The organism is Phenylobacterium sp. (assembly GCF_013911965.1).
Classification (GTDB): Bacteria; Pseudomonadota; Alphaproteobacteria; order Caulobacterales; family Caulobacteraceae; genus Phenylobacterium.
The window spans coordinates 1-54,948 of record NZ_JACESE010000009.1 but is presented as its reverse complement, the minus strand read 5'-3'; the positions used below and the strand labels follow the sequence as shown (position 1 = coordinate 54,948).

Genomic DNA, 54,948 nt, shown 5'->3' with positions numbered 1-54,948 from the left:
CGACGAGGTGGGCGAGCTGCCGCTGGACATGCAGGTCAAGCTGCTGCGCGCCCTGCAGGAAAGCGAGATCGATCCCGTGGGGTCGAAGCGGTCGGTCAAGGTCGATGTGCGCATCGTCTCGGCCACCAACCGCGACCTGTCCCAGGCGGTGGCCGAGGGCCGCTTCCGCGAGGACCTCTTCTATCGCCTGAACGTCTTCCCCATCGAGGCCCCGGCCCTGCGCGAGCGCAAGGAGGACATTCCGGCCCTGGTCGACCACTTCGTCCGCCGCTTCAATGTGGAGGAGGGCAAGAAGGTGGTGGGCTGCGCGCCCGAGACCCTGGCCTTCCTGACGGCGCACGACTGGCCGGGCAATGTCCGCCAGCTGGAGAACGCGGTCTATCGGGCCATCGTCCTGTCGGACGCGCCCTATCTGCAGCCTTACGACTTCCCGGCCATTTCGGGGGTCGTGGCCCCGCCGCCGGAAACGGCGTCCGCCCCGGCCGCCAGCCAGCCGATCTCGCCCCAGGCCGCTCAGGAACTGCTGGCCGAGCTGCCGGCCGAGGCGCCGGTGCGGATCCTCGACGACCGAGGCCATCTGCGCACCCTGGAGGAGATCGAGCGCGACCTCATCCAGCTCGCCATCGAAATCTATGCCGGCCACATGAGCGAGGTGGCCCGACGCCTCGGCATCGGCCGCTCCACCCTCTATCGCAAGGTCCGAGAGCAGGGGCTCGACGGCGTCCTCAAGGCCGAGGGCGACGAGGGCGAAACCGAGGCGGCTTAAAGACCCTCCACGCCCGTTCTCGTCATGCTCGCCCCTGTGGCGAGCGTCCCTGTGGCGAGCATCCCTGTCGAGGGCGGGCGCGAGCGGCGCGAGGGCTTCCCGGCGCAAGGCCGAGAATGACGGTTGAGGGTGGACGAAGGCGCCCGCCTACTCCCCATCCTCGCGCGTCTTCCGCCGGAACCCGCGCCTCGCCATGGGCTTCTTCTCGCCCTTGGCCTTGGCGGCGATCTCCTTGAGCTTGACGTGCTGCAGGGCCGACAGGGCCTGGCCGGCCGCGCCCTTTTCGGGGTCTCCGAAGGCGCGGCCGTAGGTCTTCACGCGGTCCTCGACCGAGCCGAGGAACTCGCCCTCCCAGTCGGAGAGCTCCACCCCGCGGCGGTCGGCCTCGCGGCGGGCGCGCTTGAGCGCGTTCAGCGCCGCCCGCTTGGCCTGTTCGCGGGGATCTGGCGGCTTTCGCTTCAAATCTCTCCGAGCGCCGAGAGGTAGAGGTCGAGGATCGCCTCCTCCTCCTGCCGCTTGGCGCGGTCCTGCTTGCGCAGGCGCACCACCTTGCGCAGCACCTTGACGTCGAAGCCGTTGCCCTTGGCCTCGGCGAAGACCTCCTTGATCTGCTCGGAGACCTCGGCCTTTTCCTGCTCCAGGCGCTCGATGCGCTCGATGATGGATTTCAGCTGTCCCTGGGCGGTGGTGTTGAGAACGTCGAGGTGGGCGCTGTCGTCGGCCATGGGAAACGCGTCTTCCGGATCATAGGGGGTGGAAAGCGGCGGACCCTACTCCGCATCGCGCCGGAACGAAATCCATCTGGAGGTCGCGGCCCGAACCCGCATAGCTTTACGCCGTTCACGTTCCCGTACGGAGGCCCCAATGACCGAGATATCCCGCCGCAAGCGGCCGAGCCAGGCCGAGGCCGAAGCCGCCGTCCGGACCCTGATCGAGTGGGCCGGCGATGATCCCGACCGCGAAGGCCTGCTGGAGACGCCCGGCCGCGTGACGCGGTCCTATCGCGAACTGTTCGGCGGCTACGAGACCGATCCGCGGGAGTATCTGGCCCGCACCTTCGAGGAGGTGGGCGGCTATGACGAGATGGTCGTCCTGAAGGACATCCGGGTCGTCAGCTTCTGCGAACACCACATGCTGCCGGTGATCGGCCGGGCCCATGTGGGCTATCTGCCCACCAACCGCGTGGTGGGCATCTCCAAGCTCGCCCGCGTGGTCCACGGCTTCGCCCGCCGCCTGCAGATCCAGGAGAAGCTGACCGCCGAGATCGCCGAGGCGATCCACGACATCCTGAAGCCCAAGGGCGTCGGCGTGCTGATCGAGGCCGAGCACTCCTGCATGACCATGCGCGGGGTGAATACGCCCGGCTCCTCGCTCACCACCTCCACCCTGCTCGGCGAACTGCGCGACGATCCCCGCACGCGCCAGGAGTTCCTGGAACTGGTCCGCGGGCGCTAAAGGCGGCGCGCAGCGCCAAAGGGATCGAACCACCAAGAGCACAAAGGACACGAAGGCGCCGCGGCGCGGACCCTTTGTGTCCTTCGTGATCTTTGGGGTTGTAAAGACAGCGCCTGCGGCGCGACGGGCCCGTCAGAGCAACCCGTGAGCTTCCAGGGCCGGCCGCAGGGCGGCGGGGTCGGTGAAGTGGTGGACCTTCAGGCCGAAGGCCTTGGCCGCCTCGATATTGTAGGCGCTGTCGTCGACGAAGAGGATGTCGGCGGGGGCGTGGCCGAACCGCTCGCAGGCGATGGCGTAGATGCGCGGGTCGGGCTTGATCAGCTTCTCGTGCGCCGAGACCACGAAGCCCTGCAGGCGCTCGAAGGCCGGGCTCATGGCCACGATGCCGTCGAACACCTCATGGGACATGTTGGTCAGGCCGAACTGCGGCACGCCCGCCTGGTGCAGCGCCTCGATCGCGGCCTCGGTCTCCGGGATCGTCCCGGAGAACATCTCCCACCACCGGGTCTCCCAGGCGCGGATCTCCTCGGCATATTCCGGGAAGCGCTCCAGCAGCGGCTGGCGGTTCGCCTCGAAGGTCACGCCGAGATCGTGGTTCACATGCCAGGCCATGGTGCAGACATGCGAAAGGAACCGGTCGCGAGCGGCCGGTTCCGGGAAGATCTTGGAATAGAGCGTCTTCGGGTCCCAGCGGACCACGACGTTGCCGACGTCCCAGAGAACCGCCTTGGGCATCCGGGACGCGCGACCGGCTCTTAGCCCTGCTTGGCCTTGAAGCGCGGGTCCGTCTTGTTGATGACGTAGACCACGCCCTTGCGGCGCACGAGCTTGCAGTCGCGGTGGCGCGTCTTGAGCGACTTGAGCGAGCTTCTGACCTTCATGAGCTTGTCTTCGCGCGATCGAGCGCGCGCCGTCTTCAAGGGGTTACGAACAGAGCGGGCGCATATACGGGGCCGCGCCTTTGGAGTCAACGGGGCTGGGCGTTTCGCGCCTCCGCCCCTTGCCCCGCCCGCCCATCGGCGCGAGCATTCCGCCCATAAGAATTAAGTCATGGGAGGAACATTCATTATGCCGGCATCCATCAATCCGAACGGAACCCTCAAGGGCAAGGTCGCCCTCGTCACCGGCGCCAGCCGCGGCATCGGCGAAGCCATCGCCGTGCGCCTGGCCATGGAGGGCGCCAAGGTCGTCGTCTCGGCCCGCACCGTCGAGGAGGGCGACAGCCGCCTGCCTGGCACCCTGACCCATACGGTCGAGCGGCTGAGGGCGGCCGGCGCGCAGGCCGTGCTGGTCAAGGCCGACCTCGCCCAGGCCAGCGAACGCGAACGCCTGGTGGAGGAGGCGAGCGCCGCCTTCGACCAGAACATCGACATCCTGATCAACAACGCCGCCATCACCTATTTCATGCCGGTGCAGGACTTCACCGAGAAGCGCTTCAAGCTGATGATGGAGGTTCAGGTCTACGCCCCGTTCCATCTGGCGCAACTCGTCATGCCCGGCATGCGCGCCAAGGGCTGGGGCGCCATCGTCAACATCTCCTCGCCCGCCGGCATCCATCCCAAGCCCCCCTACCGCGGCGGCCGCGGCGGCACGGTCTATGGCATGTGCAAGGCGGCCCTGGAGCGCTTCACCACCGGCCTCGCCTCGGAGGTGCAAAGCGACGGCATCGCCGTGAACGTGGTTTCGCCCGGGCTCGTCGACACGCCCGGGGTCGCGGTGCACGGCCTGATCAACGAGCAGTCCAAGGACCGCGTGCAGCCCATCGAGTACATCGCCGAGGCGGTCTACCAGCTGGCCAAGGCCGACGCCGCGACCATGACCGGGCGCGTGGACTATGCCGAGCCGTTCCTGCAGGAGCTCGGCCTGCAGCCTTCCGAACTCGTCTAGGGCTCTTCCAGCAGGGCCTGGAAGGCCGGCGAGAGCCGCTCTTCCAGGCCGCGCTTGGTGCGAACCAGAAGGCGCGCGGCGATCTGGCGCGCATGGCAGAGCGCCAGGCCCTCCTCCGGCTCGAGCACGGACAGGAGGGTGCACCAGGCGTCGGCCCGCATGCACTGCGGGTGAACCACGCTGGCGCAGGCCACGCCGCTCTCGCTCGGCCGGCCGGTCCGCGGATCGATCGTGTGGGCGAGCCGCTGACCCTCGTGCAGCATGTAGCGGCGGTAGTCGCCGGAGGTGGCGACGGAGGCGCCGCAGAGCGCCACGACGATCGGCGCCTGGTTGGCCGCCTCGCCCGGCAGATGTTCAAGGGCGACCCACCAGGGGGAGCCGTCCGGCTTGACGCCCTCGCCCCGCAGCTCGCCGCCGACTTCGAGAAGGAAATGCGCCAGGCCGAGGCGCCCCAGGGCCTCGGCGGCGGCGTCGACGCCGTAGCCCTTGGCGATTCCCGAGAAGTCGAGGGCGAGGCCGCCGGGCTGGCGGATACGCCGCGCCTTCACGTCGAACTCCAGCCGACGCCAGCCGGACAGGGCCCGCGCCGCCTCCAGCGCCGCCGCCGCCGGCGGCCCCGCCACCGGCCCCGGCGGCCCGAAGCCCCAGAGGTCGGTGAGCCGCCCGATCGTCGGATCAAAGGCGCCGTCGCTCAGCTGCGCCATGTCCAGCGCGCAGGCGAGCACCTCGGCGAAGTCCTCCGGCGCGGGGCGCCAGGTTCCGGCCGGGGCGGCGTTGAACCGGCTGACGTCGGCGTCCGGCTCCCAGGTGCTCATCTGGGCGACCACCGCATCGAGGCTCGCCTGCACGGCGCGGGTCAGCGCCTCGACCGGCAGGTCCGGCGGGCTGGTGGCCTTCAGGGTCCAGTCGACCCCCATGGCGCGGCCCGACGCCTCCACCTGCAGGCCGTCCGGCGGAAACCTCAGGCCGCCGGGGAGGTCGAGCGGTATGGCGACCCGGTTTTCCGCCTTCGGCGCAGGCATCGCCGCCTACTCCGGCAGAACCTCGAGCGTCGCCACATAGCCCGCGGCCCGCTCGGCGCCTTCGATCGGGCTCGGCCCGCCGCGCACGCCGGCCTCCAGCCAGTACATGCCGGGCTCCGGCCAGGTGACCGAAAAGACGCCGTCGGTGCCGGTCGTCGTCGTCATCTCGCCCGGATCGTCGCGATAGCGGACCCCGCCGCGCACGATGCTGACCTCCACGCCCGAGGCGGGCTGGCCGTCCAGCATCAGGCGGAACTGGGCGGTTTCGCCGGCGAAGAGGTCGTTGGGATGGGTGATGGGCGCCAGCTCCAGGCCCTTGCCGGTGATCTGGAGCGCCTCGGTGGTGGGCTCGCCGACGGTGGCGAAGGTCTCGACGCGCCTCTGGTTGTGGCTGATCCGCACCTCGGTCGCCCCGGCGGGGACGGCGGTCTTCAGTTCGGCCTCGGAGCCGCGCCAGCGCTTCTGTTCGCCGTTCAGCTTGTAGAAGGCCATGACGCCGTCGCCCACGCTGGCGATCCTGTAGGTGCCGGGCTTGGCCAGCTGGACATCGAAGGTCGAGCGGTACTTGCCGGTCGCCGGGTTCTGGGGCTCGACCGTCTGCCCGTCCGGCCCGGTGATCATCAGGCCGTCCAGCCGCATCGGCACGTGCTCGAAGATGAAGAGGTCGTTGGAGACGGCGGCGTCCACCGTGATCCAGGGGTCGCTGCCCGACAGCACGGTCGAGGACGGCAGCAGCCACTGCCGATGGGCCTGGGCCGCCATCGGCGCGGCGAGGGCGGCGGCGAGCGCGGCGGCGGCGCAGGCGGTGCGAAGGAAGGTCTTCATGGCGCGTCTCCGGAAGGCGATGTGGTTCAGGGCTTGAGGGTCAGGGTGACGGCGCCGAGTTCGCTCTCGCCGGCGGCCCTGCCGCTGGTCTGCGCCTTGGGCGGCCACTGGAAGGGGACGCGCACCATTTCGCGGCCGCCGACCTCGCGGGCGGCCTCCACCACCAGATTGTAGCTGCCGGCCGGCAGCGTCCCCAGCGGCGCCTTGCCGGCGGTGAATGCGACCTGATGGCGGCCGGGCGCCCGGGTCGCGCCGCTGATCCCGTCGGCCGGCAGGGTCATGGCGCGGCCGGCGCGGCGCCACCATTGGCGCATGTCCTTGAGCCAGGTCTCGCCTTCCTGGTTCCTGAGCTTGACGTCGTACCAGACCGCCAGGGTCTTCACCGCCGTCTGATCGGGCTTCTCGATCCAGATCGCCACATAGGGGTTGTGGTACTCGGCCACCGACAGGCGGGGAATCTCGACGCTGACGGCCAGGTCGGCGGCGGCGGCCGGGGCGGCCATCAGGCCCGAAAAAGCGGCGGCGGAGGCGAGGCGGCGCATGGGGGCTTCCGTCAGTGAATGAACAGGAGGGCGAGGAGGAGCGGAATGATCAGGCCGAGGCCGACCAGCGGCCAGGTCGACTTCCGCGCATGGGCGTGGAGCTGGAGCAGCAGCAGGCCGGTGATGCAGAAGACCACGCAGCCGACGGCGAAGATGTCGATGAACCACATCCAGGCCGCACCCGTGTTGCGGCCCTTGTGCAGGTCGTTGAGATAGGCGATCGCGCCGCGGTCGGTCCGCTCATAGATCACCTCGCCCGTGGCGGTGTCCAGGCTGAGCCAGGCGTCGCCCCCGGGGCGCGGCAGGGCGAGATAGAGTTCGCCCGGCGACCACTCCGGCGCGGCGTCGGCCGGCACGGCGACCTTCAGTTCCTTGCGCAGCCAGGCGCGGACGGCCTCCGGCGTCGGACCGCCCTCGGCTTCGGCGGCCTGCAGGAGGGGCAGAAGATCCGCCGGCGCCTCCGCCGTGCGCTCGGTCACCTTGGGCGTGGCGCCGATGGCGCCGGCATGGTTCAGGGTGATCCCCGTCACGGCGAATAGCATCATGCCGATCAGGCAGATGGCGGCGCTGATCCAATGCCAGCGCAGCACCTGGCGGAGGAAGGCGGCGCGCTTCTGGGCCCGGCGCTTCGCCGCCGCCCGCGCGGCGGCCTCATCCGTGATCGCCGCAGATGCGGTCATGTGCGGGAACGCCCCTCTTGAGAACGTCTCGCATTAACAAGCCTTGGCGGCAGGAGCAAGCGGTTCGCGAGCTCGGCCTTAGGAACCGCCGACTCCGCTTCGCATTACCTCGTCATGCAAGGCGCGCGGCCTTCCCCCCACCACGCGCCGAGCGCATAGCGTCCTTGAGGCCCCGGCCCCCCAGCGGGGGGACCGGGGTTTTCTTCGCGCCCGGATCGGAGCAACGGTTCTCGTCTTGAGATCGCCCCGGTTGGCCGCCTAGGATTCACCGCATGGAACGCCGCTCCTTCCTCGTCCTCCTGGTCGCCGGCTGCGCCGACCCCGGTCTCAATCTGGGCCCGCAGCTGGCGCTTGGCCCGGGCGCGCCCGAACCGGCCCCGCCGGCCCTGCCGCCGTCGGGCAGCCCCGCCTTCGACGAATGGCTGAGGGGCTTCTATGGCCGCGCCCTTGCCGCCGGCCTGCCGCCGGCGCTCCTGAACCGGGAGCTCGCCGGTCTCACGCCGAACGACCGCGTCTCGGCCCTCGATTCCCGGCAGCCGGAGTTCTCGCGGCCCGTCAGCGACTATCTTCGCGGCGTGGTCACCGACGACCGCCTCGCCATCGGCCGTCGCAAGCGCGACGCCCTGCCCGCCCTCGACGAGATCGAGGCGCGCTACGGCGTCTCCCGCAACATCCTGGTCGGCATCTGGGGACTGGAATCGAGCTTCGGCGCCATCCTCGGCGACTTCGACGTGATCCGCTCCATGGCGACGCTGGCGGCGGACGGACGGCGGCGTCAGTTCGCCGAAGACCAGCTGATCGCAGCCCTTAAGATGATCCAGTCCGGAGAGTTCGCGCGCAGCCAGCTCATCGGCTCCTGGGCCGGGGCCATGGGGCAGACCCAGTTCATCCCGACCACCTTCCTCTCCACCGCCGTCGACGGCGACGGCGACGGCCGCCGCGACCTCTGGGGCTCCTCGCCCGACGCCCTGGCCTCGGCGGCCAACCTGCTGGCCAAGGCCGGCTGGGTGCGCGGCCAGAGCTGGCACCGGGAAGTCGTCGTGCCGGCCAGTTTCGACTACGCCCTGGTCGAGGGACCGAAGGAGACGCCCGCCTGGTGGGCGCAGCAGGGGGTCACGCCCGCCGACGGCCGCGGCTTCGCCGCCGCCGACCAGGGCGCGGAGGCCCAGCTCATCGCGCCGTCCGGCGCCGGCGGGCCGATGTTCCTGATCTTCCCGAACCACTTCGTGATCCGGCGCTACAACAACTCCACGGCCTACGCCCTGGGCGTGGGCCTGCTGGCCCAGGGGCTGGCGGGCGAGGGCGGCGTGGTCCGGTCCTGGCCCCAGGAGACGCCGCTGTCGCTCACCGACCGCACGGACGCCCAGACGGCCCTGGCGAGGCTGGGCTTCGATCCCGGCGCGCCGGACGGCATCGTGGGCGTCAATACGCGCGCGGCCCTTCGCGCCTACCAGCAGTCGCGGGGCCTGACGGCCGACGGCTATCTGTCTCTGGAAATGGTCCGGCGTCTGCGGGCCGAGGTCGCCGCCCCGCCGCCTTAGGCCTACTGGCCGGACTCGTCGCTGCGTTCCAGCGTGGCGATGGCGGCGTCGGCCCGGGTGGCGGGCTTGGGATCGGCGTTGCGCAGCTGGGGATTGCGGAAGGCGTAGACCAGCATGGCCAGCATGATGGCGGCGTTCAGGGCGAAGGGCGCCCAGGCGATGTGCTCGTAGAGCCAGACGAAGAAGGGCGCGAGCACCACGTTCACGCCGTTGACCGCCGCTATGGCCCCGGCGACCCGCGCCTGCTCGCCCATGTCCACGGCGAGCGAGGAGCCGGCGGTGAAGCCTGGGCGGGCGAAGCCGAAGCCGAGGCTGGCGATGGCGTAGCCCGCCACCACCGCCCAGTAGTTGGGCGAGAGCGCGACGATGACATTGCCGACGGCGGCCACCGCCACGCCCCAGCGCAGCAGCTGGCGCGGCGTCATCTCGAACATGCGGATGATGCCCCACTGGGCCAGCAGGCCCGCCATGGCCCCGAACATCATGGCGATGGCGATGAAGCCCTGGGCGGCGGCCGGCGAAAGGGCGAGCTTGTCGATGATCAGGAAGCCGAGGGTCTGGCCCTGGGCGGTCTGGCAGACGGCGACGAGGAATCCGTAGATCAGGAAGGGCGTGATCCGCGGATCGCGCCACATGGGCGTCTCGCGCACGCCGGGATTGGCCTTGCGCGTTTCGGCCTGGGCGTCGGAGCGGGCGCGGGCGTCGCCGGCGAAGGGGCTCTCCGGCAGATAGCGGTAGACGACGAAGAGCATCGCCGCGGCGATCAGGGCGAAGCCGAACAACGGCCCGGCCAGCCCGAGGAAGGGCAGGATGAGAAGGGGCGCGATGAACGGCCCGATGACGGTGCCCAGGCCGAAGGCGCCGGCGAGGCTCGACATCGACTGGGTGCGCTTCTCCGGCGTCGTGTGCTCGGCCACATAGGCCTGGGTGGCGGGGTTCGAGGCCGCGCCGAACAGGCCGAACAGGGCCCGGGCGAAGAGGAAGAAGACGAAGATGACGAGCGGCGTCGCCACGTGGCGCAGGCCCGCGCTGACCACCAGGCCGCAGCAGATCATCGAGACCATGAAGCCGGTCAGGCCCACCAGCATCAGCGGCTTGCGGCCGTACTTGTCCGACGCCTTGGCCCAGAAGGGCGAGGAGAAGGCCCAGAGCAGGGCCGAAAGGGAGAAGACCGCGGCCACCAGGGGGTCGGGAATGCCGATCGAGCGGCCGATGGCCGGCAGCACCGAGATCAGGCCCGTATTGCCCATGGCCGTGGCCAGCGACACGCCGAAAATGATGGCGAAGGATCGCCGGGGCAGCGCGGGTGGGTGAACGGCGGTCGTGGCCATGTGACCGCTGTTAATGCGCTGCGAGGCCGCAGGCAAACGGCCATCTCGCTCACCGGCCATTAAGCATTAACCCCGATGCTGGCGCCCGACACTCGGGGGCCCCGCGCTTATGTTCCAGATCATCGGCATCGTTCTGCTGTTCGCCATGGTGTTCGGCAGCTACATCATGGCCGGCGGCAACATGGGCATCATCCTGCATGCCCTGCCCCACGAGATGATGGCCATCGGCGGGGCCGCCGTGGCGGCCTTCCTGATCAGCAACTCCATGACGGTGATCAAGGGCGTGGGGGCCGGCTTCGGCAAGGCCTTCGCCGGTCCCAAGTGGAAGGCTTCGGATTATCGCGACCTGCTGTCGCTGCTCTTCCTGCTGACCAAGACGATGAAGTCCAAGGGCGTCATCGCCCTGGAGAGCCACATCGAGAATCCCGGCGAGAGCACCATCTTCTCGCGCTTCCCCCGAATCACGAAGGACCACTTCGCCGTGGACTTCATCTGCGACACCCTGCGGATGATGACCATGAACCTGGAGGACCCCCACCAGGTCGAGGACGCCATGGAGAAGCAGCTCGAGAAGCACCACCACGAGGCGCTCGCCCCGGCCCACTCGCTGCAGAACATGGCCGACGGCCTGCCGGCGCTCGGCATCGTCGCCGCGGTGCTGGGGGTGGTGAAGACCATGGGATCGATCTCCGAACCGCCCGAAGTGCTGGGCGGCATGATCGGGGGCGCCCTGGTGGGCACCTTCCTCGGCGTGTTCCTGGCCTACGGCCTCGTGGGACCGATCGCCGCACGACTGACGGCGGTGATCGAGGAGGAGGCGGCCTTCTACAAGATCATCCAGGCCGTGCTGGTGGCGCACCTGCACGGCAACGCCGCCCAGATTTCGGTGGAAATCGGCCGCGGCAACGTCCCGAGCGGCGCCCAGCCGAGCTTCCTGGAGCTGGAAGAGGCGCTCTCGGCCATGCCGAACGAGGCCTGACGCGGGCCTGGCGGGCCCGACGCCGGAAGGTTTCAGGCCCCGGCGAAAAAAGTGATCACGAGGGCGTGAATAAAGCCCTTGCTCTTAGGCCGAACCCCGGCATATTCCTGGTCTTGCGCAGCGTGGCCTTGAAGCCGGACCGGCGACGGAACGGGCAGGGCGCGCCAAGCGTGATCAAAACTCCTTTTTCAGGGGACCAGGGACATGACCTCCGAGATCCTTCGCAAGCTGCTCGTCGCCGGCGCCGCCGTCGCCGCCCTCTCCGTCGCCGCCTGCGGCCAGCCGGCTGAAGAAGCCCCGGCCGAAGCGACCACCGAAGCCGCCACCGCCGAAGCCGCCGCCGACACGGCTGCTGACGCCGCCGCGACCGCCGAAGCCGCCGCTGACGAAGCCGCCGCCGCCGCTGGTGAAGCCACCACCGACGCGATGGCTCCGGCCGCTGAAGGCGAAGCCGCTGCGCCGGCCGCCGAAGAAGCTCCGGCTCACTAAGCCATTCGAATTCGCTTCGGCGATTTCGACGAAGGGCCGTCCCCCGGGGCGGCCCTTTTGCTTTGCGCGGTCTTGCCCCGGCGGCCGCGGCGGCGCCAATGAAGCCGATGCCGCCGTCCCGTCCCCCCGCCGAATCGCCGCTCGTCCTGGATGACCAGGGCCAGCCGCGCTCGCGCCTCTACGGCGACGTCTATTTCTCGACCCTCGACGGGCTTGCGGAATCGCGCGCCGTCTTTCTGCAGGGTTGCGGCCTGCCTGAGGCCTGGGCCGGCCGGCGGCGCTTCACCGTGGGCGAGCTCGGGTTCGGCACCGGGCTGAACATCCTGGCCCTCCTGGACCTTTGGCGCCGCACGGCCCCGGCCGGCGCCTGGCTCGACATCTTCAGCATCGAGGCGCACCCGCTGGCGGCGGAGGAGGCCGCCGCGGTGCTTGCAGCCTGGCCGGAAGTCGCCGACCTGGCCGAGCTGCTGGTGCGGCGATGGCCCGGCCGGGCGCGCGGCTTCCATCGCCTCGACCTGCCGGAGGTCCGCGCCACCCTGGATCTGGCGGTGATGGAGGCGGGCGAGGCCCTGGCGGGCTGGACCGGGGCGGCCGACGCCTGGTTCCTGGACGGCTTCGCCCCGTCCGCCAATCCGCAGATGTGGCGGCAGGAGGTTCTCGACCTCGTCGCCGCGCGCTCGGCGGCCGGCGCCCGGGCGGCGACCTTCACGGTGGCGGGTGACGTGCGCCGCGGCCTTCAGGCGGCGGGCTTCGAGGTGGCCAAGCGTCCCGGCTTCGGCCGCAAGCGCGAGCGGCTGGAGGCCCGCCGGCCGGGCGAGCCCGTGTCGCGGCCCGCGCCCTCCAGGGTCGCGGTGATCGGCGCCGGTGTCGCGGGGGCGTCCGTCCGCCGCGCCCTGGGTCTGCAGGGGGTGGAGGCGGTCGTCTTCGATGCGCGGGGCCGCGGCTCGGGCGGGTCGGGAAACCCGGCCGCCCTGGTCACCCCCCGCCTGGACGCCGGCCTCGGCCGGGTGGCCGCCCTGTTCGCCCAGGCGCTGGCGCGGGCGCGGCGGCTCTATCAGGAGACGCCGGAGGCGGTGATCGCCGAGGGCGTCCTGCAGCTGGCGCGGAGCGAGCGGGATGCGGGGCGGTTCGCCAGGATCGCCGCCTCCGACCTTTTCGAGCCGGGCGAGATGCTGGCGCTGGACGCCGACGCCGCCGCCGAACGGGCGAGGGAGCCGGTGGGGCCGGGCCTGTGGCAGGGCGGCGCCCTGGTCGTCCGACCTCAGACGGTGCTGGCGGCCTGGCTTCCGGAGGTCACGGTGGCCAATGTGGCCGAGGTGCGCCACGACGGGGCGTCCTGGCGGCTCGCCGCGCCGTCGGGCGAGGTCCTGGGACGGTTCGACGCCGTGGCGGTCTGCGCCGGGCCGGGGGCGTCCGCCCTCGTCGAGGCCATCCCGCTTCAGCCCGTGCGCGGGCAGATCGGCATCGCTCGGGGCGCCGAGGCGCCGGCGGCGGCCTGGGGCGGTTACGCGGCGCCCGCCGACGGGGGAATTGTGTTCGGCGCGACGCACGACCGCGACGAGGCGAGCGACGAGGTCCGCCCGGCCGACCATCGGCGCAATCTTGATCTGCTGGCCGGCGGCCTGCCCCGCCTGGCCCGCGGGATTTCGCCGGACGAGGTGCTGGGCCGCGCCTCGGTGCGCGCGGTCACGCCCGACCGGCTGCCGGCGGCGGGTCGGGTTCCCGGCGCGCCCGACGGGCTCCACATACTGGGCGGACTTGGATCGCGCGGATTCTGCCTGGCGCCGCTGCTGGCCGAGCACCTGGTCGCGCAGATGCTGGGCGCCCCTTCCCCCCTGCCGGCGGCGCCGGCGGAGGCGGTCGCGCCCGACAGGTTCCTGCGGCGCGCGGCGCGACGGAGCGGGGGCGGCTTCACGCCCGATTGAAGCCATGTTCGACGCTCAAGCTTGGAACCTGCGGCGGCCGGGCTGCGCTCCCTCAGCTTGGCGCGCTCAGAACGAGGATGCTCGATGACGACGATCCGCAGACTTGCCGCCTCCGGGGCGGCTCTCGCCGCCCTGGCCCTGAGCGCCTGTGCGCCCACCATGGCCGATCCGGCGGGCGGCGCGATGGCGCAGGCTCCGCAGGGCCGGGAATGCTTCTTCACGCGCAACGTCAACGGCTTCAGCGCGCCGGACGACGACACCCTCTACGTCCGGGTGGGCGTCAATGACGTCTATGAGCTGCAGATGTTCTCGCCCTGCCCCGACATGGACTGGGCCAATCGGCTCGCCATCGTCTCGCGCACCGGTTCGACCATCTGCCGCGGGACGGACGCCACCATCATCTCGCCCGGGCCGCTCGGCGAGCAGCGCTGCCTCGTCCGCTCGGTGCGGAAGCTCACCGAGGCCGAGGCCGCCGCCCTGCCCGCCGGCCGCCGCCCCTGAGGGTCCAAAGCAGAACGGCGCCGCCCGCAGGGGGCGACGCCGTGAAGGTGCGGCCGGGCCGGAGCCCGGCCGATGCGCAGGCCCTTAGAAGGTCTGCTTGACGCCGATCTTGAAGGTCCGGCCCAGCGGATTCCCGTTCGTGTAGTCGTAGTTGTACATCGACTGCACGAAGGGCGGATCCTCATCCAGCACGTTCTGGACGCTGGCGGTGATGACCGTGTTGGACGGCAGGTCGACCCGCAGGTTCAGGTCGTGCTGCCAGTAGTCCTCGCTCTTGCCGACATTGACGAAGGTCGAGGTGGCGTAGTCGTAGCGGCAGGCGGCGCTGGCGCCCGACGCCGGGCAGGGATCGCCGATGATCTCGGTGCCCTCGCGGTACTGGATCTGGTAGCGCAGGTTCCAGGCCCCGCCGTCGACGTTGATGAAGCCGTTCGCGCGCAGACGCGGGTAGGAATAGAACTCCCCGGTCAGTTCGTGACGGCCCACGCGGTCCTGGGCCTCCTGGATGACCACGGTCTCGGCCCCCAGCAGGGTGAAGTCGCTCCGCTCGTACTCCAGCAGGTAGGTGCCTTCGGCGCCCACGGACACGCGGGTGTCCATGAAGTCGCGGCCGAAGAAGTTGTCGAAGTCGTACTGCGCCTTGAAGTCGAGGCCGGAGGTCTTCGTGTCCGGCCCGTTCACGTTGTAACGGTTGAGCACGATGACGTTGTTGGCGTTGCAGGCGCCGTCGAAGACGAAGCGGGCGACGATGGCCGGGTTGGAGCAGTCCAGCGAGTTGTAGATCGCCTGGCTGGGCTCCAGGGTCAGCTCGTCCTCGAAGTCGAACTTGAAGTAGTCGATCGACCCGCGGAAGGCGCCGAAGTCCAGCAGGACGCCGAAGTTGAACGTCTTGGCGGTTTCCGGCTCCAGGTCGGGGTTGTTGTTGGTGACGACGGCGCGGTAGCTGCCGCCGATGTTCGACACGCCCTTGCTGCTGCCCGGTGCGATGACGACCTGGCTGGGAGCCCGGAAGGTCGAGCCAGCGGAAGCCCGGAAGGCCAGCCAGTCCATCGCCTGCCAGCGCGCCGAGATCTTCGGATTGGTCGTCGAACCAATGTTTCCGCCGAAGTTCTCGTACCGGATGGCCCCGGTCACTTCCAGGTCGTCGGTGATCGGCAGAAGCACCTCGGCGAACAGAGCCTCGACGTCACGATCGACGTCATAGTCCTCCTGAGCGCCGAAGAAGACGAACGGGCCGACCGGGTCCGAGCAGACCGGCAGGCCGTCGTCGATGGAGTCGACGCAGGGCGTGGCCCGGACATCGCCGAGGTTCTCCCAGTCGTCGATCGAGCGGTTGTAGCGGTACTGGGCGCCGGCCGCCCAGGCGATGTTGCCGCCGCCGAGCGCGATGCCGGTCTCGCCGTTGAAGACGAGGTCGGCCACCAGCATCTTGTTGGTGCCGACGTTGGTGTAGGTGCCGTACAGCCACTCCACCAGGGCCGGGTTGTTCAGCACGGCCGGATTGGCGTCGCCGCGGTAGTAGGGGTTGGTCGCCCCGTTGACGGCGCTGACGGCGATGCTGTTGGTGAACGGGTTGAAGAACTGGCAGGGGCCGACGCCGGGCGTGCCCGTGGCCGGGTTACAGCCGGGGCCGCCCAGGCCGCGGAGGGCGTTCTGGATGTTGTTCACCAGCAGGTCGTTGGTGACGACCGTGGCCTCGGACTCCATGTAGGTCAGAGCCGCGTCCCAGCCGATGCCGTTCTCGAACTCGCCCTTGAAGCCGCCGGAGATCCGGAAGGCGTTGGACTGGATATCCTGATAGTCGGCGCCGTCGGGATTGGTCGGGTGGCCGGCATGGGCGATGGCGCGCCAGAACGACTTGTTCATCGTCACGCCGCCCGCCATCAGGGCGCATTGGGCCGGGGTGAGCGGCGCGGCGCAGGTGGTGCGCAGGTCGACTAGGCCGGGGTTGTTGGCGGGCACGAAGAAGGGCACCTGGCCGTTGAAGCCGGGGACCGCCGTCGAGCCCGAGGTGCCGCCCGCCGAGATCGGGGTCGGGAACTGGGTCGTCAGGTTGGCCGGCGACAGGCGCTGGTTGGGAACGTCGTTCCGGTTCCAGGCCACTTCGCCGTGGAAGGTGACGGTGTCGGTGACGTCGAAGTTCACCTCGCCGTAGAGCTGGTAGTGGTCTTCCTCGTTCACCAGGTCGTTGAAGGCCGAGAACTGGAAGCGGCAGACGCTGCCCGTCGCGGTGTTGGTGGTCGGCGTGACGCCGGCGGTCAGCTGGCCGCCCAGTTCGAGACAGCCGTTATCGCGGAAGAAGGTCGTGCCGCCCGGCGTGCCGTAATAGCCCGGATTGCCCGAGCCCGACCAACCGCCGTAGTACACCGCATCCATGCGGGTGCGGGCCCAGTCGCGGTCGTTGATGTCCAGGCGCGAGCGGTGGCGGTAGCCGGCGGTCAGCAGGACGTTGCCGCGCTCGAAGATGCTGCCCCAGGCGAGGTCGAGGCTGTAGTCGCCGTCGGAGCCGTCGATGTAGGTGTATTCGCCGTCGACCTCGAAGCCGTCCAGGTCCTTGCGCGTGATGAAGTTCACCACGCCGCCGACCGCGTCGGAGCCGTAAGTGGCCGCCGCGCCGTCCTTCAGGATCTCGATCCGGCCGGTGGCCGCCGTCGGAATGAAGTTCAGGTCCTGACCGCCGCCCTGGAACGAGGCTTGGGTGCTGTCGACCATCCGCCGGCCGTTCATCAGCACCAGCGTCCGGGACGAGCCGAAGCCGCGCAGGTTGATGGTCGCCGTGCCGGCGCCGCCGTTGTAGCGGTTGCTTTCGCCGATGGCCGATTGCGAGGCGCTGATCGTCTTGACCAGCTGCACGACGCTGGGCGCGCCCTGCTTTTCGAGCTCCTGCGCGCCGAGCACGTCGACCGGCAGGGCCGCGTCCTCGGGCGTACCGGCGATGAACGAGCCGGTGACGACGACCTCTTCAACGACCGTGGCGCCGGATCCCTGCTGAGCGAGGGCCGGACTGGCCGCACCCAACGCCAGGGCCACGGCGATGGCCGAGCCGCCATAGAAGTAGCTGCTTTTCAACATTGGTTTCCTTCCCCCTCATTAGGTCGATCCCCTTCTCGCGTGAGGATTTTTGACCCCTGAGCAAAAATCACCATCTGACGCCCCGAGGCGGAGAGCCAGATGTCTTTTCAACGGAGCAACATAACCAGACTATTTGACCGTTGCGCAAGTTTGGATCGCCAGCCCGTTACCCGCAAAGGGCTTTCGGCCATACCCCGCCGTCGAGACACGAGGCGCCGGCGGCCGCTCCCGCAACGGAAATCAGCCGCTATGACAGAGACTTAGAGGCCGCCCAAAAAGAGGCCGCGAGGCCGCCGGGCGCAAGATGATTCCATTTTTGCCGCCTGCGACTTTTTTGCTCGGCCACGGGCGTCGCGCCGCGGCTTCGGCGAATCCGGCGCTCCGCCGGCCGGCCGGCGGCCGCCGAAACGGGTCGATACACGCCTTGCGGGAGGCATATTTCTCACCTTGGTCAGTTCCCGCCCCGCAGAGCGGCGCCAGGGGCCGGCGGTTAACCTTCACCGCTCGGCGCCCCGGCCACAAGGCGTTCAATCGAAACGATTTTTCCCATGCGACAGAAGGCCGCTGGCCCGGCGATTCACCCTTAACACCTTCGCAACCCACGCGCGTGGATCAAGGAGCACAACCGCACTTGGGGCTCCTATGCGCTTTCTCGACGACTGGAAAATCTCGACCAAGATCATGCTTGCGATCCTGGTCGTCTCGGCCGCCTTCCTCGGATCGGCCGCCTTCAGCAGCTTCAGCATGAAGCGAATCGACGCCGACTATTCGGCGCTCTCCCGCACCAACCAGCGCTCCAGCCTCGAGCTCGCGCGGGCCGCGCGCCGGGTGAACCAGATGGCCTATGCCGGATACATGGCCGTCGCCTATCCGGCGGGCGCGCCACAGAGCGCCGCGGCCAAGGCGCTCTACGACGAGTCCGTGGCGGCGATCGACAGGAGCTTCGCCAGCGCGCTCGAACTGACGCCCGAGAACGCTGAGCAGATTCGCGGTTTCCAGAGCCGTGCGGCCGAGATCGCCGCCGCCACCGGACAGGCCATCAGCGAAGGCATGGCCGACCAGAACGCGCGGGCCACGCAGACGATGGCCGGCGTCGATCCTCTGGTGGCCTCCCTCAGCAAAGACATGCGGGCCTTCAACGAAGCCCAGAGCGCCGACGACGACGCCCGCGGCGACGAGCTGTCGGCCGCCGCCAACGCCACCGTCGTCACCAACGCGGTCCTGGCTCTGCTGGGCGTCGGGTTGAGCCTGGCGCTGGCCTACTGGATCGCAGGCATGAAGATCTCCCGCCCGCTGAACCGCCTGTCGGACGGCATGCGCCGCCTGGCCGAGGGCGATCTGGGGGTGGAGATCGCCGGACAGGACCGCCGGGACGAGGTCGGGGGCATGGCCGCCGCCGTCCAGGTGTTCAAGACCAATGCGCTGAAGGCGCGCGAGATGGAGGCCGACGCGGCGCGCCTGCGCACCGAGGCCGAGGCGCAGCGCGCCGAGAGCGAGGCCGAACGCCGCCGCAACGAGCAGGAACTGGCTCTGGTGGTGACGGCCCTGGCCGAAAGCCTGGGCCGGCTGGCCCAGGGCGATCTGACCAGCCGCATCGAAGCCGAGTTCAGCGGCCAGTACGGCCAGATCCGCTCCGACTACAACGCCGCCGTCGACAGCCTGCGCGAGGCGATGAGCGCCATCAGCGCCGCCACCGGACAGATGAAGGGCGGCTCGGAGGAGATCGCCCAGGCCGCCGACGACCTGTCGCGCCGCACCGAGCAGCAGGCCGCCAGCCTGGAGGAGACGGCCGCGGCCCTGGACGAGATCACCGCCACCGTCCGCAAGAGCGCCGAGAACGCCCGCTCCGCCTCCCAGGCGGCGAGCGAGGCGCGTGGCGCCGCGGAGCGTTCGGGCGCGGTGATGGGCGACGCCGTCAGCGCCATGGCCTCGATCGAGGACAGCGCCGGCAAGATGGGCCAGATCATCGGCGTCATCGACGAGATCGCCTTCCAGACCAATCTTCTGGCGTTGAACGCCGGAGTCGAGGCCGCCCGGGCCGGCGATGCCGGCAAGGGCTTCGCGGTGGTCGCCTCCGAGGTCCGAGCGTTGGCCCAGCGCTCGGCCGAGGCCGCCAAGGAGATCAGCGCCCTGATCGCCAACTCCTCCGACCAGGTCGCGCGCGGCGTGCGTCTGGTGGGCGAGACGGGCGAGGCCCTGAGCGGGATCGTGCGCCGGGTGGCCGACATCGACGCCCTGATCTCGGAGATCGCGGAATCGGCGCAGGAGCAGAGCTCGGGCCTGGGCCAGGTGAACACAGCGGTGAACCAGATGGACCAGGTCACCCAGCAGAACGCCGCCATGGTCGAGCAGACCACGGCCGCGGCCGCCAATCTGCGCACCGAAGCCATCCAGCTCTCCGCCCATGTGGGCCGCTTCAGCCTGGGCGGCGGGCCGGCCCTCCGGCCCGTGACGACGGCGCGGCCGGTCGCCCGTGCGGCCGGCGGCCCGCCCTCGCCCATCGCCAAGGCCCGCGCCAGGATCGCCGCCTTCGCCGGCGGCGGCGCGGCCGCCCCGGCCACGGCCGACGCCGGCTGGGAGGAGTTCTGAGGCTCAGGCCTCCGCGCCGGCCAATCCCGCCGACAGCCGGACGGACTCCCGCAGCTGGACCGCGTCACGCCCCGGCGGCGCGCCGAACAGGCGGCGGTATTCGCGGCTGAACTGGGAGGGGCTCTCATAGCCGACCGCGAGGCCGACGGATGCGACGTCGGCCTCGTCCGCCAGCAGCCGCCGCCGGGCTTCCTGGAGGCGGATCTGCTTCTGGTACTGAAGCGGGCTGAGCGCCGTCACCGCCTTGAACTGGCGGTGGAAGGTCGAGGGGCTCATGTGCGCCAGGCGGGCGAGATCGCCCACCTTCAGAGGCGCATCGTAGTTCTGGCGGATCCAGGCCAGGGCGCGGTTGAGGCGGTTGAGGCGCGAGCCGGCCCGGCCGATCTGGCGCAGGAGCGGCTGCACCTCCACGAACAGCAGCCGGTAGACGATCTCCCGCTTGATGAGCGGGGCCAGGGCGGCGATCTCTCGGGGCCGCTCGATGAGGCGGGTCAGACGCAGGAGCGCGTCAGCGAGGTCCTCGCTGAGCTCGCTCACCGCAAGGCCGGGCGCCGGCGGCGCGTCGGCCTCGTCCTCCGCGTCGAGCAGCAGTTCGGCGACGACGGCGGTGTCCAGGGACAGCCTCAGGGCAAGATAGGGCGCCTCCGGCGAGGCCTGGGCGATCTGGCCGATCGCCGGCAAATCCACGGAGGCGATGAGGTACTTTCCCGCATCGTAGTTGAAGACCTGCTCCCCCAGGAGCGTGGTCTTGGCGCCCTGCAGCACCACGCAAAGCGACGGCTGATAGAGGGCCCCGAAGCGGCCGGTGATGGCCTCGGCCCGCACGAGGTCCAGTCCATCCACCGCGCTCACCGCGACGCCGCGGGCCGTGTGACGCTCGACGAGCTCGGTCAGTTCGCGCAGCGCACTCATCGGCGTCTCCCGTCAAGAGCCTTCGAAATGGGTCGCGTGGGAGGATCGTGCAAGAGACCGGCAGGATCGGAGTCACCCCGCGCCCCGCTGGCGCGTCATGATCAGGCTCCCCTTCCCGGAGATTCCCATGCGTTACAATCGGCTCGGCCGCAGCGGCCTTCTCGTTTCCGAACTCTGCCTCGGGACCATGACCTTCGGCGGCGACGACGGCCTGTGGGGCCAGATCGGCCGCGTGCCTCAGGACGAGGCCGATCAGATCGTCCGCGCCGCGCTGGACGGCGGGATCAACTTCATCGACACGGCCAACATCTACTCCCAAGGCCGTTCGGAGGAGATCCTCGGGCAGTCGCTCAAGAACCTCGGCGTCGCCCGCGAGGATGTGGTCATCGCCACCAAGGTCTTCGGCCGCATGGGCGAAGGCCCCAATGGCGCCGGCGCCTCGCGCGGCCACATCCTGGATCAGGTCAAGCACAGCCTGCGCCGGCTGCAGACCGACCATATCGACCTCTACCAGATCCACGGCTTCGATCCGGCCACGCCCATCGAGGAGACGATGGAGGCGCTCGACATCCTCGTTCGCCACGGCCACGTCCGATACATCGGCCTTTCCAACTGGGCGGCCTGGCAGGTGGCCAAGGCGCAGGGGATCGCCGAGCGCAAGGGCCTCGCCCCCGTGCAGTCGCTGCAGGCCTACTACACCGTCGCCGGCCGCGATCTGGAGCGCGAGATCATCCCCATGCTGGCCTCCGAGCAGGTGGGCCTGATGGTCTGGAGCCCGCTCGCCGGCGGCCTGCTGTCGGGCAAGTACGACCGGGCCAACGAGAGCGCCGGCGAGGGCCGCCGGGCGACCTTCGACTTCCCGCCCGTGGACCGCGACCGGGGCTACGCCGCCATCGACGCCCTGCGGACGGTGGCCGAGCGGCGCGACTGCACGGTGGCGCAGGCGGCGCTGGCCTGGCTGCTCCACCAGCCGGCGGTCACCTCCGTCATCATCGGCGCCAAGCGCCTGGACCAGCTGGAGGACAACCTCGGCGCCGTGAAGGTGGAGCTGACCGCCGAGGACCTGAAGCAGATCGATGAGGTGACCCGCCTGCCGCCCGAATATCCGGGCTGGATGTTCGAGCGGCAGGGGACCTATCGCACGGTCAGCCCGGCGCGGACGCCGCGCTAGCCGTCCACTCCTCCGCCAGGACCGCGTAGAGATAGGTGTCGCGCCAGGCGCCCTTCACCTGCCGGTCCTGGCGCAGGAGGCCCTCGCGGCGCATGCCGAGCCTCTCCATCACCCGCCACGAGCCGGTGTTGCGCACGTCGCAGGTGGCGTAGATGCGATGCAGGCCGAAGCGGCGAAAGCCGGCGTCCGCCAGGCCGCGGGCGGCCTCGCTCATGATCCCCTGCCCCCAATAGTCGCGGTGCAGGCAGTAGCCCATCTCCACCGTGCGATGGGTCGCATCGCGCAGGTGCAGGGCGATGGAGCCGATCAGCCGGCCTTCATCGGCCAGTTCGATCCCGAGGCCGAGCTCCATGCGCGGCCAGGTGCGCGCCTGGGCCTGCATGCGGGCCAGGGCCTGGGCCGTGTCCTCCAGGGTGTTGGGTCCCCAGGGCATGTAGCGGCAGACCTCCGGATCGGAACCGTAGGCGTGGATGTCGTCGAAATCCTCGTCGCGGAAGTCGCGCAGGATCAGGCGCGGCGTGCGCAGCGGCAGTCTCAGCTCTTCCTGGAGCGGCGGTTCGGTGGTCATGGAGAGGCTCCTTCGGGACCGGAGCCATCGTTCGACCCCGGCCGGTTGGCGGGGTCGGGGGACGAGGCGCGCCCTCTAGGCGATCGCACGCACGATCCCGCGGCCCCGAAGGGGACCGTAGGAATTGCAGCAGGCGAAGGCGGCGGGGCGGCTCATGGGGGGACGCTAGCGCCAGAGCGCCGCGCCGCGCCAGGGCGCCGGCGCCACAGCTGCGCCGAAAGACGCGCCGTCCGGGCCTCCGTTTGGGGCGGCGGCCGCGGAACCGGGCGCGCCGACGGCCGGTTGAGCGCGCACATCGCCCGAAGGAGCCCGACCATGCCGCAGCCCAGGATACAACAGGACCCCGCCGAGGGGCCGCGCGGCCGCACCAGCGCCGGCGAAGAGGATCGTGGTCCCGCCGGAGCGGAGGGGCCGGAGGGCGCGGCGATCCTGTCCGAGCCCGCCGAGGGTGATCGCGAAACCGTCGAACGCAACCTGCGCGACGCCCGAGGGCCGAAAGGTCCGCAGGACGGCGAGCCCCGATAGGGGCCGCTCGCCCACGCCCGCCCCACGCAATCCAAAGGAGCCGCCATGGCCGTTGAGAACGCCCCCAAGCCGCCCTTCGACACGCCGATGCAGGAGCCGCCCGGCCACACCCGGGACATGGATCCACGGCCCGACCACGGGGAGAGCACCTACCGAGGCTCCGGCCGTCTTGCCGGCAAGGCCGCCATCATCACCGGCGCCGACAGCGGCATCGGCCGCGCCGTCGCGCTCGCCTACGCCCGCGAAGGCGCCGACGTGCTGATCGGCTATCTGGAGGAGGACGAGGACGCCGCCGAGACCCGCCGCCTGGTGGAGGCCGAGGGGCGCAAGGCCGTAATGGGCAAGGGCGACGTGGCCGATCCGGAGTTCTGCCGCGGTCTGGTCGACCGGGCGGTCGAGTCCTTCGGCAAGCTCGACATCCTGGTCAACAATGCCGCCCATCAGATGAGCTTCGATGCGCCCGAGGAGATCAGCGACGCGGAGTGGGAACGGACCTTCCAGGTCAACATCCACGCCATGTTCTACCTGGTGAAGGCGGCCCTGCCCCACCTGAAGGCCGGGGCGGCCATCATCAACACCACCTCGATCAACGCCGACAAGCCCAACCCCAAGCTGCTGGCCTATGCGGCCACCAAGGGCGCCATCCAGAACTACACCATCGGCCTGGCCCAGCTTCTGGGGGGACGGAAGATCCGCGTGAACTGCGTGGCGCCCGGCCCCATCTGGACGCCGCTCATCCCCTCCACCATGCCTGCGGAGAAGGTGGAATCCTTCGGCAAGACGAGCCCCGCCGGCCGTCCGGGCCAGCCGGGCGAACTGGCGCCCGTCTATGTCATGCTGGCCAGCGACGAGGCGAGCTACGTCTCCGGCGCCACCGTGCCGGTCACCGGCGGCATGCCCTTCATCTGAGGCGCGGCCGCAGCCGGGAGCGACGGCGGGAACGGCCAAGCTCGCCGGGCATTGAAGGGGCATGATCGCCCTGCTCCTCGACCTGGCGAACATCCTCGGCGGCTTCCTGCTGGCTGTCGGCCTGCTCGCCCGCCTGCCGTCTGTCGGCGACAATCTGGCCGGAGCAGCGCGGGCCATCGGCCCCTTCGGCTGGATCGTCGGCGTCGTGGCCCTGATCTGCGGCGGCTATTTCCTGATCGTCCACCTGACGAGCGGGCCGCGCATCTTCCATTTCGAGATCATCGGCCTGATCACCGGCGTGCTGCTGCTGTGGGAGCGGCTCAATCTCGCCCGTCGAACGGGCCAGGACCTGCCGGCGAGCGCCGCGGCGGTGGCCGGCCTGATCCTCGCCGTCTTCGGCGTGATCGCCATCCTCGTCGGCCTGCAGGGCCTGTTCACGCCGAACTAGGCTGCGGCGACTTCGCCAGTCTCTCAATGTCTGGGGAGATGGTGGACGCGGCTGGGATTGAACCAGCGACCCCTACGATGTCAACGTAGTGCTCTCCCGCTGAGCTACGCGTCCGGACCGGACCCCTGCGAGGGGCGGGAAGGGCGGCGGTATAGCGGCGGGGCGCGCGCGGCGCAAGCGTCGAGACCCGCCTTCCCCGCCGGTTTTTCGTCCGCCTTTTCAGGCGGCCATCATCCGCTCCACCTCGGTGACGATCTCCCGCAGGTGGATGGGCTTGGAGAGGACCTTGGCCCCGGCGGGCGCCGTATCGCCGGCGGCCAGGGCCACGGCGGCGAAGCCCGTGATGAACATGATGCGCAGGGACGGATGCAGGGCCGCCGCCTGACGCGCGACCTCGATGCCGTCGATGCCGGGCATGACGATGTCGGTGAGCAGCAGGTCCCAATCCTGGTCGAGCACGGCGACGGCCTCCTCGCCATCGGCGCAGGCGGTCACCTCGTAGCCGGCGCGCTCCAGGGCGCGGGCGAGGAAGCCGCGCAGGGAGTCGTCATCTTCGGCGAGGAGGATCTTGGGCATGGCGTCTTCCGATAGCGTCCGGCGGACCAGAACGGCAGCATAGGGGCCGGTTTGTAAATCCGCGATGAACCGGAGGCCCGATCCGTTTGACCCCATGCACGGCGCATCGTCATATGCGCGCCATGTCCGCGGTGGAGCCCATGGAAGTCGCAGAGCCTGCGCCGGTCGTCCCGGGCAGCTTCACGCTTCGCCGCGCCGCCGCGGCGGGCGCGCCGCCGACGCCGGTGATCTTCGCCTCGCCGCACTCCGGACGCATCTATCCCGACGACATGATGGCCGCCGCCGCCCTGGACGCCCAGGCCATCCGCCGCTCGGAGGACGCCTTCGTCGACCAGCTGGTGGAGGCGGCGCCCGCGGCCGGGGCCGCCCTGATCACGGCCAATTTCGCGCGCGCCTATATCGACGTGAACCGTGAGGCCTTCGAGCTCGACCCGGCCATGTTCGCCGACGAGCTGCCGGACTTCGCCCGCATCCGCACCGCCCGCGTGGCCGCAGGGCTCGGCGCCATCGCCAAGGTGGTCTCGGAGGGGCAGGAGATCTATTCCCGCAAGCTGACCTACGCCGAGGCCCGGCTGCGGATCGAGGGCGCCCACCAGCCCTATCACGCCGCCCTGGCCAGCCTGATCGCCGAGGCGCAGGCGGCTCATGGCCTGGCCATCCTCGTCGACTGGCATTCGATGCCGTCGATGGCCGCGCGCTCCGCCGGCGGTTGCGACATGGTGCTGGGCGACCGGTTCGGGGCGGCCTGCGCCGAGGAGCTGACGGCGCTGGCCGAGCGCGAGCTCGAGGACCGCGGCTACCGGGTGATCCGCAACACCCCCTATGCCGGCGGCTACACCACCGAGCACTATGGCCGGCCGGCCCGCCGGGTTCACGCGCTGCAGATCGAGCTGAACCGCGGCCTCTATCTGGACGAGGAGACGCTCACGCCGACGGCCGGCTTCGGGCGCCTCAAGGCCGACATCGAGGGTCTGACCCGGGCGCTGACCCGCGCCGACTGGAACCGGCTCCGCTAGCCGGGCGACCTTCCGAAAAAAAAGGCCGCGCCAAGCGGCGCGGCCAGTTCATTAGGGAGGAAACGCCCAGGAAGGGCAGAGACGTCAGAGACGCCTCACAGCCCGATATGTACTGTGCGGCGCACAAACCGGCAAGGGAAAAAACGTCGCAAACCTTACCGATGAACGGCCGAATTTGCTTTTTTAAGCACATTCAAGGGGTTGAATGGCGGCCATCACGGCACATTTCGTGTTGCAACGCACAAATACCCCTTGCGGCGCGGCGTCACTGACATCAGATCGCGCTAGCACCGCGCGCCAAGCTCGCCTACAAGCCGCGGCTTCCCCGAAAAGGCTCTTCTATGTCGCTGCGCAACATCGCCATCATCGCCCACGTCGACCACGGCAAGACCACGCTGGTCGACCAGCTGCTCGCCCAGTCCGGCGTCTTCCGCGCCAACGAGGCGACGGTCGAGCGCGCCATGGACTCCAACGACCAGGAGCGCGAGCGCGGCATCACCATCCTGGCCAAGTGCACCAGCGTGCTGTGGAACGGAAGGGCGGGCGAAACCCGGATCAACATCATCGACACCCCCGGCCACGCCGACTTCGGCGGCGAGGTCGAGCGGATCCTGGGGATGGTGGACGGCTGCGTGCTGCTGGTGGACGCCGAGGAAGGCGTCATGCCCCAGACCAAGTTCGTGCTGGGCAAGGCGCTGAAGATGGGCCTGCGTCCCATCCTCTGCCTCAACAAGGTCGACCGCCCCCACGCCGACCCGGACCGCGTGCTGAACGAGGCCTTCGACCTCTTCGCCGCCATGGGCGCCACCGACGAGCAGCTGGACTTCCCGCACATCTACGCCAGCGGCAAGAACGGCTGGGCGACGATGGATCTGGCCCAGCCCAACGACAATCTGGCGCCCCTGTTCGACCTGATCGTCGACCACGTGCCGCCGCCCAAGGCCGAGGCGCGCAAGGACGAGCCCTTCCAGATCCTGTCGGTGCTGATCGAGAGCGACCCCTTCCTGGGCCGCCTGCTGACCGGCCGCATCGAGTCCGGCAAGGCCGTGCCCGGCATGGCCGTCAAGGCGCTGTCGCGCGACGGCAAGGAGATCGAACGGGGCCGCATCACCAAGGTGCTGGCCTTCCGCGGGCTCAAGCGCCAGCCGATCGACGAGGCCGAGGCTGGCGACATCGTCGCCATCGCCGGCCTGTCCAAGGCCACCGTGGCCGACACGCTGTGCGCGCTGGAGGTCACCGAGGCCCTGCCGGCCCAGCCGATCGATCCGCCGACCATCTCCATGACCGTCTCGGTCAATGACAGCCCGCTGGCCGGCCGCGAGGGCGACAAGGTGCAGAGCCGCGTCATCGCCGCGCGCCTCTTGAAGGAAGCCGAGTCCAACGTGGCCATCCGGGTCACCGAGACCAGCGAGAAGGACGCCTATGAGGTCGCCGGCCGCGGCGAACTGCAGCTGGGGGTGCTGATCGAAGGCATGCGCCGCGAGGGCTTCGAGGTCTCCATCAGCCGGCCGCGCGTGGTCTTCCAGACCGATCCGGAAACGGGCGAGCGCCTGGAGCCGGTGGAAGAGGTGATGATCGACGTGGACGACGAGTTCACCGGCGTGGTCATCGAGAAGCTGTCGGCCCGCAAGGCGGAGCTGAAGGACATGGGGCCCTCGGGCGCGGGCAAGACCCGCATCAGCCTGATGGCGCCGTCCCGCTCGCTCATCGGCTATCAGGGCGAGTTCCTGACCGACACCCGCGGCTCGGGCGTGCTGAACCGCGTGTTCAGCCACTATGAGCCCTACAAGGGTCCCATCGACGCCGGCCGCAAGGGCGTGCTGGTCTCCAACTCCGACGGGGAGACGGCGGCCTACGCCCTGTGGAACCTGGAGGAGCGCGGCGTCATGTTCGTCGGCGCCGGCGAGAAGACCTATCAGGGCATGATCATCGGCGAGAACTCCCGGTCCGACGACCTGGACGTCAATCCGATGAAGGCCAAGCAGCTCACCAATGTCCGCGCCTCGGGCAAGGACGAGAGCATCCGCCTGACCCCGCCGCGCCGCATGACGCTCGAACAGGCCATCGCCTATATCGAGGACGACGAGCTGGTCGAGGTGACGCCGCAGAACATCCGCCTGCGCAAGCGCGTCCTGAACCCCAGCTTCCGCAAGAAGCGCACCAAGGAAGACTAGGGCGGCGAGGGCGTCCTTTCCCGTGGACGCCGACGGCGGGGAATGCTGAAGGAGCCGCAAGGCCCCTTCCGGAACCGAGCCATGCCCGACGCCGTCTTTTCCGCCCTGCCGACCACCGTCTTCGAGGAGATGAGCGGCCTGGCGCGGGCGCTGGGCGCCATCAATCTCGGCCAGGGCTTTCCCGACGATCCGGGACCCGAGGCGCTGCGCCGCAAGGCGGCCGAGGCGGTGCTGTCGGGCTACAATCAGTATCCGCCCATGGCGGGCCTGCCCGAGCTGCGGCAGGCCGTGGCGCGCCACTATGGCCGCGCCCAGGGGTTGGACCTCGACCCGATGACCGAGGTGACCGTCACCTCCGGCGCCACAGAGGCCCTGGCCGCGGCCTTCCTGGCCCTGATCGAGCCGGGCGACGAGGTGATCGTCTTCCAACCGGTCTACGACGCCTATCTGCCGCTGATCCGGCGCGCGGGCGGGGTTCCGCGCCTGGTGACGCTCAACCCGCCGGACTGGCGGTTCACCCGGGCCCTGCTGGAGGCGGCGATCACGCCGCGGACGCGGTTCGTCGTGCTGAACAATCCGGTCAATCCCACGGGGCTCGTCCTGCCGGAGGACGACCTGGCGTTGCTGGCGGAGATCTGCGTCGCCCACGACCTGACCGCCATCTGCGACGAGGTCTGGGAACAGGTGGTCTTCACGCCCGCCGCTCACCGGCCGCTCATCGCCTTCCCCGGCATGCGCGAGCGCTGCGTGAAGATCGGGTCGGCCGGCAAGATGTTCGGCCTGACCGGCTGGAAGGTCGGCTTCCTGTGCGCCGCGCCGGCCCTGTCGCGGGTGCTCGCCCGCGCGCACCAGTTCCTGACCTTCACCACCCCGCCCAACCTGCAGGCGGCCGTGGCCTTCGGCCTGGACGAGCCCGGCGACTGGTTCGAGGCCATGCCGCGGACGCTGGCGGCCTCGCAGACGCGCCTGGCCGAGGCCCTGCGTCGGGAGGGGTTCGCCGTCCTCCCCTCGCAGGGGACCTACTTCCTCAATGTCGATCTGGCCGCTTCGGGCGTGGCGATGAGCGACCGCGAGTTCGCCCTGCTGGCGGTGCGCGAGGCCGGCGTGGCCGCCATCCCCGTCAGCGCGCTCTATGAGCGGGATCCGGCCACCACCATCTTGCGGCTCTGCTTCGCCAAGGCCGACGCCACCCTGGACGAAGGCGCGGCGCGCCTGGCCCGCGCCCGCGACCTGGCGCTGCGCCGGTAATTTTACCCGGAAGATATTGACGCCGCTTTTTATCCGGGTCATTAGCCGCGCATGACCCTCGCCGTCCCGACCCTGTTCGACACGCCCGCCGCCGTCGACGCCCTGCGCGCCGCCTTCGGAAACGCCCCTGTCACCGGCGCCCGCCGGATCATCGGCGGCTTCTCCGGCGCCGACGTCTTCCGCCTTGAGGCCGAGGGCTGCGCCTGGCTGCTGCGCGCGCCGAAGGCCCGCGATGCGCTGCGCGATCCGGAGCGGTGGCTGCCATGCCTGCGCATCGCCGCCGAGGCGGGGATCGCGCCGCCGCTCCGCTACGCCGACCCGCAGACCGGCGCCTGCATCACCCGGTTCGTGGAGGGACGCCCGCTGGCGGAGGGCTTCGACGGGCCGCGCGAGGCGATGATCGCCGCCCTGGGCGCGCTCGCCCGCCGCCTGCACGCCACGCCGCCTTTCCCGCGTTTCGTCGACTATATGGACGGCATGGCCGACATGATCGGCCAGCTTCGCAGCTCAGCCCTGCTGGCGTCGGAGGCCCTGGACGAAGAGCTTGCGGGCTATGGCGAGCTCGACCGCGCCTGTCGGGCGCTGGCGCCGGAGCCCGTGTCCAGCCACAACGACCTCAACCCGCGCAACATCCTGGTCGAAGACGGCCGGCTGTGGGTGGTGGACTGGGAGGCGGCCTTCCTCGCCGACCGCTATGTGGACCTGGCCGCTCTGGCCAACAACACGACGCGCGACGACGCCGAACTGGCCGTCCTGACTCACGCCTATTTCGGCGGCCCGCCGACAGAGGCGCAGTCCGCCCGCCTCTTCCTGGCCCGGCAGCTCAACCACGTCTTTTATGGCGTGGCCTTTCTCTCCGGCCTCGCCGGCGAGCGGCCGGACGCGCGCCTGGCGCCCGAGGGGATCGCAGCTGATCTCCGCGAGGTGCGCCTGGCCCTGGCGCAGGGCCGCTTTCCGCTCGATTCCTGGGACAGCCGCGTCGTCTATGGACTGGCGCACCTGCGGGCGGCGCGCGCGAACCTGGCGAGCGGGCGGTTCGCCGAGGCCGTCAGACTGGCGCGGTAGGGCGCGCCGCACGCGTCATGTAGACGTCGAGGTCGTCGCGCCCGGTCTCGACGAAGCCGCGGCGTTCGTAGAGACGCCGGGCGTCGCTCTCGCGCAGGACGGTGAGGATGACCCGCGCGCCCGCCGCGTCGGCCTCCGCCAGCAGGACATCGAGGACGGCGGTCCCGAGGCCCCGGCCCTGCCACTCCGACGCCAGGTAGAAGTGTTCGAGCTTCAGCGTCCCAGGTTCGGCCGGATAGAAGGCGACGCAGCCGGCGGTGGCCTCGCCCACGCGGATCAGGCGGGTGGTCTCGGGGCGATAGGTCTGCGCAAACCACGCCCGCGCCCGATCCGGATTGAAACGGCCGATGCGGTTGAAGCTCTCGGCCATCACCGCCAGCCGCAACTCTGTCAGCGCCTCCAGGTCCCCGGCCGAAGCCGGGGCGAAGGCGAAGGCCGGGACGGCCTCAGCAGGTGGAGCCGCCATCGACCACAATCGCCTGACCGGTCATCCAGGAGCCCGCCTTCGAGGCCAGGAACACCGCCGCGCCGGCGATGTCGTCCGGCTCGCCCAGGCGGCGCAGGGGGTTGTTGGCGCTGGAGCGCTTTTCGGCTTCGGGGGTGTCCCACAGGGCGCGGGCGAAGTCGGTCTTCACCAGGCCCGGCGCGATGCAGTTGACGCGGATGTTGTCGGGACCGAGCTCGACGGCGAGGTTGCGGGCCAGCTGGAAGTCGGCGGCCTTGGAGATGTTGTAGGCGCCGATGCCCGTGGAGCCGCGCAGGCCGCCGATCGAGGAGATGATGATCACGGCGCCGTCCTTGCGCTCGCGCATCTGCGGCGCCGCCATCTGGATCAGCCAGTTGTTGGCGATGATGTTGTTGTCGAGAATCTTGCGGAAGGCGTCGTCCTCGATCTTCGACATCGGGCCGAAGAAGGGGTTGGTGGCGGCGTTGCAGACGACGATGTCGATCTTGCCGAAGGCCTTGATCGTCTCGTCCACCAGGCGCTGCAGGTCTTCCTTGGACGAGATGGAGGCGGGAACCGCGATCGCCGCGCCCGGATGCTTCTCGTTGATCGCCGCGGCGACCTCGTCGCAGGGCCCGGCCTTGCGCGAGGAGATCACCACCTTGGCGCCGTGCTCGGCCATGCGCTCGGCGATCGCCTTGCCGATGCCGCGCGAGGAGCCGGTGATGACAGCCACCTTGCCGGTCAGATCGAACAGTTCCATGGCGCGCGTTCCCTGATTGAAATGCTTGTTTGAATGCCGGCCATTTGCGGCGCCGCCGGACGCGAGGTCAAGCGCGCCGGCCGCCGTCGGGGCGTCGAAGGAACGGTACGGAAATCAGCCCCCGGCCTGGGCGGCGAGTTCGCGCAGCGCGCCGTTGGCGATGGTCAGCTTGGCGAAGGTCCAGCCGCCGCTGGAGGCTTCCACCTCCTCGACCGTGCGCCGGGCCTGCAGCACGGGTTCGCCCAGCCGCTCGGCCCAGGCGGCCACCACGGCCCGGGCGGAGGTGACGTCCTCGGCCGCCTTCGGACCGCGGGCGTCCTTGAGGATGGCGCGGGTGATCGCCGTCTGTTCGGTCAGCAGATCCTCCACCAGGCGCCGGACGGCCGCGCGTTCGAAGGCGTCGCCGGCCGAATGGCCGCCCGCCGCCGCCCGCAGCCTGTCGAAGGCGAAGGCTGCGCCCACCTGATGGTAGAGGCGGGCGACGCTCTCGACCGGCCAGCGGGAGGCCTCGGCGAGATCGGCCACGTCGGCGGCGATGGTCAGCGGCTGGAGGTTCACCACCTCCCGGGCGAGATCCGCCGGCGCGCCGGCCTCGATCAGGGCGCCGGCCTGCCGGTCGAGCCCGGCCCGCTCCACCTCGGTGAGGATGTCCGGCATCAGGCTGCGGATCGCCTGCACGGGCTTGGCGTAGCGGGCGATCAGGGGGCTGACCTGGGCGCCTTCGCGCGCCGCGCGCCGGGCGAGCCAGAAGGTCATGCCGCGCAGGTTGCCGGCCAGCCGGCGCAGCAGCAGGAGCTGAGCCTGGGCGGGAACGACATTGTCCAGGGCCTCGACCGCCTCCCACAGCGGCGCGAGCTGCAGCACCGCGCGGGCGGCCTCGTAGCCCACGAAGAAGGCCTCCGCGCCGCAGCCGGCGGACGCCATCAGCCGGCCGGGGAAACTCGGGCCGCACCGATTGACGACGTCGTTGGCGACCACCGTGGCGATGATCTCCCGGCGCAGGCGGTGGCGGCGCATCTCCGGCGCGAACCGCATGAGCGGACCGGGGAAGTAGCCCTCCAGCACCTGCTCGAACCAGGGATCGTCCGGCACGTCGGTCTCGACCATCTCGCGGAAGAGCTGGATCTTGCCATAGGCCAGCAGGACGGCGAGTTCGGGCCGCGTCATGCCGCGCCCCGCCTTCTGGCGCTCGGCGATCTCGGCGGCGTCGGGCAGGCCCTCGACGGCGCGGTCCAGCCGGCCCACGGCCTCCAGCCGCGCCATGAAGCGGGCGTGGGGCTCCAGCTCGCCGACGGCGTCCATCTCCAGCAGGGACAGGGCCTGGGTCTGGTCGTAATTGTGCTCCAGGACGTGGGCGGCCACCTCGTCGACCATGGAGCGCAGGAGCTTGTCCCGTTCCGGCCGGGTCAGGGCGCCGGCGCGCTCGACCATTCCGGTGAGGATCTTGATGTTCACCTCGTGGTCGGAGGAGTCCACGCCGGCGGAATTGTCGATGGCGTCGGTGTCCACCCGTCCGCCGCCCTGGGCGAATTCGATCCGCGCGGCCTGGGTGAGGCCGAGATTGGCCCCCTCGCCGATCACCTTGACCCGCAGCTCGTCGGCGTCGACGCGCAGGGCATCGTTGGTCTTGTCGCCGACGTCGGCGTGGCTCTCGCGGCTCGCCTTCACGTATGTGCCGATGCCGCCGAGATAGAGCAGCTCGGCCGGCGCCTTGAGGATGGCGCTGATCAGCTCGGCCGGCGTCACGGCCTCGGCCTCGATCTCCAGCATCTGGCGCACCTGCGGCGTCAGGGGGATGGACTTCTGGCTGCGCGGGAAGACGCCGCCGCCCTCGGAGATGGCCGAGCGGTCGTAGTCGTCCCAGGACGAGCGCGGCAGGGCGAACATGCGCTGGCGCTCGGCGAAGGCGGCCGCCGGGTTCGGATCGGGATCGAGGAAGATGTGGCGGTGGTCGAAGGCGGCCAGCAGGCGCGTCTGGTTGGACAGCAGCATGCCGTTGCCGAAGACGTCGCCCGACATGTCGCCGACGCCCACCACGGTGAAAGGCTCGGACTGGATGTCCTTGCCCATCTCCCGGAAGTGGCGCTTGACCGCCTCCCAGGCGCCGCGGGCGGTGATGCCCATCTCCTTGTGGTCGTAGCCCGCCGAGCCGCCGGAGGCGAAGGCGTCGCCCAGCCAGAAGCCGTAGGACTCGGCCAGACCGTTGGCGATGTCGGAGAAGGTCGCCGTGCCCTTGTCGGCGGCGACCACCAGATAGGGATCGTCGCCGTCGTGCAGGATGACCCCCGGCGGATGGATGACCTCGCCCTCGGGGGTCAGATTGTCGGTGATGTCGAGCAGGCCGCGCAGGAAGGTCTTGTAGGCCTCGACGGCGGCCGCCCGGACCGCGTCGGGCGCGCCGCCGGCCGGCAGCTGCTTGGGATAGAAGCCGCCCTTGGCGCCCACGGGCACGATGACGGCGTTCTTCACCTGCTGAGCCTTGGCCAGGCCCAGCACCTCGGTGCGGAAATCGTCGCGCCGGTCGGACCAGCGCAGGCCGCCGCGGGCGACCGGGCCGAAGCGCAGGTGGACGCCCTCCACCTGGGGCGACCAGACGTAGATCTCGCGGTAGGGCTTGGGCGCGGGCAGATCCGCCAGGTCCTCGCTGGCCACCTTGAAGCTGATATAGGCCTTGGGCGCGCCGTCTTCGGCGGCCTGGTAGTAGTTGGTGCGCAGGATGGCCTGCACCAGCAGGGCCATGCGGCGCAGGACGCGGTCGTCGTCCAGGCTTTCGACCAGCTGCAGGGCCTCGGTGATCTCGGCCATGATCGCCCGCCCCTGCTGTTCGCGGGCGGCCACATCGGCGCGCAGGGCGGGATCGAAACGGGTGCGGAAGAGGTCGAGGATCAGGCGCGTCACGCCGGCGTGACGCGTGAGCGCCTCCTCCTGCACGCGCTGGGAGGGATCGAGGCCGCTCTGCTGGCGATAGCGGGCCAGCGCGCGGACCAGGCCGGCCTCTCGCCAGCCCACCGACAGTTCGAGGACCAGGCGGTTGAATCCGTCGTTCTCGGCCTGGCCGGTCCACACCGCGACGAAGGCCTGCTCGAAACAGGTCTTCACCTCGCCGAACACCAGGTGCTCGCCGCGCGGATCGTCCAGTTCGAACTCGTGCACCCAGACCACGTCGGCGCCCGTCCGGCGCACCGGAAAGCCGGCTTCCACCACGGCCTTCAGGCCCATGCTCTCCAGGATCGGAAGCACGTCGGCCAGGGGCGCAGGTTCGTGCGGCCGGTAGAGCTTGAAGCGGAACTGCCGCGGGGTGTCGAGCTCGCGCCGGAAGGCCCGCACCCGCACGGACTCGCCGGCCTGCAGGTCGTCGATGACGGCCATGTCGGCCAACGCCTCGGGCGCCTCATAGCGGTCGCGGTAGCCGGCCGGGAAGGCCCCGGCGTAGCGGGCGAGCAGCTCGGCCGTGGCGGCCGCGGGACGGTCGAGGTCGCGCACGGCGGCCTCGAACCGGTCCTCCCACGTCCGGGCCGCCTCGGCGATCTTCGCCTCCACCTCGGCGAGGTTCGGATCGCGATGGCGTCCCGGCGTGAAGCCGATGATGAAGTGGACCCGCGCCAGGGGCGAGTCCGAGAAGCTGGGATAGTAGGCCGAGACACGGCCGCCATAGGCCTCGGCCAGGATGGCGCCGGCGCGCTTGCGCAGGTCGGAGTCGTAGCGCTCCCGCGGGACGAACATCAGGACCGAACAGAAGCGATCGAACGGGTCGCGCCGCTCGAACACGCGGACCCGCGGCCGGTCGTGCAGATGCAGGATGCCCAGCGCATTCTCCAGCAGCTGGTCCTCGGTCATCTGGAAGAGCTCGTCGCGGGGGTAGTTCTCGACGATGTTCTTCAGCCGCTTGCCGTTGTGGCTGCCGGGCGCCTTGGCGGCGCGCGCCAGAACGGCGGCGACCTTGGCCCGCACCAGCGGCACGGCGGCCACCGGCTGGTCGTAGGCCTCGGCCGTGAACAGGCCGACGAAACGCACCTCGCCCGACGGCCGGCCGTCGGGCCCGAAGCGGCGGACGCCCACATAGTCCATGTAGCCGCGGCGATGGACGCGCGAGCGCATATTGGCCTTGGCCACCGTCACGGCCGCCTCCTCGCCGATCGCCCGCTGCAGCTGGGCGGTGAGGATGGCCGGCTCGTTGGTCCGGCGCAGCACCCGCCGTTCCGGATCGCGCAGAACGCCCAGTCCGTCCTGCGGCTGGAACAGCGGCTCCTCGGCGGCGTAGCCGCCGCCCTTGGCGCGGGGATATTCGTAGATGCGGGCGCCCAGGAAGACGAAGTGGTCCTTGTGCAGCCAGCGCAGAAAGCCGAGCTCCTCCTCGCGGCGGACCGAGTCGGGCGCCTGCTCGAGCTCCGCCATGGTGCGTTCCATGAGGTCGAGCATGGCGGGGAAGTCGGCCACCGCGGCGCGCGCATCCTCCAGCGCCTCGCGCACGCCGGCGAGAAGCTGGCCTTCGCGATCCTGGCCCACGCGGTCGAGGATCACCTGGATCATCGACTCCGCGATGGGCTCGCCGGCCTCCGTCCGCACGCCCTTGGCGTCGCGGCCGATCTCCACCACCGGATGGAACATGGCCCGGACGGGGAAGCCGAGATCGGCGATCTCGCCCATGACGGAGTCCACCAGGAAGGGGGCGTCCGGCTGGACGACCTCCAGCCGGTCGTAATCGGCGTCGCCGCCGCCGGCGGTGACCGCCCGCACGACGCGAATGGCGGGCGACAGACCGCGGCGCTTCTCGGCGAAGCGCCAGAAGTCGGCGAGGTTCGCCGCCAAGTCGGCGGGCGAGAGGTCGGGCAGTTCGTCGGCGGCGACGTCCTCGCCCACCTGGGCGGCGAAGTCGGCGAGGGCGGAACTCGCCGGGCCGGCGCCCAGCGCGCGCAGCAGTTCGGTCTCAAGCTCGCTCTTCAGGCGGGCGTGGTTGGGATCGTTCATGCCAGAGCCCCCTGAAAGACGAGAACGCCGCCGGAGGAGAGAGTCCGGCGGCGCCGGGCTCCGCCTGGGGGGAAAGGCGGAACACGCTGGGCTCGTCGCGCCGGCGTCCCTTGCGGGGCGGCGCTATGAGGCCGGGGGTGGGTGAGCCCCGACATCGCTTCAGATAGGTGTTCGAAGGTCAAAGTGAAGCCCCGGACTCGAAGTCTTGTGGCGCGGCCTCGGGAGGCGGCGCGGCGGTTGGAAAGTCAGCGTCCTTCGCCCGGACCGGTTCCCCGTCGTCGGAGAGCAGGATGGCGATCCAGCGGGTTCCGTCGAACTGGGCCAGGATGACCATGGCCATGACCGCGATGGGCGTGGACAGGAACATGCCGGGCAGGCCCCAGATGGCGCCCCAGAGCGCCAGGGACAGCAGGATCACCACCGGATCCATGTTCAGGCTTTCGCCCTGCATGCGCGGCTGGATGATGTTGCCGACCACGAACTGCACGCCCTGCAGCACCGCCGCCAGGATCGCCGCCGGCCAGAGGCTGTCGAACTGCAGAAGGGCGAAGATGGGCGGGGCGGCGACGCCGACGATCCCGCCGATGATGGGAATGTAGGAGGCGATGAAGATCAGCAGCGCCCAGAAGAGGGCGTTGTCGAGCCCGACCAGGGCCATGGCGATCCAGGAGGCGACGGCGATCATCACGCCCGTGACCGTCTGGACCCAGAGGTACTGCTCCACGCCGTCGCGGATGCGGTGGAAGGCGGCCACCGCCTCCCGCCGCTCGTGGCGATCCGGGAAGAGCCCGACGATCTTGCGTTCGAAGCCCCGGCGCGAGGCCAGGATGAAGCCGAGATAGATCAGCACGAAGACGGCGCTGGAGGCGAAGCCCTGCAGGGCCCCGCCCACCTGGCTGAGGTACTGGGCCGGATTGAGCTGGCGGATGAGTTGCTCGAGGCTCTGCGGCGCCTGCACCCCCAGCAGCCCGGCGGCCTGTTCCATCAGTCCGTTCAGCCGGGGACCGTAGGCGGCGATCTGAACCACGAAATCGGCCGCGTTCTCGGCGATCAGCACCGCCGCGCCGGCGAAGACGGCGATGGAAAGCACGATGGCCGCCGGCGCCGCGGCGGCCCTGGGCAGGAAGGGCGCGCGCCGCAGCAGCAGGCGCGCCAGGCCGTCGATCATCACCGCCAGGAAGATGGCGAGCGCCAGAGGCGTGAAGATGTCGCGCAGGACGTAGAGGACCACTCCGCAGGCGATCACCGCCAGGATCACCAGGGCGGAGCGCGTGACGGCGGAGGGCGCGGATGAGGGCATGCGGGAGTGATTCCTGGCGCGACTGTCGGCTCCGGCGCCGGCTTCGTCAACGTCGCCGCACGGGTCGACCCCGAAATTCGCGGAAGGCGGCATGTGAATCCCCGATCGAGCCGGTGTTGAGGTCGAGTCTTTCAAGCCGGGGCGTGGCCGGCGCCCCACCCGCCCCACTGTGGCGCGCCGGCGCCGGGGCCGCTAGCTTGACCGTCGGTTTGGCGGCGGAGGTGGCGATGGCGGCGGACGGATCGGCGCAGGACGGCGTGCTCGTGGGCCTGGGCGAGGAGCCCCTGCGCCTGCGCCTGGACAGGGCCAACCGCCACGGACTGGTCGCCGGGGCGACCGGGACCGGCAAGACGGTGACCCTGCAGATCCTGGCCCAGGGGCTGTCCGACGCCGGCGTGCCCGTCTTCGCCGCCGACGTGAAGGGCGACCTCTCCGGCATCGCCCTGCCCGGGGCGCCGAACGAGAAGCTGCTCGCCCGCGCCGCGAAGATGGCGCTCGACCTGAGGCCGGCGGGCGCGCCGACCCTGTTCTGGGACCTCTTCGGCGAGGCCGGCCACCCCATCCGCGCCACCGTCTCCGAGGTGGGCCCCCTGCTGATGAGCCGCATGCTGGAGCTCAACGAGGTGCAGGAGGGCGTTCTGACCATCGTCTTCCGGGCCGCCGACGACGAGGGCCTGCTGCTGCTCGACCTGAAGGACCTGCAGGCCGCCCTCGGTTTCGTGGGCGAGAACGCCTCCGAGATCGCCACGCGCTACGGCGCGGTGTCGAAGCAGAGCCTGGCCGCCATCCGCCGCAAGCTCCTGGTGCTCGAGGATCAGGGGGCCGAGGCCTTCTTCGGAGAGCCGGCGCTGCGCCTCTCCGATCTCATGCGGGTCGACGGACAGGGGCGCGGCTATGTCAGCATCCTGGCCGCCGACCGGCTGATCCGGTCGCCGCGCCTCTACGCCACCTTCCTGCTGTGGCTCCTGTCCGAGCTCTTCGAGGAGCTCCCGGAGGTCGGCGATCCGGAGAAGCCGCGCCTGGCCTTCTTCTTCGACGAGGCCCACCTGCTGTTCCGCGACGCGCCCAAGGGCCTGCTGGAGAAGGTCGAACAGGTCGTGCGCCTGATCCGGTCCAAGGGCGTGGGCGTCTATTTCGTCACCCAGAATCCCGCCGACATCCCCGACAGCGTGCTGGGCCAGCTCGGCAACCGGATCCAGCACGCCCTGCGCGCCTATACGCCCGCCGATCAGAAGGGTCTGCGCGCGGCGGCGCAGTCCTTCCGTACGAACCCGGCCTTCGATACGGCCGACGCCATTCAGGCGCTGGGGGTGGGCGAGGCGCTGGTCTCCCTGCTCGACGAGAAGGGGGCGCCGGGCGTGGTGCAGAGAGCCCTGATCCGTCCGCCCGCCTCCAGGCTTGGGCCGGCCACGCCGGCCGAGCGGGCGGCGGCGATGGCCGAGAGCCCCTTGCGCGGCCTCTATGACGAGGCGAAGGACCGGGACTCCGCCCACGAGGAGCTGACCGCCCGCGCCGAGGCGGCGGCCCGGCAGGCCCAGGCGACGGCGCCCCGGCGCGAGGTCCCGAGTTCGGCCCGGCCGCGGTCGAACCGTCAGAGCGCCAGCGAGGCCTTCACCAAGTCCATGCTGAGAACCATCGGCTCGCAGATCGGACGGGAGATCGTGCGCGGCGTGCTGGGCGGCCTGCGCCGGCGCTAGTGCGTGACCGCCGGCGCGCCGGCGGCCTGGCGGACGACGGCGCTGAGCTGCTCGGCGCGGAAGGGCTTGCGCAGGATCGGCCAGGCCTCGGCCTCCTGCGCATCGGCCAGCTTGTCACCGCCATAGCCGGTCGTGAGCACCACCGGCAGGTCGGGCCGGTCGGCGCGCACCTTGCACGCCAGGTCGACGCCGCTGACCCCGCCGGGCATGACGATGTCGGAGAGGACGAGGTCGAACGGCGCGTCCACCTCCAGGCGACGCAGGGCCTCGGCCCCGTTGACGGCGCTTTCCACGCGGCAGCCGAGGTCGAGCAGCAGGCTCTCCGTCACCGCCCGCACGGCGTCGTCGTCCTCCACAAGCAGGATCCGCAGGCCGGCGGCCAGCTCCGGCTGGGCCTCGACCTCCGGCGCCGCCGTGCGTTCTGCGGGCGCCTCTGCGGCGGGCAGGAAAAGGATGACCCGCGTGCCTTCGCCGGGCGCGCTTTCCACGTCGACCCCGCCGCCGACCTGGCTGACGAAGCCATAGACCTGGGCCAGGCCGAGCCCCGTACCCTTGCCGATCTCCTTGGTGGTGAAGAAGGGCTCGAACACCCGGGCCAGCACCTCCGGCGGCATGCCGGCGCCGGTGTCGGTGACGCAGAGCCGGACATAGTCGCCGGCGCCGACGCCCCGCGCCTCCCCCTCCGCCAGGCGGACCCGGCGCGCCTCGATGCGGATCTCGCCGCCGGCGGGGGTGGCGTCGGCGGCGTTGACGACGAGGTTGAGGAGGGCGGCCTCGAACTGCGCCGCGTCCAGCCGGGCGGCGCCGACATCGGGCCCGCAGTCGACCACGAGATTCACCGCCTCGCCCACCGCGCGCCGCACGAGCGGCTCGATCTGGTCGATCAGCTTGCCGACCTCCAGGGTGTCCAGGCGCAGTTCCTGTCGGCGCGAAAACGCCAGGAGCTGCCGCGTGAGCCGCTCGCCGCGGCGACCCGCCGAAAGCGCCGCCTCGCCCACCCGCTTCACCCGGGCGGTGTCGGACGGGTTCTTCAGGATCATGTCCAGCCCGCCGATGATCACCGTCAGGAGGTTGTTGAAATCGTGCGCCACCCCGCCCGTGAGGCGGCCGACCGTCTCCAGCCGCTGGGCCTGGGCGAGCGCGGCCTCGGTGCGGGCGCGCGCCTCCAGGCTCGCCTCCAGTTCCCGCGTCCGCTCGGCCACGCGGGCCTCCAGGTCGTGCCGCGCCTCGACCACCTCGGTGACGTCGGAGGCCGAGCCGAACCAGCGGCGGACCGAGCCGTCCTCCTCCCGCAGGGCCGAGATCCGCCCGTGGACCCACCGCCAGACGCCGTCGGCGCGGCGGATGCGGAAGTCGATGCTGAAGGGGAGGGCTTCCTGGGTCGCCTGGCGCCAGGCCTCGGCGACGGCGTCGCGGTCCTGGGGGTGGACCGTATCGAGCCAGCCCTCGCCCAGGTGCTCGGCGCCCGAGACGCCGGTGAAGTCCTGCCACTGCGGGCTGACATAGTTCCAGCGGCCATCGGGCAGGCTCGACCACATCAGCTGAGGCAGGGAATCGACGAGGGCGCGGACCCGCGCCTCGCCGGTCCGCAGCGCAAGGTCGGCCGACCTCTGCTCGGTGATGTCGCGGAAGATGGCCGCCGCGCCCTCGCCCACACGCATGGCGCTCGAGCGGATCCAGCGCTCCTGGCCGTCGATCACGCGGCGCACCTCGACGTCGTCGGCTTCGCTCCGGTCCAGCGCCGCCCTCAGACGCTCGACCATTTCGCGGCCGGTTTCGTCGGGAAAGACCTCCAGGACACGGCGACCGACCAGAGTCTCCACTCCGGACGGGGCCATGCGCTCGGCGGCGGGGTTGGCGTAGACCCAGACGAAATCGACGACCTCGCCCCCCTGCCGCACGGGGTCGAGGATGACGAAGCTGTCGCGCGCCGTCTCCTGGGCGATCCGGAACCGCTCCTGCACGGTGGCGCCGCGCTGGATCGCCACGCGGATCGGCTTGGCGATGCCGACGGTCAGCAGGCTGGTCAGGATGAAGACGGCCAGGGCGCCCGACGTCGCAGACCCCAGAAGGGCGATCGCCAGGGTGCTCAGCAGCACCGCCGCAAAGCCCCCGCGCGCCCCGGCGACGAGGGTGGAGAACAGGACCGCCGGATAGAAGAACATGTACCCGTGAGGAGCCTGGAGCGCGTACTCCAGCCCGCCCTCCAGCACGGCGGCCGTCCCGACCGCAGCCAGGACGAGACCGTATGCGGTCGCTGGCCGCTTCGCGGCCGTGACGAACCGCTGGGCCCAGGTGGCCATCATGACGCTACGCACCCTTGGTGAGGGCTGTCCGAATACTCAAGCCGTGACTGTGGCGCCATGTCGCAGCCGGGGAAAGCCCCGGCTGCGCATTCGGGGGCGTGGATCAGCGCGGCGGCATCCGGATCGCCCCGTCCAGGCGGACGTGTTCGCCGTTGAAATAGCCGTTGCGGACCATTTCCAGGGCCAGCGAGGCGTATTCCTCGGCGTTTCCGAGACGCTTGGGGAACGGCACCGAGGCGGCCAGCGCGGCCTTCACGTTCTCAGGGGCGGCGTTCATCAGCGGCGTGTTGAAGATGCCGGGCAGGATGGTGTTCACCCGCACCCCGTCGTTCATCAGGTCGCGGGCGATGGGCAGGGTCATGCCGACGACGCCGCCCTTGGACGCCGAATAGGCTGCCTGGCCCACCTGGCCGTCCACCGCGGCGACCGAGGCGGTGTTGACGATCACGCCACGCTCGCCGTCCTCGAGGGGCTCCAGAGACAGCATGCCCTGGGCCGACTTGGCGATGCAGCGGAAGGTGCCCACGAGGTTGATCTGAACGATCTTCTCGAAGATGGCGATCGGGTGGGCCTTGATCTCGCCCGTCGTCTTGTCGCGGCTGGCGGTCTTGGCGGCGAAGCCGGTCCCGGCGCAGTTGATCAGGATGCGCTCCTGGCCATGGGCGGCGCGCGCCTTTTCGAAGCCGGCGGTGACCGTTTCGTCGTCCGTGACGTCGACCTTGCAGAAGACGCCGCCCACATCCTTGGCGACGGCTTCGCCCTTGTCGGCGTTCATGTCGAAGATGGCCACCTTCACCCCGTGCGATGCCAGGGCGCGGACCGTGGCTTCGCCAAGGCCCGAGGCGCCGCCGGTGACCACGGCGGCGACGGAGGAATCGAGTTTCATGGACGCTACGCCTCCCGTTGCGTTTAAATGTTCCAATCCAATCGCTGCCTTAGCCTGATGAACGCCGAGACCAAAGCATCACCCGACGTCAAGGATCGCGGATTTGATCCGAAGACCGCGCTGGACCCGCGCAAGGCCCTCGTGCCCGCCACCGTGAAGGTGAACGAGGAGCGGGTGCGCCGGGGCTTCTGGCCCAAGATCGTGCGCACGGCCTCGCGCATCCCCTTCGCCGCCGACGCGCTGTCGGTCTGGTACTGCGCCCGCGATCCGGCGACGCCGCCGGCGGCCAAGGGCATGATGCTGGCGGCGCTGGCCTATTTCGTCATGCCGGCCGACGCCATTCCCGACGTGCTGGCGGCCGTCGGCTTCACCGACGATGCGGCGGTCTTCGCCGCCCTGCTGGCCCTGCTCGGCCGCAATGTGAAACCGCGCCACAAGGCGGCCGCCCGGGAATTCCTCGACCACCTGGGCGAAGAGAAGGACCGCTAGTCAACCTTCGGTCCGCGCGCCCCTGGCCATGGGCGGGGCGTGGCCGGCCTTGCCGCGCCGGGAGATCTGCTGCTCGCGCCAGGTGATGAAGAGGGTGGAGACGACCACCACGCCGGCCCCGGCGAGCGTCCAGACGGTCGGGATCTCGTCGAACAGCAGGAAGCCCGCCGCGGCGGTGAAGACCAGCCGGATGTAGTCGATCGGCGCCATGGCCCCGGCGTCCCCGATCGACATGCCCTTGATGTAGAAGCCCTGGGTCGCCGTGCCGATGACGCCCATCAGGCACAGCAGCAGAAGGTCGATCGGCTCGGGCCAGCGCCAGACGAAGAAGGCGCCGGGCAGGGAGAAGACGAGCCCCAGCGTCGCGGCCCAGACCAGCAGCACCATGGGCGAATGATCCCGCGTCATCACCTTCATGCCGGTGATGGTGAGCGCGAAGAGGAAGGACGAGGCCAGCATGGCCGCCGCCGGCCAGCCGACCGCGAAGTCCCCGCCCGCGCCCGGCCGGATCATGAGGAGCACGCCCAGGAAGCCGACCACCGCCGCGCCGATCCGCAAGGGGCCCACCGGCTCGCGCACGACGAAGGCGGCCAGCGGCACCAGCCACAGGGTGCGCGTGAACGACAGCGCGTTGGCGTCGGCCAGCGGCATCTTCTGGAAGGCGTAGAAGGACAGGATCATGCCCAGCGTCCCGGCCGCCGAGCGGAACAGCAGTATGCCCGGCCGCGTGGTGCGGAAGGCCTCGCCCCGCTTGGCCAGGATGACCGGGATCAGGATCGCGAAGCCCGCCACCTGCCGGTAGAAGGTCTGCAGGGCCGCCGGATAATCGTCGCCCAGGAACTTGATCAGGGTCGTCATCGCCGTGAAGCCGAGCGCCGAGGCCAGCATCCACAGCGCGCCATGGACGTTGGGCGCCAGGCCCGGCTTCTCCGGCGAGGCCCCCTCGCTCACGAGGCGGTCGCGGGCAGGTCGCCGCCGAACATCTGGGCGAAGGGCGAGGGCGTGGTCGTATCCCAGGAATGGCGGCCGCCGACCGTGATGCCGCCGTCGACCACGAGGTGCGTCCCGCTGACGAAGGCGGAGTCGTCGCTGGCCAGATAGAGCGCCGCCTGGGCGATGTCGGCCGGCACGCCGGCCTTGGGCACCGGCTGGACCGAGGCGGCGTGCTGCTCCACCTGGGCGGCCATCTGGTCGGCCACCTCGCGCGGCAGGCCGAGCGAGGCCCCGAAGATGGAGGTGGCGATCAGGCCCGGGCAGATGGCGTTCACCCGCACCTTCTGGCGCGAGAGCTGGGCGGCCGCCACGCGGCTCATATGGATCACCCCGGCCTTGGCCGTCGAATAGGCGATGGGGCCGAAGCCCGCCTGCAGACCGGCGATGGAGGCGGTGTTGATGATCGAGCCGCCGCCGCGGGCGATCATCATCGGCGCGGCGTGCTTCATGCCGAGCGCGGGACCGCGCACCAGGATGGAGAAGATCCAGTCCCAGCCCTCGGCGGTCACCTCGGTGATGGCGCCCATGTGGTCGGAGATGCCGGCGTTGTTGAAGAGGACGTCGAGCCCGCCGAACGCGCTCTCGGCCAACTTCAGGGCGCCGACGATGTCGTCCTCGGAGGTCACGTCGCAGTGGGCGTAGCGGACCGCGCCGGAAAAGCGCTTCTCCAGCATGGCGCCCTTTTCGTCCTGGATGTCGGCCGCCACCACTTGGGCGCCCTCGGCCACGAAGAGCTCCACTGCGCCCAGGCCGATGCCGGAGCATCCCCCGGTGATCACCGCCACCTTACCGTCCAGACGCCCCGCCATGACCTTCTCTCCTCCCTGCGGACGGCGGCCCGCGGGCCGCCGCCTCGTCTTTGTGATCAGCGATCAGTAACCGCCGGGAGGGGCTCAGTCGATAGTGACGACGACCTTGCCCATGGCCTTGCGGCTGCCCAGGTGGGCGATGGCGTCGGCGCCCTTCTCCAGCGGGAAGCGCTCGGAGACGTAGGGCTTGATCTTGCCGGCCGCGTAGAGGTCGAGCAGCTCCTGCACGCTCTGCGCGAAGGCCGCCGGGTCCTTGGCCGCCCAGGTGCCCCAGAAGACGCCGACGATCTCGCAACCCTTCAGCAGGGTGAGGTTCAGCGGGATCTTCGGGATCTCGCCGGCGGCGAAGCCGATGACGAGATAGCGGCCTTCCCAGGCGATGGTGCGCAGGGCCGGCTCGGCATAGTCGCCGCCGACCGCGTCATAGATCACGTCGAAGCCGTTCGGGCCGGCCACGGACTTGAAGAGTTCCGAGAGCTTCTTCTGTTCGTCGCGGTCGAAGGGGCCGCGGCCATAGACCACGCCTTCGTCGGCGCCGTGCGTCTTGGCCAGCGCCACCTTCTCCTCGCTGGAGCAGGCGGCGACCACGCGCATGCCCATGGCCTTGCCCAGCTCAACGGCCGCCAGGCCGACGCCGCCGGCGGCGCCGAGGACCAGCAGGCTCTCGCCGGCCTTCACCCGGCCGCGGTGCTTCAGCGCGTGATAGGAGGTGCCGTAGGTCAGGATGAAGGCGGCGGCCTCGTCATGGGGCATGTTGTCGGGGATCTTCCACAGGCGGTTGGCCGGCAGGGCCACCTTTTCCGCCATGCCGCCCCAGCCGGTGTTGGCCAGGATGCGGTCGCCCGGCTTCACATTGGTGACGCCCTCGCCGACGGCCTCGATGACGCCGGAAAGCTCGCCGCCGGGCGCGAAGGGGCGCGGCGGGCGGGCCTGGTACTTGTCCTCGATCATCAGCACGTCGGGGAAGTTGACGCCCACCGCCTTCACCGAGATCAGGGCCTGGCCCGCCTTCACTTCCGGCTCGGGGATGTCCTCCACCACCAGGGTTTCGGGACCGCCCGTCACCTTGCTCAGCACCGCCTTCATGTCGCTCTCCCGCGTCTCGTTCACCAGATTGGCGCGGACGCTAGCGCAGCCCCTTCCGGCGCGGAAGATCGCAGGCGAACATTTGTTTGAGCCGCATGGCGCGGGCCGCCTTCCCCTGCGGCGCCGGCCCGAGTTGGAAGCGCGCCGCCCATGGCCTATATTGGCGGACTTCCCAGCCAGCGAGACTTCAAGCCTTGGGCGTCACCCTCGACCTTTCGCGCGCCTCCGCCGGCGCTGCGCCGATTCCGCCGAACCTCTCGGGGCTCACCCGCCCGCAGCTGGCGGCTGCGCTGGTCGAGGCCGGCGTGGTCAAGCCGGAAAAGGCCAAGATGCGGGCGAGCCAGCTGTGGCGCTGGATCCACCATTACGGCGTCACCGACTTCGCCGCCATGACCGACGTGGCCAAGGAGACCCGCGCCGCCCTCGCCGAGGCCTTCACCCTGGCCCGACCCGAGGTGGTGGAGCGCCAGGTGAGCCGCGACGGCACGCGCAAGTGGCTGATCCGCATGGCGCCCGGCATCGAGGTGGAGACGGTCTACATTCCCGATGTCGGCCGTTCGGGCGCGCTCTGCGTCTCCAGCCAGGTCGGCTGCACGCTGAACTGCACCTTCTGCCACACCGGCACCCAGGCCCTCGTCCGGAACCTGACGGCGGCCGAGATCGTCGCCCAGGTGCAGGTGGCCCGCGACGACCTGGAGGAATGGCCCAGTCCCAAGGAGGACCGCCGGCTCTCCAACATCGTCTTCATGGGCATGGGCGAGCCGCTCTACAATCTGGACAATGTCGCCGCGGCCATCGACATCATCGCCGACAACGAGGGCATCGCCATCTCGCGCCGGCGGATCACCGTCTCGACCTCCGGCGTGATCCACGAGCTGCAGGCCCTGGGCGAACGCACCCAGGCCATGCTGGCCATCTCGCTGCACGCCACCAACGATCCGCTGCGCGACCAGCTCGTGCCGCTGAACCGCAAGTATCCCATCGCCCAGCTGATGGATGCGATCCGGGCCTATCCGGGCCTGTCCAACGCCCGGCGGGTGACCTTCGAGTACGTCATGCTGAAGGGGATCAACGACAGCCCCGCCGAGGCCAAGGCGCTCTTGAACCTGATCAAGGGCATTCCGGCCAAGATCAACCTGATCCCGTTCAACCCGTGGCCGGGCTCGCCCTATGAATGCTCCGACTGGGCGACCATCGAGAAGTTCGCCGCCGTGCTGAACCGCGCCGGCTACGCCTCGCCGATCCGCACGCCGCGCGGACGGGACATCCTGGCCGCCTGCGGGCAGCTCAAGTCCGAGAGCGAGAAGATGCGCGCCAGCGAGCGGCGTCGGCTCGCCCTGGAGGCGAAGGACGCACCTGCCGCCTGAACCGCTTGCCCCCCATGGCGGCAGGCGTGCTAACCAGACACCTCCGCCGTAGGCCAAGTGAGCGTCCCATGCCCCCAGAGCTTCAGTCCCCGGAGATCCAGGCCTTCGCCATCGGGTTTCCCACCACCCTGCTGCACGCGGGCGTGGCCATCCTGATCCTGGTCCTGGCCGCGGCCCTCTACATCGTCCTGACGCCCCACAAGGAGGTGGCGCTGATCCGCGAGGGCAACGCCGCCGCCGCCGTCTCCCTGGGCGGGGTCCTGGTCGGGCTCGCCGCACCCCTGGCCCTGTCGCTGAACTCCTCGACTTCGTTGATCGAGATCTGCGTCTGGGGCGTCTCGACCGTGATGGTCCAGCTGCTCGTCTTCCGGCTGGTGGACATCATGCTGCGGGGCCTGCCGCAGCGGATCCAGGACGGCGAAGTGGCCGCCGCCGCCCTGCTGGTGGGCGCCAAGCTCGCCACCGCCCTGATCCTTTCGGCGGCCGTGGCGCCCTGAGCGGCTGATGCACTTTCCTCGCCTGCCCGACTGGCTTGTCTATGCCTCGGTCGTCCTGGCCCTGCTGATCTCGGCCATCGGGCGGCAGGAGCGCGCCGACGCGCCCCCGCCCCCGCCGCCGGTGCCGGGCGAGGAAGGGCTGCCGCTCGGGCCGGCCTCGCCGTTCGATCCGGCGGTGGTGGTCGATGTGCCGACACAGGCCGAGCCGGGCGCCGGCACCGCCTTCTCCGTCTCCGACGACGGCGTCTGGATCACGGCCCGCCACGTGGTGGACGGCTGCACCCAGGCGGCCATCATGGTCGCCGACGGCCGCGGGGTGGACGCCCAGGTCTTCATCGACCCCCGCGGAGAAGCCGCCATTCTGGTCACCGAGGGCGGCGCGCCTGCCCTGCCCCTCGGCCTCGACCAGACCCTGCGGCGCGGCGACCGCGCCTATCATCCCGGCTTTCCCCAGGGACAGCCGGGGGAGGCCACCTCCCGCCTGCTGGGCCGCGAAAACCTCGTCATCCGCGGGCGCGGCGCGCGCACGGAATCGGTGCTCGTCTGGGCCGAGACGGGACGGACGGACGGGCTGACCGGCACCCTCGCCGGCCTCTCCGGCGCGCCGGCCCTCGACAGCGCCGGCCGGGTGATCGGGGTGACGGTGGCCGAGGCCCCGCGGCGGGGCCGCATCTACACCACCGCGCCCGAAACCGTGCTGACGGCGCTCACCGCATCGGGCCGCCGGCCGGCGAACTTCGCCATGGGCGAGCCCGTGACGCCGGAGAACTACGGCCGCGTGGCCGACAATCTGCGCCGCGACCTGCGCGTCGCCCAGGTGATCTGCCTGGCCGCCGAGGTCCCTGGTCCCGGCGTCGTGAGCGAAGCCTCCGGCGCGCCCGCGCCCATGCCGGCGCCCGAAGCCAGCGGCGAGGGCCCCGCGCCGCTCGCCGAGCCGCCGGCGGCTCAGCCGGCGGAGGTGTCCGGCGCCGCGCCCTGATCGGCCGCCGGCGCCTCGCCCCGGGCCTGGCGCTTGGCCACGGCGAAGGCGAGCACGATGCCGACGACGCCGATGGCCGCCGAATAGAGGAAGAAGAGGATGTAGCCCGAGCCCAGGGCGGCGGGCGTCACGCCCGACTTCTCGACGGCGCCGGCATAGGCTTCCGGGGGCAGGCCGGCGAACAGGCCCTTGAGCGCGGCGATGGGGCCGCCCTGATCGGCGGCGGCCGCCGAGCCCTCCACGATGCGCCCCGACTGCGACGCCAGAAGCTTGCCCGGCAGAGAATAGAAGGACGAGAAGACGGCGTACTGGGTGGCGGTGAAGCCCTGGCCGGTCAGGCTGGACATGTAGGCGATCAGGCAGGTGCCGGCGAAGCCGCCGGCGATGTTGTCGACGCCGATGGCCACGAAGAGGGCGGGCAGCCACGCCCCTTTCACGGCCAGCCAGGCGAAGACGAGATTGCTCAAGGGGCCGGCGAAGGCGCCGATGACCATGGCCTTGATGAGGCCGAAGCGGGCGACGGCCAGCCCGCCCAGGAAGACGCCCGCCATGGACATGGCCACGCCGAAGACCTTCCGGACCTCGGCCACCTCGGTGAGGGTGAAGCCGAGGTCGAGGTAGAAGGGGGTCATGATGTTCAGGACGAAGTCGGCCAGGCGATAGAGGCAGATCAGGGCCAGGATCAGCGCCGCCGTGCCCTTGTAGCGGCTGAAGAAGTCGCGGAAGGGATCGAAGAGGGCGGTGGAGAGATAGATGCCCGGGCGCGTGCGGAGCCCCGGAATGGGGAAGGCGGCGAGCACGATCAGGCCAGCCCCCAGGATCACCGCCCCCACCTGCAGGAAGGCGTTCCAGGGCTTGGTGGTCCAGGCGGCGGCGACCTGCTCGGCCATGGCGGCCTGGCCGAGGCCGTTCAGCGCCGTCGTCAGAAGGTCGGCCGAGCCGGCCAGGCCCGAGCCCAGGACCACGGCGCCGAGCACCACGAGCGCCAGACGCGCCAGCCATTCGGGGATTTCCAGGGCCGGCCGGGCCGGCACGCCGGCGAGGTCGATGGCGCGGATCTGGTGTTCGGTTTCGCGCGGCGCGCCCAGGACGCCCGCCACCCCGATCAGCATGAGGGCCGCCATGACCAGGTAGGAGACGTTCCAGGAATACTGTTCGGCCAGCACCAGGGGCACGGCGCCGGCGACGATGATGGCGATGCGGTAGCCCCACTGATAGGCGGCGGCCAGGGCGCCCTGGCGCGTTTCGCCGGCGGCCTCGATGCGCCAGGCGTCGATGACGATGTCCTGGGTGGCGCCGGCGAAGGCGACGAGCACGGCCAGCAGCGCCATGACCCCCAGGCTGGTGGCGGGGTCGCCGCCGGCGACGAGCCAGAGCCCGATCATGATCGCCACCTGCGCCACGAGCATCCAGGAGCGCCGGTGGCCCAGCTTCGCCGTCAGGCCCGGAATCCGGGTCCGGTCGACCAGGGGCGCCCAGAGGAGCTTCATGGAGTAGGCGAGGGTCGCCAGCGAAAAGACGCTGATCACCTGCAGCGACAGGCCCGCCTCGCGCAGCCAGGCCGAGAGGGTGTCGAAGATCAGCAGGTTCGGCAGGCCCGAGGCGAAGCCCAGGGCCAGCATGATGAGCGCCCGGCGCTCGCCATAGACGGCCAGGGCCGAGAAGAAACTGCGCTTTTCGGCCGGAGCCGCGCTCTCGCTGGACATGAACCCTCCCCTGCCGCGGGGCGGGCGGCCCCGTCGGATCAGCCGAACTTGGCGTGACGCGGGGCCACCGTCCAGACCGGCTCTTCGGGCGGGCCGTTCCGCGCCCAGCGCGCGAGCGCCTGGCGCAGGGCGTCGGCGGCCAGGGGCTTGACCAGGAAGTCGTTCATGCCCGCCGCGAGACAGGCGTGGCGGTCCTCCTCGAAGGCGTTGGCGGTGAGGGCGACGATGGGGGTGGCCACGCCCTGGGCCCGCAGCCGCCGGGCGACCTCGTCGCCGGAGAAGTCCGGCAGGCGCATGTCCATGAGGACAAGCTCATAGCCGCCCGCCATCGCCGCCGTCACCGCCTCCCCGGCCGTCATGACATGGTCGACGGCGCAGCCTTCCCGCGTCAGCAGGGTGCGGGCCAGCAGGGCGTTGACGGGATTGTCCTCCACCAGGAGCACGCGGGCGCCAGGCGCCGCGGCCGGGGCGATGCGGTCGTCCTCGCCGGACGCCGTGTGGCCGGGCGCGGCCTCAAGCGCCGCCAGCACCCGCTCGGCCAGGGAGGCGCGGCGCAGGGGCTTAATGAGATAGCCGCCAAAGCCCGAGGCGCGGTAGCGGGCGATGCGGTCGCGCTCCTCGGGCGCCAGCATGATGAGGGCGGGCCGGTCGAAGGGCCGGCGCACCTTTCGCCCGCCCCGGCTGAGGGCGTGGTCGACGAGCAGGACGTCGCGTGGTCCGGTGAGCGGCAGGATCGTCTCCACGTCCTCCGCCGTGACCGCCGTCCCGCCGCAGGCGGCGATCTGCCGGGCGGCGGCCGAACGGACCACAGGATTGGCGGAGACGACGCCGACGGTCAGGCCGGCCAACGGCGCGCCGGGCTCGGCCGGCGTGTGGGTCAGCGGGACTTCGAACCAGAAGGCGGCCCCGCCGGTCTCGGCGCGGCCGACCCCCACTTCGCCGCCCATGGCCTCCGCCAGCCGGCGGGCGATGGCGAGCCCCAGGCCCGAGCCCGTCTGCTGGTGGCTGGGATCGGACTGGGCGAAGGCCTCGAAGATGAGGTCGCGGGCTGCGTCGGTGACCCCCGGCCCGGTGTCGGACACCGTGAAGCGCCACCGCCCGGCGCCGGCAGGCTCCGCCGAGACCAGCACGCCCCCGGCGGCGGTGAACTTGATCGCATTGCCGGCGAAGTTGAGCAGGATCTGGCGCAGCCGTCCCTCGTCGGCGACCACCTGGCCGGCGTTGGCCGGCGCAGCCCAGGCGATCTCCAGCCCCTTCTCGTGGGCGCGCGGACTGAGCAGTTCGCAGACCGAACGCAGCAGGGCCTCCAGATCCAGGGGACCGGGGCGCAGCTCCACCTTTCCGGCGCCGAGGCGGGCGAAGTCGAGCAGCTCGTTGACCAGTCCCAGCAGGTGCTCGCCGGAGTCGCGCATGGCGGCGACATAGGCGCGCTGTTCGGCGCTGAGGCGCGTGCCTTCCAGCAGGCGGGCCATGCCCAGCACGCCCGACAGCGGCGTGCGGAACTCGTGGCTCAGCGCGGCCAGCTGCTCGGTGCTGATGCGGTCGTCGGCGGGGCGGTCGGCGGGCTCGTCCATGGGGCCGAGTCTAGGCCGCGGCGCTTTAACGCCGCGTCAAAGCGCGCCCTGCCTATTCCTTGCCCATCTCCCGCGCCAGGGCCAGGAGCGCCTGGCGGGCGCGGGGGCGGCGCACGGCGCTGAAGGCCTCCAGCATCTCCATCGCGCCCGGGGTCATGAGGGCCGCAAACGCCTCGTCCGGAGGCGCGGCCGACCCGCCGTCCTCGCCCACCAGCCAGCTCACCGAGGTCTGCAGGGCCTGGGCCGCGGCCACCAGGGTCGAGCCCGAAATCCGGTTGGCGCCGCGCTCGTACTTCTGCACCTGCTGGAAGGACACGCCCAGCTTCTCCGCCAGATCCGACTGGCTCATGTTCAAGGAACGGCGGCGCGCCCTCACCCGCGCGCCGATGGCGCGATCCATGGTGTCGAGGCCGTCGGCGTTTCGATCGGTCATCTGGGTCTCCAATACGACGCTCAACCTGTGAGCGATCCCCTCGACCGGCTATACGGATGGCGGCTCCGTATGGACGCAGGCGCAAGCATGGCGTGTACTAGGGAGGCCGGAGGGCGAGCGTCATGGACGAGAAGGTAGAACTGCTGACGGCGCGAGAGCGGGAATGCCTGCGCCTCGTCGATCGCCACTTCAGCTCGAAGCAGATCGCCCGCGAACTGGGGATGTCCAAGACCTCGGTCGACACCTATTGCGACCGTGCGCGCCGCAAGCTCGGCGTCACCGACCGCTATCACGCCGCCCGGCTCCTGGCCGAACATGAACGCGCCGGCCCTGTCCTGATCGGGTCAGGACAGGACGCGGTCAGGACAGACGGCGAATTCCGCTCGTGGTCGGGTCCAGCCTCGTCAGGAGGCAAGACCCATGATGCACTGGAACGGAAACAGGATGGACCGCCGCGCGACGAGGGCGGCGGTGAACCGGGCGCTTCATCTCCGGCAGGAGATCGAGGCGTTCGAGACAAGGTGGCCCACGCCCTCGTCGCCGGCGGCGTCAGCCCCGAGCTTTTCGTGGGACCAGCTCGAGCGCCAGCTGACCGACCTGGCGGCTTCGCCGGCTCAGGCGGACATGGCCAGGCACCTCATCTCGGCGACACGGAAGCTCTCCGCCTTCAAGCCGCCGGAAATGGTGCTGCGCGAAATCCTGTGCCTGACCTGGGTGCTTCTGGACGAGAACTTTCACCCTGGCGAACCGGCCGTACAGACAGCCTAGGACCGGCTGCGCGGATCGCCCTGATCCTCGCCATCGCCTTCGGGGCGGCCATGGCCTTCGGAGCTGTGCTGGCGGGACTTCAGGCGCTCTCGACTCTGGTCTGACAGCCGCCCGCCGCGGCCTTCATCCCACTCTTCTCAAAGACAGACGTCCCGCCACGCCGTGCGCGGGAAGGAGACCCCCCATGCTCAAGCAACGCCGCATGTACGCCGATCAGGTCGCCGCCAGCCTCTTCGAGGCCGAGCAGGCGATCGACGCCGCCCTGGCCAAGACCGCCGCCCTGGCCGGCGTCATGCCCGCCCTTCGCGCCGAGGCCGGCCTGTCGGCCCTGATCGGCCAGGAAGCCGTCGAGTGGACCAGCCGCTCGATCTCGGCCCTCGCCGAGGCGCGTCGGGCCGTGGTCGAGGCCCACAAGGAGCTCAGCACGGCGCAGAAGCAGATCGGCCTGGGCGCCGTCCTCTACGGCGACGGCGCGCCCAAGCCCCAGGACGCGGTCCGGGCGCCCGCCCTGCGCTCGGTGGACGGCGCGGCCGCCTGACCTCCGGGCGGCCGACTCTTCGCTGTCCCGCGCGGGAAGGCGCTCCCCCGCCTTTCCGCGCGCCGCAGCCTCTGCCACCCTGGCGGCAGCGCGAGGAGTAGATGTATTTCGCCGTCCTGCCCCAGCAGATCTGGTTCGTCCTGATGATGGCGGTCTCCGGCGCGGCCCTGTGGGGCGGCGGCCGCCCGGAGCGGCGTGCGGCGCTGGCCAACGTGCTGGCCTGGCTTCTGACGCCTCTGGCCTATCTGCCGGCCGCCCGGCTGCAGTGGGGCGTGCTGGCGGTGGATGCGGCCTTCCTGGGCTACCTGCTGTATCTGGCCCTGACGACCAACCGGCTCTGGCTGCTCTTCGCCACCGCCTTCCAGCTGCTGGGCATCGTCACCCACATGGCGACGGCGGCCGACGTCTATCTGCCGGCCCTGCCCTATCGCTGGGGACTGGTGATCTGGAGCTATCTGGTGCTGGCCTCGCTCGCCGCCGGCGTGTGGCTGCACTGGGGCCCGCCGCAGCGGCGCTCGGGCTGAACCACGCGCCTCAGCCGGCCAGGGCCGGCGCTCCGTCAGCCGCGACCCGGCGATAGATCAGCGCCTCGGCCAGATGCACGCGCCGCACCGAGGCCGCGCCTTCCAGATCGGCGATCGTGCGGGCGAGCCGCAAGGTGCGCGTCCAGCCGCGGGCGGTCAGGCCCGCCCCTTCGGCCGCCTTGGACAGCAGGGCCCGCGCAGGCGGATCGAGGTCGGCGATGGCGTCCAGCCGGTCGCCCGAGGCCTGGGCGTTGAGCGGGGCGGCGGTCTCGCCGGCTTCGGCCGCCCGCTCCAGCTGGACCGTGCGCGCCCGGGCGACCCGCGCGGCGGCCTCGGCGGTGCCTTCGGCCGGCGGCGGCAGGGCCATGTCGGCGGCGGTGACGGGCGGCACCTCCACCACCAGGTCCATGCGATCCATCATCGGCCCGGACACCCGGCGCTGATAGTCCGCCTGGCAGCGCGGCGCCCGCCCGCAGGCGCCGCGGCCGGCGCCCCCGTGGCCGCAACGGCAGGGATTCATCGCCGCCACCAGCTGGAAGCGCGCGGGATAGCGGATGTGGGCGTTGGCGCGGGCGACGACCACCTCGCCCGTCTCCAGCGGCTG

General features: G+C 70.7%; 50 protein-coding genes, 1 tRNA gene and 1 pseudogene (1 of these 52 only partly in view). 25 read left to right on the top strand and 27 right to left on the bottom strand.

Annotation, left to right across the window (positions count from 1 at the left end; translation table 11 throughout):
* Positions 1 to 766, top strand: the 3' portion of a protein-coding gene (locus H2041_RS10755) for a sigma-54 dependent transcriptional regulator (protein WP_293412479.1). The gene continues 725 nt to the left of window position 1, outside the view; 766 of the gene's 1,491 nt are visible here — the last part of the coding sequence; its start codon lies beyond the left edge, outside the window; it ends in the stop codon at positions 764 to 766.
* Between the two features lie 147 nt (positions 767 to 913).
* On the opposite strand, the gene H2041_RS10750 is transcribed toward H2041_RS10755, so the two are convergent.
* Both H2041_RS10750 and H2041_RS10745 read right to left on the bottom strand, forming a co-directional pair.
* Positions 914 to 1,228 (bottom strand): hypothetical protein, encoded by a 315-nt coding sequence (locus tag H2041_RS10750; RefSeq protein WP_293412477.1) that lies wholly within the window; start codon positions 1,226 to 1,228, stop codon positions 914 to 916.
* The gene (locus H2041_RS10745; protein WP_293412475.1) at positions 1,225 to 1,491 is read right to left on the bottom strand and encodes a DUF2312 domain-containing protein; all 267 of its coding nucleotides are present in this window, start codon (positions 1,489 to 1,491) and stop codon (positions 1,225 to 1,227) included. The genes H2041_RS10750 and H2041_RS10745 overlap by 4 nt, the downstream gene beginning before the upstream one ends.
* A gap of 139 nt (positions 1,492 to 1,630) precedes the next feature.
* Here H2041_RS10745 and folE point away from each other — a divergent pair, with 139 nt between their 5' ends.
* Entirely contained in the window at positions 1,631 to 2,221 is a 591-nt protein-coding gene (folE, locus tag H2041_RS10740; protein ID WP_293412473.1) for a GTP cyclohydrolase I FolE, read from the top strand.
* A gap of 132 nt (positions 2,222 to 2,353) precedes the next feature.
* On the opposite strand, the gene H2041_RS10735 is transcribed toward folE, so the two are convergent.
* Complete coding sequence (locus H2041_RS10735; RefSeq protein WP_293412471.1) at positions 2,354 to 2,956, bottom strand: HAD family phosphatase; 603 nt, start codon at positions 2,954 to 2,956, stop codon at positions 2,354 to 2,356.
* A 20-nt stretch (positions 2,957 to 2,976) separates the two neighbouring features.
* Positions 2,977 to 3,102, bottom strand: a complete 126-nt coding sequence (ykgO, locus tag H2041_RS10730; protein WP_056023006.1) for a type B 50S ribosomal protein L36 — start codon at positions 3,100 to 3,102, stop codon at positions 2,977 to 2,979.
* Between the two features lie 187 nt (positions 3,103 to 3,289).
* On the opposite strand from ykgO, the gene H2041_RS10725 reads away from it, so the two are divergent.
* A complete protein-coding gene (locus H2041_RS10725; protein WP_293412469.1) occupies positions 3,290 to 4,108 on the top strand; it encodes an SDR family NAD(P)-dependent oxidoreductase in 819 nt (272 codons plus the stop codon).
* Here H2041_RS10725 and H2041_RS10720 read toward each other — a convergent pair.
* From H2041_RS10720 to H2041_RS10705, 4 genes are read right to left on the bottom strand one after another with little or no spacing between them, the layout of a single operon-like run.
* Positions 4,105 to 5,130 (bottom strand): FAD:protein FMN transferase, encoded by a 1,026-nt coding sequence (locus H2041_RS10720; protein WP_293412467.1) that lies wholly within the window; start codon positions 5,128 to 5,130, stop codon positions 4,105 to 4,107. The genes H2041_RS10725 and H2041_RS10720 overlap by 4 nt on opposite strands.
* A 6-nt stretch (positions 5,131 to 5,136) precedes the next feature.
* Complete coding sequence (locus H2041_RS10715) at positions 5,137 to 5,955, bottom strand: DUF4198 domain-containing protein (protein WP_293412465.1); 819 nt, start codon at positions 5,953 to 5,955, stop codon at positions 5,137 to 5,139.
* Positions 5,956 to 5,981: 26 nt separating this feature from the next.
* A complete protein-coding gene (locus tag H2041_RS10710) occupies positions 5,982 to 6,497 on the bottom strand; it encodes a DUF2271 domain-containing protein (RefSeq protein ID WP_293412463.1) in 516 nt (171 codons plus the stop codon).
* Between the two features lie 11 nt (positions 6,498 to 6,508).
* Positions 6,509 to 7,177 (bottom strand): PepSY-associated TM helix domain-containing protein, encoded by a 669-nt coding sequence (locus H2041_RS10705; protein WP_293412461.1) that lies wholly within the window; start codon positions 7,175 to 7,177, stop codon positions 6,509 to 6,511.
* Between the two features lie 272 nt (positions 7,178 to 7,449).
* On the opposite strand from H2041_RS10705, the gene H2041_RS10700 reads away from it, so the two are divergent.
* Positions 7,450 to 8,718 (top strand): lytic murein transglycosylase, encoded by a 1,269-nt coding sequence (locus tag H2041_RS10700; RefSeq protein ID WP_293412459.1) that lies wholly within the window; start codon positions 7,450 to 7,452, stop codon positions 8,716 to 8,718.
* A gap of 2 nt (positions 8,719 to 8,720) precedes the next feature.
* Here H2041_RS10700 and H2041_RS10695 read toward each other — a convergent pair whose 3' ends face one another.
* A complete protein-coding gene (locus H2041_RS10695) occupies positions 8,721 to 10,049 on the bottom strand; it encodes an MFS transporter (RefSeq protein ID WP_293412457.1) in 1,329 nt (442 codons plus the stop codon).
* A 109-nt stretch (positions 10,050 to 10,158) separates the two neighbouring features.
* Between H2041_RS10695 and motA the strand changes: the two genes are divergently transcribed.
* From motA to H2041_RS10675, 4 genes are all read left to right on the top strand, one after another.
* Positions 10,159 to 11,028 (top strand): flagellar motor stator protein MotA, encoded by an 870-nt coding sequence (gene motA, locus H2041_RS10690; RefSeq protein ID WP_293412455.1) that lies wholly within the window; start codon positions 10,159 to 10,161, stop codon positions 11,026 to 11,028.
* Between the two features lie 204 nt (positions 11,029 to 11,232).
* The gene (locus H2041_RS10685; RefSeq protein ID WP_293412453.1) at positions 11,233 to 11,517 is read left to right on the top strand and encodes a hypothetical protein; all 285 of its coding nucleotides are present in this window, start codon (positions 11,233 to 11,235) and stop codon (positions 11,515 to 11,517) included.
* 107 nt (positions 11,518 to 11,624) lie between these two features.
* On the top strand, positions 11,625 to 13,442 hold the full coding sequence (gene mnmD, locus H2041_RS10680; protein ID WP_293412451.1) for a tRNA (5-methylaminomethyl-2-thiouridine)(34)-methyltransferase MnmD: 1,818 nt from the start codon (positions 11,625 to 11,627) through the stop codon (positions 13,440 to 13,442).
* Between the two features lie 84 nt (positions 13,443 to 13,526).
* A complete protein-coding gene (locus H2041_RS10675) occupies positions 13,527 to 13,943 on the top strand; it encodes a DUF6491 family protein (RefSeq protein ID WP_293412449.1) in 417 nt (138 codons plus the stop codon).
* Between the two features lie 84 nt (positions 13,944 to 14,027).
* Here H2041_RS10675 and H2041_RS10670 read toward each other — a convergent pair whose 3' ends face one another.
* The gene (locus tag H2041_RS10670) at positions 14,028 to 17,015 is read right to left on the bottom strand and encodes a TonB-dependent receptor (RefSeq protein WP_293412447.1); all 2,988 of its coding nucleotides are present in this window, start codon (positions 17,013 to 17,015) and stop codon (positions 14,028 to 14,030) included.
* 642 nt (positions 17,016 to 17,657) lie between these two features.
* Here H2041_RS10670 and H2041_RS10665 point away from each other — a divergent pair.
* The gene (locus H2041_RS10665) at positions 17,658 to 19,604 is read left to right on the top strand and encodes a methyl-accepting chemotaxis protein (RefSeq protein WP_293412445.1); all 1,947 of its coding nucleotides are present in this window, start codon (positions 17,658 to 17,660) and stop codon (positions 19,602 to 19,604) included.
* A gap of 3 nt (positions 19,605 to 19,607) precedes the next feature.
* Here the strand turns inward: H2041_RS10665 and H2041_RS10660 are convergent, their stop codons facing one another.
* On the bottom strand, positions 19,608 to 20,516 hold the full coding sequence (locus H2041_RS10660) for an AraC family transcriptional regulator (RefSeq protein ID WP_293412443.1): 909 nt from the start codon (positions 20,514 to 20,516) through the stop codon (positions 19,608 to 19,610).
* A 127-nt stretch (positions 20,517 to 20,643) separates the two neighbouring features.
* On the opposite strand from H2041_RS10660, the gene H2041_RS10655 reads away from it, so the two are divergent.
* Positions 20,644 to 21,687, top strand: a complete 1,044-nt coding sequence (locus tag H2041_RS10655; protein ID WP_293412441.1) for an aldo/keto reductase — start codon at positions 20,644 to 20,646, stop codon at positions 21,685 to 21,687.
* Here H2041_RS10655 and H2041_RS10650 read toward each other — a convergent pair.
* Complete coding sequence (locus tag H2041_RS10650; RefSeq protein ID WP_293412439.1) at positions 21,662 to 22,255, bottom strand: GNAT family protein; 594 nt, start codon at positions 22,253 to 22,255, stop codon at positions 21,662 to 21,664. The two genes, H2041_RS10655 and H2041_RS10650, sit on opposite strands and share 26 nt — an antisense overlap.
* A 315-nt stretch (positions 22,256 to 22,570) precedes the next feature.
* On the opposite strand from H2041_RS10650, the gene H2041_RS10645 reads away from it, so the two are divergent.
* The 3 genes from H2041_RS10645 to H2041_RS10635 all read left to right on the top strand — a co-directional run bounded on the left by H2041_RS10645 (position 22,571) and on the right by H2041_RS10635 (position 24,137).
* Positions 22,571 to 22,780, top strand: a complete 210-nt coding sequence (locus H2041_RS10645; RefSeq protein WP_293412437.1) for a hypothetical protein — start codon at positions 22,571 to 22,573, stop codon at positions 22,778 to 22,780.
* A gap of 45 nt (positions 22,781 to 22,825) precedes the next feature.
* Positions 22,826 to 23,689, top strand: a complete 864-nt coding sequence (locus tag H2041_RS10640) for a glucose 1-dehydrogenase (protein ID WP_293412435.1) — start codon at positions 22,826 to 22,828, stop codon at positions 23,687 to 23,689.
* A 61-nt stretch (positions 23,690 to 23,750) separates the two neighbouring features.
* Positions 23,751 to 24,137: a hypothetical protein gene (locus H2041_RS10635; RefSeq protein WP_293412433.1), complete on the top strand. Its 387-nt coding sequence runs from the start codon at positions 23,751 to 23,753 to the stop codon at positions 24,135 to 24,137.
* A 39-nt stretch (positions 24,138 to 24,176) separates the two neighbouring features.
* On the opposite strand, the gene H2041_RS10630 is transcribed toward H2041_RS10635, so the two are convergent.
* Together H2041_RS10630 and cpdR are read right to left on the bottom strand one after the other, a co-directional pair.
* A tRNA-Val gene (locus H2041_RS10630) sits at positions 24,177 to 24,251 on the bottom strand.
* A gap of 105 nt (positions 24,252 to 24,356) precedes the next feature.
* A complete protein-coding gene (gene cpdR / locus H2041_RS10625) occupies positions 24,357 to 24,713 on the bottom strand; it encodes a cell cycle two-component system response regulator CpdR (RefSeq protein WP_293412431.1) in 357 nt (118 codons plus the stop codon).
* 122 nt (positions 24,714 to 24,835) lie between these two features.
* Between cpdR and H2041_RS10620 the strand changes: the two genes are divergently transcribed.
* From H2041_RS10620 to H2041_RS10605, 4 genes are all read left to right on the top strand, one after another.
* The gene (locus H2041_RS10620) at positions 24,836 to 25,729 is read left to right on the top strand and encodes an N-formylglutamate amidohydrolase (RefSeq protein ID WP_293412710.1); all 894 of its coding nucleotides are present in this window, start codon (positions 24,836 to 24,838) and stop codon (positions 25,727 to 25,729) included.
* A 341-nt stretch (positions 25,730 to 26,070) separates the two neighbouring features.
* A complete protein-coding gene (gene typA / locus H2041_RS10615) occupies positions 26,071 to 27,903 on the top strand; it encodes a translational GTPase TypA (RefSeq protein ID WP_293412429.1) in 1,833 nt (610 codons plus the stop codon).
* Positions 27,904 to 27,984: 81 nt separating this feature from the next.
* Complete coding sequence (locus H2041_RS10610) at positions 27,985 to 29,151, top strand: aminotransferase (RefSeq protein WP_293412427.1); 1,167 nt, start codon at positions 27,985 to 27,987, stop codon at positions 29,149 to 29,151.
* Positions 29,152 to 29,202: 51 nt separating this feature from the next.
* On the top strand, positions 29,203 to 30,216 hold the full coding sequence (locus tag H2041_RS10605; protein ID WP_293412425.1) for a phosphotransferase: 1,014 nt from the start codon (positions 29,203 to 29,205) through the stop codon (positions 30,214 to 30,216).
* Here the strand turns inward: H2041_RS10605 and H2041_RS10600 are convergent.
* The 4 genes from H2041_RS10600 to H2041_RS10585 form a co-directional block, all read right to left on the bottom strand.
* A complete protein-coding gene (locus tag H2041_RS10600; protein WP_293412423.1) occupies positions 30,200 to 30,682 on the bottom strand; it encodes a GNAT family N-acetyltransferase in 483 nt (160 codons plus the stop codon). The genes H2041_RS10605 and H2041_RS10600 overlap by 17 nt on opposite strands.
* The gene (locus tag H2041_RS10595; RefSeq protein ID WP_293412421.1) at positions 30,663 to 31,424 is read right to left on the bottom strand and encodes an SDR family oxidoreductase; all 762 of its coding nucleotides are present in this window, start codon (positions 31,422 to 31,424) and stop codon (positions 30,663 to 30,665) included. The genes H2041_RS10600 and H2041_RS10595 overlap by 20 nt, the downstream gene beginning before the upstream one ends.
* A gap of 114 nt (positions 31,425 to 31,538) precedes the next feature.
* Positions 31,539 to 36,392 carry an NAD-glutamate dehydrogenase gene (locus tag H2041_RS10590; RefSeq protein ID WP_293412419.1) on the bottom strand — a complete coding sequence of 1,618 codons (4,854 nt, stop codon included), beginning with the start codon at positions 36,390 to 36,392 and terminating at the stop codon, positions 31,539 to 31,541.
* Positions 36,393 to 36,570: 178 nt separating this feature from the next.
* Positions 36,571 to 37,692: an AI-2E family transporter gene (locus H2041_RS10585; protein ID WP_293412417.1), complete on the bottom strand. Its 1,122-nt coding sequence runs from the start codon at positions 37,690 to 37,692 to the stop codon at positions 36,571 to 36,573.
* Positions 37,693 to 37,919: 227 nt separating this feature from the next.
* Here H2041_RS10585 and H2041_RS10580 point away from each other — a divergent pair, with 227 nt between their 5' ends.
* Positions 37,920 to 39,389: a helicase HerA-like domain-containing protein gene (locus H2041_RS10580; RefSeq protein WP_293412708.1), complete on the top strand. Its 1,470-nt coding sequence runs from the start codon at positions 37,920 to 37,922 to the stop codon at positions 39,387 to 39,389.
* Here H2041_RS10580 and H2041_RS10575 read toward each other — a convergent pair.
* Positions 39,386 to 41,695, bottom strand: a complete 2,310-nt coding sequence (locus H2041_RS10575) for a PAS domain S-box protein (protein ID WP_293412415.1) — start codon at positions 41,693 to 41,695, stop codon at positions 39,386 to 39,388. The genes H2041_RS10580 and H2041_RS10575 overlap by 4 nt on opposite strands.
* A 103-nt stretch (positions 41,696 to 41,798) precedes the next feature.
* The gene (locus tag H2041_RS10570; RefSeq protein WP_293412413.1) at positions 41,799 to 42,581 is read right to left on the bottom strand and encodes an SDR family NAD(P)-dependent oxidoreductase; all 783 of its coding nucleotides are present in this window, start codon (positions 42,579 to 42,581) and stop codon (positions 41,799 to 41,801) included.
* Positions 42,582 to 42,638: 57 nt separating this feature from the next.
* Between H2041_RS10570 and H2041_RS10565 the strand changes: the two genes are divergently transcribed.
* Positions 42,639 to 43,070 carry a YkvA family protein gene (locus H2041_RS10565; RefSeq protein ID WP_293412411.1) on the top strand — a complete coding sequence of 144 codons (432 nt, stop codon included), beginning with the start codon at positions 42,639 to 42,641 and terminating at the stop codon, positions 43,068 to 43,070.
* On the opposite strand, the gene H2041_RS10560 is transcribed toward H2041_RS10565, so the two are convergent.
* The 3 genes from H2041_RS10560 to H2041_RS10550 form a co-directional block, all read right to left on the bottom strand.
* Positions 43,071 to 43,958 (bottom strand): DMT family transporter, encoded by an 888-nt coding sequence (locus H2041_RS10560; RefSeq protein WP_293412706.1) that lies wholly within the window; start codon positions 43,956 to 43,958, stop codon positions 43,071 to 43,073.
* A 59-nt stretch (positions 43,959 to 44,017) separates the two neighbouring features.
* Positions 44,018 to 44,872, bottom strand: a complete 855-nt coding sequence (locus tag H2041_RS10555; protein ID WP_293412409.1) for an SDR family NAD(P)-dependent oxidoreductase — start codon at positions 44,870 to 44,872, stop codon at positions 44,018 to 44,020.
* An 84-nt stretch (positions 44,873 to 44,956) separates the two neighbouring features.
* Positions 44,957 to 45,958: an NADPH:quinone oxidoreductase family protein gene (locus tag H2041_RS10550; RefSeq protein WP_293412407.1), complete on the bottom strand. Its 1,002-nt coding sequence runs from the start codon at positions 45,956 to 45,958 to the stop codon at positions 44,957 to 44,959.
* 194 nt (positions 45,959 to 46,152) lie between these two features.
* Between H2041_RS10550 and rlmN the strand changes: the two genes are divergently transcribed.
* From rlmN to H2041_RS10535, 3 genes and pseudogenes are all read left to right on the top strand, one after another.
* The gene (rlmN, locus tag H2041_RS10545) at positions 46,153 to 47,325 is read left to right on the top strand and encodes a 23S rRNA (adenine(2503)-C(2))-methyltransferase RlmN (RefSeq protein WP_293412405.1); all 1,173 of its coding nucleotides are present in this window, start codon (positions 46,153 to 46,155) and stop codon (positions 47,323 to 47,325) included.
* Between the two features lie 68 nt (positions 47,326 to 47,393).
* Entirely contained in the window at positions 47,394 to 47,822 is a 429-nt protein-coding gene (locus tag H2041_RS10540; RefSeq protein ID WP_293412403.1) for a DUF350 domain-containing protein, read from the top strand.
* 7 nt (positions 47,823 to 47,829) lie between these two features.
* A pseudogene (locus H2041_RS10535) lies at positions 47,830 to 48,654 on the top strand (serine protease); the annotation flags it as partial.
* A gap of 113 nt (positions 48,655 to 48,767) precedes the next feature.
* On the opposite strand, the gene H2041_RS10530 reads toward H2041_RS10535, so the two are convergent.
* The 3 genes from H2041_RS10530 to H2041_RS10520 are packed head-to-tail and all read right to left on the bottom strand — an operon-like array spanning position 48,768 to position 52,514.
* On the bottom strand, positions 48,768 to 50,507 hold the full coding sequence (locus H2041_RS10530) for an MFS transporter (protein WP_293412401.1): 1,740 nt from the start codon (positions 50,505 to 50,507) through the stop codon (positions 48,768 to 48,770).
* Between the two features lie 38 nt (positions 50,508 to 50,545).
* Positions 50,546 to 52,081, bottom strand: coding sequence for a response regulator (locus H2041_RS10525; RefSeq protein ID WP_293412399.1), 1,536 nt, complete (start codon positions 52,079 to 52,081; stop codon positions 50,546 to 50,548).
* 52 nt (positions 52,082 to 52,133) lie between these two features.
* The gene (locus tag H2041_RS10520) at positions 52,134 to 52,514 is read right to left on the bottom strand and encodes a helix-turn-helix domain-containing protein (protein WP_293412397.1); all 381 of its coding nucleotides are present in this window, start codon (positions 52,512 to 52,514) and stop codon (positions 52,134 to 52,136) included.
* Between the two features lie 122 nt (positions 52,515 to 52,636).
* Between H2041_RS10520 and H2041_RS10515 the strand changes: the two genes are divergently transcribed.
* From H2041_RS10515 to H2041_RS10505, 3 genes are all read left to right on the top strand, one after another.
* Positions 52,637 to 53,386, top strand: a complete 750-nt coding sequence (locus H2041_RS10515) for a response regulator transcription factor (RefSeq protein ID WP_293412395.1) — start codon at positions 52,637 to 52,639, stop codon at positions 53,384 to 53,386.
* Positions 53,387 to 53,466: 80 nt separating this feature from the next.
* Positions 53,467 to 53,820, top strand: a complete 354-nt coding sequence (locus H2041_RS10510; RefSeq protein ID WP_293412393.1) for a hypothetical protein — start codon at positions 53,467 to 53,469, stop codon at positions 53,818 to 53,820.
* 101 nt (positions 53,821 to 53,921) lie between these two features.
* A complete protein-coding gene (locus tag H2041_RS10505) occupies positions 53,922 to 54,344 on the top strand; it encodes a hypothetical protein (protein WP_293412391.1) in 423 nt (140 codons plus the stop codon).
* Positions 54,345 to 54,354: 10 nt separating this feature from the next.
* Here the strand turns inward: H2041_RS10505 and H2041_RS10500 are convergent.
* The coding region (locus H2041_RS10500) for an ATP-binding protein (protein WP_293412389.1) at positions 54,355 to 54,948 on the bottom strand (594 nt) is incomplete at its 5' end.

What these genes read in the sequence shown, in the direction of transcription:
- H2041_RS10560 (WP_293412706.1), bottom strand. Translation starts at nt 43,958, where the DNA reads ATGCTGGCCTCGGCGCTCGGCTTCACGGCGATGACGACCCTGATCAAG.
- H2041_RS10530 (WP_293412401.1), bottom strand. Translation starts at nt 50,507, where the DNA reads ATGTCCAGCGAGAGCGCGGCTCCGGCCGAAAAGCGCAGTTTCTTCTCG.
- H2041_RS10675 (WP_293412449.1), top strand. Translation starts at nt 13,527, where the DNA reads ATGACGACGATCCGCAGACTTGCCGCCTCCGGGGCGGCTCTCGCCGCC.
- H2041_RS10715 (WP_293412465.1), bottom strand. Translation starts at nt 5,955, where the DNA reads ATGAAGACCTTCCTTCGCACCGCCTGCGCCGCCGCCGCGCTCGCCGCC.
- H2041_RS10595 (WP_293412421.1), bottom strand. Translation starts at nt 31,424, where the DNA reads ATGGAACTGTTCGATCTGACCGGCAAGGTGGCTGTCATCACCGGCTCC.
- H2041_RS10585 (WP_293412417.1), bottom strand. Translation starts at nt 37,692, where the DNA reads ATGCCCTCATCCGCGCCCTCCGCCGTCACGCGCTCCGCCCTGGTGATC.
- cpdR (WP_293412431.1), bottom strand. Translation starts at nt 24,713, where the DNA reads ATGCCCAAGATCCTCCTCGCCGAAGATGACGACTCCCTGCGCGGCTTC.
- H2041_RS10695 (WP_293412457.1), bottom strand. Translation starts at nt 10,049, where the DNA reads ATGGCCACGACCGCCGTTCACCCACCCGCGCTGCCCCGGCGATCCTTC.
- H2041_RS10565 (WP_293412411.1), top strand. Translation starts at nt 42,639, where the DNA reads ATGAACGCCGAGACCAAAGCATCACCCGACGTCAAGGATCGCGGATTT.
- ykgO (WP_056023006.1), bottom strand. Translation starts at nt 3,102, where the DNA reads ATGAAGGTCAGAAGCTCGCTCAAGTCGCTCAAGACGCGCCACCGCGAC.
- H2041_RS10570 (WP_293412413.1), bottom strand. Translation starts at nt 42,581, where the DNA reads ATGAAACTCGATTCCTCCGTCGCCGCCGTGGTCACCGGCGGCGCCTCG.
- H2041_RS10555 (WP_293412409.1), bottom strand. Translation starts at nt 44,872, where the DNA reads ATGGCGGGGCGTCTGGACGGTAAGGTGGCGGTGATCACCGGGGGATGC.
- H2041_RS10700 (WP_293412459.1), top strand. Translation starts at nt 7,450, where the DNA reads ATGGAACGCCGCTCCTTCCTCGTCCTCCTGGTCGCCGGCTGCGCCGAC.
- H2041_RS10670 (WP_293412447.1), bottom strand. Translation starts at nt 17,015, where the DNA reads ATGTTGAAAAGCAGCTACTTCTATGGCGGCTCGGCCATCGCCGTGGCC.
- H2041_RS10505 (WP_293412391.1), top strand. Translation starts at nt 53,922, where the DNA reads ATGTATTTCGCCGTCCTGCCCCAGCAGATCTGGTTCGTCCTGATGATG.
- folE (WP_293412473.1), top strand. Translation starts at nt 1,631, where the DNA reads ATGACCGAGATATCCCGCCGCAAGCGGCCGAGCCAGGCCGAGGCCGAA.
- H2041_RS10635 (WP_293412433.1), top strand. Translation starts at nt 23,751, where the DNA reads ATGATCGCCCTGCTCCTCGACCTGGCGAACATCCTCGGCGGCTTCCTG.
- H2041_RS10590 (WP_293412419.1), bottom strand. Translation starts at nt 36,392, where the DNA reads ATGAACGATCCCAACCACGCCCGCCTGAAGAGCGAGCTTGAGACCGAA.
- H2041_RS10655 (WP_293412441.1), top strand. Translation starts at nt 20,644, where the DNA reads ATGCGTTACAATCGGCTCGGCCGCAGCGGCCTTCTCGTTTCCGAACTC.
- H2041_RS10735 (WP_293412471.1), bottom strand. Translation starts at nt 2,956, where the DNA reads ATGCCCAAGGCGGTTCTCTGGGACGTCGGCAACGTCGTGGTCCGCTGG.
- H2041_RS10745 (WP_293412475.1), bottom strand. Translation starts at nt 1,491, where the DNA reads ATGGCCGACGACAGCGCCCACCTCGACGTTCTCAACACCACCGCCCAG.
- H2041_RS10575 (WP_293412415.1), bottom strand. Translation starts at nt 41,695, where the DNA reads ATGATGGCCACCTGGGCCCAGCGGTTCGTCACGGCCGCGAAGCGGCCA.
- H2041_RS10660 (WP_293412443.1), bottom strand. Translation starts at nt 20,516, where the DNA reads ATGAGTGCGCTGCGCGAACTGACCGAGCTCGTCGAGCGTCACACGGCC.
- H2041_RS10620 (WP_293412710.1), top strand. Translation starts at nt 24,836, where the DNA reads ATGTCCGCGGTGGAGCCCATGGAAGTCGCAGAGCCTGCGCCGGTCGTC.
- typA (WP_293412429.1), top strand. Translation starts at nt 26,071, where the DNA reads ATGTCGCTGCGCAACATCGCCATCATCGCCCACGTCGACCACGGCAAG.
- H2041_RS10510 (WP_293412393.1), top strand. Translation starts at nt 53,467, where the DNA reads ATGCTCAAGCAACGCCGCATGTACGCCGATCAGGTCGCCGCCAGCCTC.
- H2041_RS10720 (WP_293412467.1), bottom strand. Translation starts at nt 5,130, where the DNA reads ATGCCTGCGCCGAAGGCGGAAAACCGGGTCGCCATACCGCTCGACCTC.
- H2041_RS10685 (WP_293412453.1), top strand. Translation starts at nt 11,233, where the DNA reads ATGACCTCCGAGATCCTTCGCAAGCTGCTCGTCGCCGGCGCCGCCGTC.
- H2041_RS10725 (WP_293412469.1), top strand. Translation starts at nt 3,290, where the DNA reads ATGCCGGCATCCATCAATCCGAACGGAACCCTCAAGGGCAAGGTCGCC.
- H2041_RS10520 (WP_293412397.1), bottom strand. Translation starts at nt 52,514, where the DNA reads ATGACCGATCGAAACGCCGACGGCCTCGACACCATGGATCGCGCCATC.
- H2041_RS10550 (WP_293412407.1), bottom strand. Translation starts at nt 45,958, where the DNA reads ATGAAGGCGGTGCTGAGCAAGGTGACGGGCGGTCCCGAAACCCTGGTG.
- H2041_RS10515 (WP_293412395.1), top strand. Translation starts at nt 52,637, where the DNA reads ATGGACGAGAAGGTAGAACTGCTGACGGCGCGAGAGCGGGAATGCCTG.
- H2041_RS10605 (WP_293412425.1), top strand. Translation starts at nt 29,203, where the DNA reads ATGACCCTCGCCGTCCCGACCCTGTTCGACACGCCCGCCGCCGTCGAC.
- H2041_RS10600 (WP_293412423.1), bottom strand. Translation starts at nt 30,682, where the DNA reads ATGGCGGCTCCACCTGCTGAGGCCGTCCCGGCCTTCGCCTTCGCCCCG.
- H2041_RS10650 (WP_293412439.1), bottom strand. Translation starts at nt 22,255, where the DNA reads ATGACCACCGAACCGCCGCTCCAGGAAGAGCTGAGACTGCCGCTGCGC.
- motA (WP_293412455.1), top strand. Translation starts at nt 10,159, where the DNA reads ATGTTCCAGATCATCGGCATCGTTCTGCTGTTCGCCATGGTGTTCGGC.
- H2041_RS10610 (WP_293412427.1), top strand. Translation starts at nt 27,985, where the DNA reads ATGCCCGACGCCGTCTTTTCCGCCCTGCCGACCACCGTCTTCGAGGAG.
- mnmD (WP_293412451.1), top strand. Translation starts at nt 11,625, where the DNA reads ATGCCGCCGTCCCGTCCCCCCGCCGAATCGCCGCTCGTCCTGGATGAC.
- H2041_RS10525 (WP_293412399.1), bottom strand. Translation starts at nt 52,081, where the DNA reads ATGGACGAGCCCGCCGACCGCCCCGCCGACGACCGCATCAGCACCGAG.
- H2041_RS10645 (WP_293412437.1), top strand. Translation starts at nt 22,571, where the DNA reads ATGCCGCAGCCCAGGATACAACAGGACCCCGCCGAGGGGCCGCGCGGC.
- H2041_RS10580 (WP_293412708.1), top strand. Translation starts at nt 37,920, where the DNA reads ATGGCGGCGGACGGATCGGCGCAGGACGGCGTGCTCGTGGGCCTGGGC.
- H2041_RS10540 (WP_293412403.1), top strand. Translation starts at nt 47,394, where the DNA reads ATGCCCCCAGAGCTTCAGTCCCCGGAGATCCAGGCCTTCGCCATCGGG.
- H2041_RS10710 (WP_293412463.1), bottom strand. Translation starts at nt 6,497, where the DNA reads ATGCGCCGCCTCGCCTCCGCCGCCGCTTTTTCGGGCCTGATGGCCGCC.
- H2041_RS10665 (WP_293412445.1), top strand. Translation starts at nt 17,658, where the DNA reads ATGCGCTTTCTCGACGACTGGAAAATCTCGACCAAGATCATGCTTGCG.
- H2041_RS10640 (WP_293412435.1), top strand. Translation starts at nt 22,826, where the DNA reads ATGGCCGTTGAGAACGCCCCCAAGCCGCCCTTCGACACGCCGATGCAG.
- H2041_RS10705 (WP_293412461.1), bottom strand. Translation starts at nt 7,177, where the DNA reads ATGACCGCATCTGCGGCGATCACGGATGAGGCCGCCGCGCGGGCGGCG.